The organism is Aeromonas sp. FDAARGOS 1411, from assembly GCF_019047125.1.
Taxonomy (GTDB): domain Bacteria; phylum Pseudomonadota; class Gammaproteobacteria; order Enterobacterales; family Aeromonadaceae; genus Aeromonas; species Aeromonas veronii.
Map to the genome: position 1 here is coordinate 3,907,501 of NZ_CP077214.1, position 56,838 is coordinate 3,964,338.

Annotated in this window: 48 protein-coding genes, 1 tRNA gene and 2 rRNA genes (2 of these 51 cut by a window edge); 33 read left to right on the top strand and 18 right to left on the bottom strand. The window is 60.8% G+C overall.

All coding sequences use genetic code 11. The annotated features are described in order from the left end of the window. From I6L41_RS17745 to I6L41_RS17760, 4 genes are all read left to right on the top strand, one after another. Nucleotides 1–2,295, top strand: a 23S ribosomal RNA gene (locus I6L41_RS17745); it begins 595 nt to the left of the window's first position. Nucleotides 2,296–2,376: 81 nt separating this feature from the next. Continuing rightward, nucleotides 2,377–2,491: ribosomal RNA gene (rrf, locus tag I6L41_RS17750) — 5S ribosomal RNA — on the top strand. Between the two features lie 97 nt (nt 2,492–2,588). Continuing rightward, nucleotides 2,589–2,665: transfer RNA gene (locus tag I6L41_RS17755), tRNA-Asp, on the top strand. A 566-nt stretch (nt 2,666–3,231) separates the two neighbouring features. Continuing rightward, a complete protein-coding gene (locus I6L41_RS17760) occupies nt 3,232–5,184 on the top strand; it encodes a ligand-gated channel protein (RefSeq protein WP_216960360.1) in 1,953 nt (650 codons plus the stop codon). A gap of 67 nt (nt 5,185–5,251) precedes the next feature. Here the strand turns inward: I6L41_RS17760 and I6L41_RS17765 are convergent, their stop codons facing one another. The 3 genes from I6L41_RS17765 to I6L41_RS17775 all read right to left on the bottom strand — a co-directional run bounded on the left by I6L41_RS17765 (nt 5,252) and on the right by I6L41_RS17775 (nt 8,898). Further along, nucleotides 5,252–6,640, bottom strand: coding sequence for a transporter substrate-binding domain-containing protein (locus tag I6L41_RS17765; RefSeq protein ID WP_216960363.1), 1,389 nt, complete (start codon nt 6,638–6,640; stop codon nt 5,252–5,254). Between the two features lie 140 nt (nt 6,641–6,780). After that, nucleotides 6,781–8,142, bottom strand: coding sequence for an ATP-binding protein (locus I6L41_RS17770; RefSeq protein WP_216963999.1), 1,362 nt, complete (start codon nt 8,140–8,142; stop codon nt 6,781–6,783). 33 nt (nt 8,143–8,175) lie between these two features. Next, a complete protein-coding gene (locus I6L41_RS17775) occupies nt 8,176–8,898 on the bottom strand; it encodes a response regulator (protein WP_040068709.1) in 723 nt (240 codons plus the stop codon). A gap of 199 nt (nt 8,899–9,097) precedes the next feature. Between I6L41_RS17775 and I6L41_RS17780 the strand changes: the two genes are divergently transcribed. Further along, nucleotides 9,098–9,448, top strand: a complete 351-nt coding sequence (locus I6L41_RS17780; protein WP_005355311.1) for a hypothetical protein — start codon at nt 9,098–9,100, stop codon at nt 9,446–9,448. Nucleotides 9,449–9,626: 178 nt separating this feature from the next. Here the strand turns inward: I6L41_RS17780 and I6L41_RS17785 are convergent, their stop codons facing one another. Beyond that, nucleotides 9,627–10,046: a hypothetical protein gene (locus I6L41_RS17785; protein WP_216960365.1), complete on the bottom strand. Its 420-nt coding sequence runs from the start codon at nt 10,044–10,046 to the stop codon at nt 9,627–9,629. Between the two features lie 99 nt (nt 10,047–10,145). Continuing rightward, the gene (locus tag I6L41_RS17790) at nt 10,146–11,060 is read right to left on the bottom strand and encodes a LysR family transcriptional regulator (protein WP_139435194.1); all 915 of its coding nucleotides are present in this window, start codon (nt 11,058–11,060) and stop codon (nt 10,146–10,148) included. A 258-nt stretch (nt 11,061–11,318) separates the two neighbouring features. Here I6L41_RS17790 and I6L41_RS17795 point away from each other — a divergent pair, with 258 nt between their 5' ends. The 9 genes from I6L41_RS17795 (at nt 11,319) to I6L41_RS17835 (ending at nt 25,220) form a co-directional block, all read left to right on the top strand. Beyond that, nucleotides 11,319–11,651 carry a hypothetical protein gene (locus I6L41_RS17795; protein WP_013723379.1) on the top strand — a complete coding sequence of 111 codons (333 nt, stop codon included), beginning with the start codon at nt 11,319–11,321 and terminating at the stop codon, nt 11,649–11,651. Between the two features lie 30 nt (nt 11,652–11,681). Continuing rightward, nucleotides 11,682–12,368, top strand: coding sequence for a pirin family protein (locus I6L41_RS17800; protein WP_005336514.1), 687 nt, complete (start codon nt 11,682–11,684; stop codon nt 12,366–12,368). Between the two features lie 39 nt (nt 12,369–12,407). Beyond that, nucleotides 12,408–12,800: a DoxX family protein gene (locus I6L41_RS17805; RefSeq protein ID WP_005342720.1), complete on the top strand. Its 393-nt coding sequence runs from the start codon at nt 12,408–12,410 to the stop codon at nt 12,798–12,800. A 244-nt stretch (nt 12,801–13,044) separates the two neighbouring features. Beyond that, nucleotides 13,045–16,398, top strand: coding sequence for an exodeoxyribonuclease V subunit gamma (recC, locus tag I6L41_RS17810; RefSeq protein ID WP_216960367.1), 3,354 nt, complete (start codon nt 13,045–13,047; stop codon nt 16,396–16,398). Beyond that, nucleotides 16,398–19,997: an exodeoxyribonuclease V subunit beta gene (gene recB / locus I6L41_RS17815; RefSeq protein WP_216960369.1), complete on the top strand. Its 3,600-nt coding sequence runs from the start codon at nt 16,398–16,400 to the stop codon at nt 19,995–19,997. The genes recC and recB overlap by 1 nt, the downstream gene beginning before the upstream one ends. Beyond that, nucleotides 19,994–22,054, top strand: coding sequence for an exodeoxyribonuclease V subunit alpha (recD, locus tag I6L41_RS17820; protein ID WP_216960370.1), 2,061 nt, complete (start codon nt 19,994–19,996; stop codon nt 22,052–22,054). The genes recB and recD overlap by 4 nt, the downstream gene beginning before the upstream one ends. A 205-nt stretch (nt 22,055–22,259) precedes the next feature. Further along, nucleotides 22,260–23,036 (top strand): hypothetical protein, encoded by a 777-nt coding sequence (locus I6L41_RS17825; RefSeq protein ID WP_139440340.1) that lies wholly within the window; start codon nt 22,260–22,262, stop codon nt 23,034–23,036. A 438-nt stretch (nt 23,037–23,474) separates the two neighbouring features. Continuing rightward, nucleotides 23,475–23,954 (top strand): N-acetyltransferase, encoded by a 480-nt coding sequence (locus I6L41_RS17830; protein WP_216960372.1) that lies wholly within the window; start codon nt 23,475–23,477, stop codon nt 23,952–23,954. 267 nt (nt 23,955–24,221) lie between these two features. Further along, nucleotides 24,222–25,220: a sensor domain-containing diguanylate cyclase gene (locus tag I6L41_RS17835; RefSeq protein WP_216960374.1), complete on the top strand. Its 999-nt coding sequence runs from the start codon at nt 24,222–24,224 to the stop codon at nt 25,218–25,220. A gap of 85 nt (nt 25,221–25,305) precedes the next feature. Here the strand turns inward: I6L41_RS17835 and I6L41_RS17840 are convergent, their stop codons facing one another. Further along, nucleotides 25,306–25,932: a porin family protein gene (locus I6L41_RS17840; protein ID WP_216960377.1), complete on the bottom strand. Its 627-nt coding sequence runs from the start codon at nt 25,930–25,932 to the stop codon at nt 25,306–25,308. 821 nt (nt 25,933–26,753) lie between these two features. On the opposite strand from I6L41_RS17840, the gene I6L41_RS17845 reads away from it, so the two are divergent. Together I6L41_RS17845 and I6L41_RS17850 are read left to right on the top strand one after the other, a co-directional pair. Further along, a complete protein-coding gene (locus I6L41_RS17845) occupies nt 26,754–26,954 on the top strand; it encodes a hypothetical protein (RefSeq protein ID WP_139126133.1) in 201 nt (66 codons plus the stop codon). A 254-nt stretch (nt 26,955–27,208) separates the two neighbouring features. Beyond that, a complete protein-coding gene (locus I6L41_RS17850) occupies nt 27,209–27,973 on the top strand; it encodes a helix-turn-helix transcriptional regulator (protein ID WP_005336490.1) in 765 nt (254 codons plus the stop codon). Between the two features lie 40 nt (nt 27,974–28,013). On the opposite strand, the gene I6L41_RS17855 is transcribed toward I6L41_RS17850, so the two are convergent. Beyond that, nucleotides 28,014–28,844, bottom strand: coding sequence for a UTRA domain-containing protein (locus I6L41_RS17855; RefSeq protein ID WP_254203429.1), 831 nt, complete (start codon nt 28,842–28,844; stop codon nt 28,014–28,016). A gap of 183 nt (nt 28,845–29,027) precedes the next feature. On the opposite strand from I6L41_RS17855, the gene I6L41_RS17860 reads away from it, so the two are divergent. Genes I6L41_RS17860 through I6L41_RS17885 form a run of 6 tightly spaced genes read left to right on the top strand, consistent with a single transcriptional unit; the run spans nt 29,028 to nt 34,307 of the window. Then, the gene (locus I6L41_RS17860) at nt 29,028–30,089 is read left to right on the top strand and encodes an ABC transporter substrate-binding protein (protein ID WP_058059838.1); all 1,062 of its coding nucleotides are present in this window, start codon (nt 29,028–29,030) and stop codon (nt 30,087–30,089) included. Between the two features lie 9 nt (nt 30,090–30,098). Then, entirely contained in the window at nt 30,099–30,932 is an 834-nt protein-coding gene (locus I6L41_RS17865) for an alkaline phosphatase family protein (protein ID WP_216960384.1), read from the top strand. Beyond that, nucleotides 30,932–31,831, top strand: coding sequence for an ABC transporter permease subunit (locus tag I6L41_RS17870; protein WP_216960387.1), 900 nt, complete (start codon nt 30,932–30,934; stop codon nt 31,829–31,831). Before I6L41_RS17865 ends, I6L41_RS17870 begins: the two co-directional genes overlap by 1 nt. Next, nucleotides 31,824–32,600: an ABC transporter permease gene (locus I6L41_RS17875; RefSeq protein WP_216960391.1), complete on the top strand. Its 777-nt coding sequence runs from the start codon at nt 31,824–31,826 to the stop codon at nt 32,598–32,600. The genes I6L41_RS17870 and I6L41_RS17875 overlap by 8 nt, the downstream gene beginning before the upstream one ends. A gap of 6 nt (nt 32,601–32,606) precedes the next feature. Then, nucleotides 32,607–33,614, top strand: coding sequence for an ABC transporter ATP-binding protein (locus I6L41_RS17880; protein WP_201958417.1), 1,008 nt, complete (start codon nt 32,607–32,609; stop codon nt 33,612–33,614). A gap of 39 nt (nt 33,615–33,653) precedes the next feature. Beyond that, nucleotides 33,654–34,307, top strand: a complete 654-nt coding sequence (locus tag I6L41_RS17885) for an HAD family phosphatase (RefSeq protein ID WP_216960394.1) — start codon at nt 33,654–33,656, stop codon at nt 34,305–34,307. A gap of 115 nt (nt 34,308–34,422) precedes the next feature. Here I6L41_RS17885 and I6L41_RS17890 read toward each other — a convergent pair whose 3' ends face one another. After that, nucleotides 34,423–36,057: a sensor domain-containing diguanylate cyclase gene (locus I6L41_RS17890; RefSeq protein WP_216960398.1), complete on the bottom strand. Its 1,635-nt coding sequence runs from the start codon at nt 36,055–36,057 to the stop codon at nt 34,423–34,425. Nucleotides 36,058–36,140: 83 nt separating this feature from the next. Here I6L41_RS17890 and I6L41_RS17895 point away from each other — a divergent pair, with 83 nt between their 5' ends. Both I6L41_RS17895 and I6L41_RS17900 read left to right on the top strand, forming a co-directional pair. After that, nucleotides 36,141–36,581: a DUF2214 family protein gene (locus tag I6L41_RS17895; protein ID WP_019445450.1), complete on the top strand. Its 441-nt coding sequence runs from the start codon at nt 36,141–36,143 to the stop codon at nt 36,579–36,581. Nucleotides 36,582–36,718: 137 nt separating this feature from the next. Then, complete coding sequence (locus tag I6L41_RS17900) at nt 36,719–37,618, top strand: DMT family transporter (protein ID WP_216960400.1); 900 nt, start codon at nt 36,719–36,721, stop codon at nt 37,616–37,618. Between the two features lie 65 nt (nt 37,619–37,683). On the opposite strand, the gene I6L41_RS17905 is transcribed toward I6L41_RS17900, so the two are convergent. From I6L41_RS17905 to I6L41_RS17915, 3 genes are all read right to left on the bottom strand, one after another. Beyond that, nucleotides 37,684–38,310 carry a glutathione S-transferase family protein gene (locus I6L41_RS17905; RefSeq protein ID WP_216960402.1) on the bottom strand — a complete coding sequence of 209 codons (627 nt, stop codon included), beginning with the start codon at nt 38,308–38,310 and terminating at the stop codon, nt 37,684–37,686. Nucleotides 38,311–38,417: 107 nt separating this feature from the next. Further along, nucleotides 38,418–39,686, bottom strand: a complete 1,269-nt coding sequence (locus I6L41_RS17910) for an O-acetylhomoserine aminocarboxypropyltransferase/cysteine synthase family protein (protein WP_216960404.1) — start codon at nt 39,684–39,686, stop codon at nt 38,418–38,420. A 150-nt stretch (nt 39,687–39,836) separates the two neighbouring features. After that, nucleotides 39,837–40,013, bottom strand: a complete 177-nt coding sequence (locus tag I6L41_RS17915; protein WP_005336463.1) for a hypothetical protein — start codon at nt 40,011–40,013, stop codon at nt 39,837–39,839. A gap of 100 nt (nt 40,014–40,113) precedes the next feature. Between I6L41_RS17915 and sgrR the strand changes: the two genes are divergently transcribed. The 4 genes from sgrR to I6L41_RS17935 all read left to right on the top strand — a co-directional run bounded on the left by sgrR (nt 40,114) and on the right by I6L41_RS17935 (nt 45,545). Beyond that, complete coding sequence (gene sgrR, locus I6L41_RS17920; RefSeq protein WP_216960406.1) at nt 40,114–41,817, top strand: HTH-type transcriptional regulator SgrR; 1,704 nt, start codon at nt 40,114–40,116, stop codon at nt 41,815–41,817. A 145-nt stretch (nt 41,818–41,962) separates the two neighbouring features. Next, nucleotides 41,963–44,140 (top strand): catalase/peroxidase HPI, encoded by a 2,178-nt coding sequence (gene katG / locus I6L41_RS17925; RefSeq protein ID WP_216960408.1) that lies wholly within the window; start codon nt 41,963–41,965, stop codon nt 44,138–44,140. 263 nt (nt 44,141–44,403) lie between these two features. Next, nucleotides 44,404–44,799 (top strand): thioesterase family protein, encoded by a 396-nt coding sequence (locus tag I6L41_RS17930; RefSeq protein WP_005336457.1) that lies wholly within the window; start codon nt 44,404–44,406, stop codon nt 44,797–44,799. A gap of 44 nt (nt 44,800–44,843) precedes the next feature. Beyond that, nucleotides 44,844–45,545: a hypothetical protein gene (locus I6L41_RS17935; RefSeq protein ID WP_139428322.1), complete on the top strand. Its 702-nt coding sequence runs from the start codon at nt 44,844–44,846 to the stop codon at nt 45,543–45,545. A gap of 36 nt (nt 45,546–45,581) precedes the next feature. Here the strand turns inward: I6L41_RS17935 and I6L41_RS17940 are convergent, their stop codons facing one another. The 3 genes from I6L41_RS17940 to tyrS form a co-directional block, all read right to left on the bottom strand. Further along, on the bottom strand, nt 45,582–46,331 hold the full coding sequence (locus I6L41_RS17940; RefSeq protein WP_216960410.1) for a lipase secretion chaperone: 750 nt from the start codon (nt 46,329–46,331) through the stop codon (nt 45,582–45,584). Continuing rightward, entirely contained in the window at nt 46,328–47,239 is a 912-nt protein-coding gene (locus I6L41_RS17945) for a triacylglycerol lipase (RefSeq protein WP_216964001.1), read from the bottom strand. Before I6L41_RS17945 ends, I6L41_RS17940 begins: the two co-directional genes overlap by 4 nt. A gap of 168 nt (nt 47,240–47,407) precedes the next feature. After that, nucleotides 47,408–48,673 carry a tyrosine--tRNA ligase gene (gene tyrS / locus I6L41_RS17950; RefSeq protein WP_216960413.1) on the bottom strand — a complete coding sequence of 422 codons (1,266 nt, stop codon included), beginning with the start codon at nt 48,671–48,673 and terminating at the stop codon, nt 47,408–47,410. Between the two features lie 146 nt (nt 48,674–48,819). Here tyrS and I6L41_RS17955 point away from each other — a divergent pair, with 146 nt between their 5' ends. Further along, nucleotides 48,820–49,668: a helix-turn-helix transcriptional regulator gene (locus I6L41_RS17955; protein ID WP_216960416.1), complete on the top strand. Its 849-nt coding sequence runs from the start codon at nt 48,820–48,822 to the stop codon at nt 49,666–49,668. Nucleotides 49,669–49,680: 12 nt separating this feature from the next. On the opposite strand, the gene I6L41_RS17960 is transcribed toward I6L41_RS17955, so the two are convergent. Together I6L41_RS17960 and I6L41_RS17965 are read right to left on the bottom strand one after the other, a co-directional pair. Beyond that, nucleotides 49,681–50,457, bottom strand: coding sequence for an ABC transporter substrate-binding protein (locus I6L41_RS17960; RefSeq protein ID WP_216960419.1), 777 nt, complete (start codon nt 50,455–50,457; stop codon nt 49,681–49,683). A gap of 109 nt (nt 50,458–50,566) precedes the next feature. After that, nucleotides 50,567–51,868: a hypothetical protein gene (locus I6L41_RS17965; protein WP_216960421.1), complete on the bottom strand. Its 1,302-nt coding sequence runs from the start codon at nt 51,866–51,868 to the stop codon at nt 50,567–50,569. A gap of 222 nt (nt 51,869–52,090) precedes the next feature. Between I6L41_RS17965 and I6L41_RS17970 the strand changes: the two genes are divergently transcribed. Next, a complete protein-coding gene (locus tag I6L41_RS17970) occupies nt 52,091–52,408 on the top strand; it encodes a DUF1496 domain-containing protein (RefSeq protein WP_069528514.1) in 318 nt (105 codons plus the stop codon). Between the two features lie 321 nt (nt 52,409–52,729). Beyond that, nucleotides 52,730–53,254: a GrpB family protein gene (locus I6L41_RS17975; RefSeq protein WP_245095644.1), complete on the top strand. Its 525-nt coding sequence runs from the start codon at nt 52,730–52,732 to the stop codon at nt 53,252–53,254. A gap of 75 nt (nt 53,255–53,329) precedes the next feature. On the opposite strand, the gene I6L41_RS17980 is transcribed toward I6L41_RS17975, so the two are convergent. Continuing rightward, entirely contained in the window at nt 53,330–54,778 is a 1,449-nt protein-coding gene (locus tag I6L41_RS17980; protein WP_216960427.1) for a catalase, read from the bottom strand. 161 nt (nt 54,779–54,939) lie between these two features. On the opposite strand from I6L41_RS17980, the gene I6L41_RS17985 reads away from it, so the two are divergent. Beyond that, nucleotides 54,940–55,437 (top strand): GNAT family N-acetyltransferase, encoded by a 498-nt coding sequence (locus I6L41_RS17985; RefSeq protein ID WP_216960430.1) that lies wholly within the window; start codon nt 54,940–54,942, stop codon nt 55,435–55,437. A 4-nt stretch (nt 55,438–55,441) separates the two neighbouring features. Beyond that, nucleotides 55,442–56,302: a GyrI-like domain-containing protein gene (locus tag I6L41_RS17990; protein WP_216964003.1), complete on the top strand. Its 861-nt coding sequence runs from the start codon at nt 55,442–55,444 to the stop codon at nt 56,300–56,302. A gap of 97 nt (nt 56,303–56,399) precedes the next feature. Here the strand turns inward: I6L41_RS17990 and I6L41_RS17995 are convergent, their stop codons facing one another. Then, a protein-coding gene (locus I6L41_RS17995) for a superinfection exclusion B family protein (protein WP_005336432.1) crosses the window boundary here: on the bottom strand, nt 56,400–56,838 show its 3' portion. It continues 149 nt past the right edge of the window; 439 of the gene's 588 nt are visible here — the last part of the coding sequence; its start codon lies off the right edge, out of view; the stop codon is at nt 56,400–56,402.

Consider the following 56,838-nt stretch of genomic DNA (forward strand, 5'->3'; position numbering starts at 1 on the left):
TAACCGTATAGGGGAGCCGTAGGGAAACCGAGTCTTAACTGGGCGTCTAGTTGCAAGGTGTAGACCCGAAACCGGGTGATCTAGCCATGGGCAGGTTGAAGGTTGAGTAACATCAACTGGAGGACCGAACCCACTAACGTTGCAAAGTTAGGGGATGACCTGTGGCTGGGGGTGAAAGGCCAATCAAACTCGGAGATAGCTGGTTCTCCCCGAAAGCTATTTAGGTAGCGCCTCGGACGAATACTACTGGGGGTAGAGCACTGTTTGGGCTAGGGGGTCATCCCGACTTACCAACCCCATGCAAACTCCGAATACCAGTAAGTAATATCCGGGAGACACACGGCGGGTGCTAACGTCCGTCGTGAAGAGGGAAACAACCCAGACCGCCGGCTAAGGTCCCAAAGTTCTGGTTAAGTGGGAAACGATGTGGGAAGGCTCAGACAGCTAGGATGTTGGCTTAGAAGCAGCCATCATTTAAAGAAAGCGTAATAGCTCACTAGTCGAGTCGGCCTGCGCGGAAGATGTAACGGGGCTCAAACCAGGCACCGAAGCCGCGGATTCACACTTATGTGTGAGTGGTAGGGGAGCGTTCTGTAAGTCTGCGAAGGTGTATCGAGAGGTATGCTGGAGATATCAGAAGTGCGAATGCTGACGTAAGTAACGATAAAGGGGGTGAAAAGCCTCCTCGCCGGAAGACCAAGGGTTCCTGTCCAACGTTAATCGGGGCAGGGTGAGTCGACCCCTAAGGCGAGGCCGAAAGGCGTAGTCGATGGGAAGCAGGTTAATATTCCTGCACGACTTGTAATTGCGATGGGGGGACGGAGAAGGCTAGGTGGGCCAGGCGACGGTTGTCCTGGTGAAAGTGCGTAGGTGGTGTTTGTAGGCAAATCCGCAGACACAACGCTGAGACACGAGACGAACACACTACGGTGTGGAAGCCATTGATGCCCTGCTTCCAGGAAAAGCCTCTAAGCTTCAGATTACAAGTCATCGTACCCCAAACCGACACAGGTGGTCGGGTAGAGAATACCAAGGCGCTTGAGAGAACTCGGGTGAAGGAACTAGGCAAAATAGAACCGTAACTTCGGGAGAAGGTTCGCTCTTGATGGTGAAGTCCCTTGCGGATGGAGCTGTCGGGAGTCGCAGTGACCAGATGGCTGGGACTGTTTATCAAAAACACAGCACTCTGCAAACACGAAAGTGGACGTATAGGGTGTGACACCTGCCCGGTGCCGGAAGGTTAATTGATGGGGTTAGCGCAAGCGAAGCTCTTGATCGAAGCCCCGGTAAACGGCGGCCGTAACTATAACGGTCCTAAGGTAGCGAAATTCCTTGTCGGGTAAGTTCCGACCTGCACGAATGGTGTAACCATGGCCATGCTGTCTCCACCCGAGACTCAGTGAAATCGAATTCGCCGTGAAGATGCGGTGTACCCGCGGCTAGACGGAAAGACCCCGTGAACCTTTACTACAGCTTGGCACTGAACATTGAACCTACATGTGTAGGATAGGTGGGAGGCTTTGAAGGCGTGACGCCAGTTGCGCTGGAGCCGTCCTTGAAATACCACCCTTGTATGTTTGATGTTCTAACGCAGGGCCCTGAATCGGGCTCGCGGACAGTGCCTGGTGGGTAGTTTGACTGGGGCGGTCTCCTCCCAAAGAGTAACGGAGGAGCACGAAGGTTGGCTAATCCTGGTCGGACATCAGGAGGTTAGTGCAATGGCATAAGCCAGCTTAACTGCGAGACGGACAGGTCGAGCAGGTACGAAAGTAGGTCATAGTGATCCGGTGGTTCTGAATGGAAGGGCCATCGCTCAACGGATAAAAGGTACTCCGGGGATAACAGGCTGATACCGCCCAAGAGTTCATATCGACGGCGGTGTTTGGCACCTCGATGTCGGCTCATCACATCCTGGGGCTGAAGTCGGTCCCAAGGGTATGGCTGTTCGCCATTTAAAGTGGTACGCGAGCTGGGTTCAGAACGTCGTGAGACAGTTCGGTCCCTATCTGCCGTGGGCGTTGGATGATTGAAGGGAGTTGCTCCTAGTACGAGAGGACCGGAGTGAACGAACCTCTGGTGTTCGGGTTGTCACGCCAGTGGCACTGCCCGGTAGCTAAGTTCGGAATCGATAACCGCTGAAAGCATCTAAGCGGGAAGCGAGCCCTGAGATGAGTCATCCCTGACCCCTTGAGGGTCCTAAAGGGCCGTTGGAGACCACAACGTTGATAGGTGGGGTGTGTAAGCGCGGCGACGTGTTGAGCTAACCCATACTAATTACCCGTGAGGCTTAACCATACAACACCCAAGAAGTGTTCTAAGGCTTGTAGCAAATACGAACGAATTACTTACGTCAGCTTTCTCAGATTGAAGAATTTGCCTGGCGGCAATAGCGCCGTGGAACCACCTGATCCCATGCCGAACTCAGAAGTGAAACGCGGTAGCGCCGATGGTAGTGTGGCATTCGCCATGCGAGAGTAGGACACTGCCAGGCACCCAATTAAACAGCGATGTGAAGAATCATGTCACTGGCTGCGAGGATGACACCTCAGAAGAAGCGGCAAATGATTTAGCGCAAGCTAACCGAATGCGGAGCGGTAGTTCAGTCGGTTAGAATACCGGCCTGTCACGCCGGGGGTCGCGGGTTCGAGTCCCGTCCGCTCCGCCACTAATTTGAAGGCCTTCCCTGATGGGAAGGCCTTTTTGCTATGGGCGGTTTTTGCCCATAAGTCCCACTGGTTTGCATACCAGAACGATCAGCAAGGCCCGGTTTCATAACCGGGCTTTGGTAGTTTTAGCCTGCTGGTGAGCTGCCGACATCCCACCGTGATGGCAATACCTTCCCCCTGTTGGCGTTCTTGCTACTGTCTCCAGCTCTGTATCGCATCACACCCAACCTTGGCCATAGTGCATGACGATTAAATCAGGCCATCTTGCAACGGTACGTCATCGCTTCCACTTGTTTGTGTAATCCCTTTTTTGCCTATGGATTTATTCCATTAAAACAGTCTCTTATCAATAATGAGCGATTCTGTTGTAGGAATACCATACAAATCAAATGATAATGATTATTGTTTGAATGATCATGGCGGGGTCGTTACAATGCGGGCTGATTAATAAAATGCTTTTCAAATGAGCCTTTTCTAATGCTGCGCCTGGCCGGATGCCAGGGCGTTGTAATGAGTGAAGTAAGGGAATACGTCACCTTCCTACTAAAAATGTTCAGGCTAAAACATGACAACAGTGAAACCGAACAAGCTTGCCTTGCTGATCTGCTCCTTTCTTGCGACCCAGGCCTATGCTGCCGAACAAGAGGTGATGGTCGTCACCGCTTCAGGCTTCCAGCAGAAGATTGAAGACTCTGCCGCCTCCATCTCCGTGATTACCCGCGAGCAGCTGGAAAAGCGGGCATATCGCGATGTGACCGATGCCCTGAAGGATGTTCCCGGTGTTGTGGTGACCGGCGGTGGCAGCAGCAGTGATATCAGCATTCGCGGTATGGGTTCGAAATACACTCTGATGCTGGTTGATGGCAAGAAGGTGGATAGCCGTGGCACTCGCCCGAACAGCGATGGTCCGGGTATCGAACAGGGCTGGCTGCCGCCACTGCAGGCGATTGAGCGCATTGAGGTCGTCCGTGGTCCTATGTCATCCCGTTATGGTTCAGATGCCATGGGGGGCGTGATTAACGTGATTACCCGCAAGACCACCGGTCTGGTCTGGCAGGGCTCGGTTCATGCTGATTCTACCTTCCAGGAGAACAAGGATGCTGGCAACAGCTTCCAGACCGATGCCTATACCGCAGGTTCACTGATCGATGGCGTGTTGGGGCTGCGTTTCAACGGTCAGCTTGCCCATCGTGGTGAAGACAAATTTATCCAGGGTTTTGCCGAGCAGGAGACTCGCAGTGGCACGGCCGTGCTCAGCTTCAAGCCTGATGATCATAACCGCTTCGATCTGGAAGCCAGTCATAGTCTGCAGGATCGGGATCGCACGGCCGGCAATTCGCTGGCTGCCAAGGCGAAAGATAGCCTTAACCGATACGAGCGCACCAACTATGCACTGACCCATGATGGTCAGTATGATTTCGGCTCTTCCAGCAGCTATCTGCAGCAGGAAACCAACACCAACCCCGGCCGCAAGATGGAGCTCACCAACACCATCGCTGACACCCATACCCAGTTTATTCTGGGTGATCACTACCTGAGCGTCGGTGGTCAGTATCGCTATGAGGATCTGCACGATCAGGGCAATACCCTGAAAGTGGCCAACCCTGCCGAGCAGCTGACCCGCTGGAGTTGGGCGATGTTTGTCGAGGATGAGTGGTCACTCACAGACAGCTTTGCCCTGACCGGTGGCGCCCGCATGGATCGGGACCAGAACTACGGCTCTCACTGGAGCCCGCGCCTCTACGGCGTCTGGCATCTGGATGACAGCTGGACCCTGAAAGGGGGCGTATCAACCGGTTACCGCTCCCCTGACTTGCGGATGTCGGCGGCCAACTGGGGTCAGGTCACCGGTGGTGGCAGCCTGGATGGCATGCTGGTCGGTAATCCTGATCTCAAACCCGAGACTAGCGTGAGTGAAGAGATCGGCCTGCTGTGGAACGGTCATCAGGGCTTTAACGCCGGTGTTACCCTGTTCAACACCGACTTCAAGAACAAGATCTCCGAAGTGCGTCGTTGCACCAGCAAGAGCGATCCCGCCTGTACCCTCAATGGTCACAGCTATGACTTCATCAGTGATCGGGTCAACGTCGACAAGGCGAACATGCGCGGTGTCGAGGGGATGATGGATTGGGCCATCAATGAGGATTGGTCGGTCAGCTCCAGCTACACCTTTACCCAGTCCGAGCAGAAGAGTGGTCCACTGGCGGGTCATGCCCTCAACCAGATGCCCCGTCACATGTTCAACGGCAGTGTTGACTGGCAAACCACCGAGGCTCTCAGCCTCTGGTCACGGGTCAACTTCCGTGGCGAGACCTCCGAGTACCTGAGTCGGGTCAAGATGGCGGAGGGGACTCCTTCCTATACCTTCTTTGACATGGGCCTGGTCTACAAGGCCAACAAGCATCTCGATCTGACCGCCGGGGTCTACAACCTATTCGACAAAACAGTGGATTACAGCAGCTATGGCACTGTGCTGGATGGTCGCCGCTACAACCTGGGCGTGACTTACAACTTCTGATAGGGAACCCGTCATGCGGCCGCCATCTTCCGATGGCGGCCTTTTTTATTGCGCGTCCGTCAGGGGACTATGCCTGATAGGCGGCGGCTTGCCAGGTATTGCGCCCCAGTCCCTTGGCCTGATACATGAGGGCGTCAGCCTGCCGCAGTAGCTGGTCGGCATCAGCCTCTCTCTCTGCGGCTACCCAGACTGCCCCAGTGCTGATGGAGAGGATCACCTCGCCGCTGCTGGTGTGCAGGGTTTGCCGGTTGCTCTCCAGGCAGATCCGCTCGGCCCATTGCTCTGTCTCTGCCAGCGTGGCCAGCGGCAGCAGCAGGCAAAACTCTTCGCCGCCGATGCGGGCCAGCAGAGCCTCTTCGGGCAACAGGTTGGTCACAGTCGTGGCCAGCTTTTCCAGCAACAGATCCCCGATGCCATGACCAAAGCGGTCATTGGTCTCCTTGAAGTGATCCACATCGAACAGCAGCAGAGCACAGGGAGCCCCGCTTGCCAGTCGTTGCTCCATGGCGGGCATGAATGCCCGTCGGTTGAGCAGGCCGGTCAGGGGGTCGGTACTGGCTTGCTTCTCCAGTCTGGCGTTGGCGCGGCTCAACTCGGTGGTACGGCTGGCAACAGCGCGGCGCAGTTGCACTATGTAGGCCACCATGATTAACACTCCGGCCAACAGCAGCCAGGGACCGAGATGGATGGGGTAGACGGTTTCGACATGCATCCATTTGCGGATGATCCGCTCCCGATCGCTCTCTTTGAGCTTGGCGAACCCCTCTTCCAGCCGGTTTAACAGGGCAAGGTCGCCCTTTTTCACCGCAAAGCGGATCTGGTCGGTATAGAGGTGGCGAACCGGAATAAAGCGGGTGGGATCGTCCGAGGTATAGATGTAGAAGTTGGCGACCTGCAGATCGGCGATAAAGGCCTTAATGTCGCCCCGAAAGGCCGCCGCCAGCAGGGTGTCATTGTCGTCGAAGGTCTGCAGTCTGGTGCCGGGGAAGTAGCGTCTGGCGTAATACTCCTCGTAGCCACCGGCTACCACACCGACCGTTTCATGGAGCAGGTAGTAGTGGACATCGGTGCCGCGCAGTTCGCTCGAGAAGAAGAGTTGGGAGTCGAGCTGGGCGAGAGGCCGGCCATAGTCGAACAGTTTGTCCCGCTCCGGTGACCAGAGCAGTCCGGCGTGAACATCCGCTTTCCCCTCATGGAGCAGGTCGAGAGAGCCTTGCCAGTCGACCAGCCTGAACTCGATCTTCTGGCCGGTGACCCTGGCATATTCACGCCACAAATCGATCAGCAGGCCATCCGGCTGGCCCGACTCATTGATATAGGAGAAGGGCTGCCAGGCTTTGGAGTTGGTAATGATGATCGGCTCTTCCGGGGCTTTGGCCCAGGCAGGCAGGGCAAGGGCGAGCAGCAGGAGCCCCCATCCGATACTGACTATGACTCCTGTCCTGGAAGAGGCCATCCTTGCTCCAATCCGTTGCCGTATACCGTCCCGTGGTCACCGATTATCACCACCTTTCTGATCGAAGAACAAGCGCTCAAATGATGAAGTTTGCATGATGTAAACGGCGCCATGACAAGGTCGGCGGATAGAGTGACTACTTACAGCGGCAGGCTGATCCGCGCCTCCAGCCCACCTTGTGGCCGATTGAGCAGGGTCAGTTCGCCGCCGTGCTGATGGACCAGAGTGCGGGCGATGGAGAGGCCCAACCCGACACTGCCGGACTCGGTGTTGCGCGCTTCATCGAGCCGCACGAACGGCTTGAACACATCCTCCAGCCGCGCCGGATCGATCCCCGGCCCGTTATCGCAGACCCGGATCAACAGCTCCTCCTTGCAGCGCTCCAGCGACACTTCGGCGCTGCCGGCATATTTGATGGCGTTGCCGATCAGGTTCTGCAGCACCCGGCGCAGGGTGTTGGCCCGGCAGGCGTAGACCTCTTTGCCCTCCGCCAGACAGGTGACCGGCTGGCCGGTATCGGCATAGTCATCGCACAGGCTGACCAACAGGCTGACCAGATCCAGCTCGCGGGTAGCCTCCTGCTGCCCCTCCTCGCGAGCAAAGCTGAGGGTGGCCGCCAGCATCTGCTCCATTTGTTGCAGGGTCTGCTGGATGCGCTCCTTGTCCTCGCCATCGGCCAGAAACTCGGTGCGCAGCCGCAGGCTGGTGATGGGGGTGCGCAGATCGTGGGAGATGGCCGCCAGCATCCGGGTTCTGTCCTGCACGAAGCGGTCGAGCCGGGTGTGCATCCGGTTGAAGGCCTGAATCGATTCGCGGATCTCGGTCGGTCCCTCCTCTTTCAAGGGCTCGATATCCTCGCCCCGTCCTAGCCGCTCCGCATTGCCTGCCAGCTGCTTGAGCGGGCGGGTGGCACGGCGAAACAGCAGCACCATCAGTCCGATCACCAGACTGGCGACCAGCATCAGGTTGAAGGTAGTCTGCCACGACCAGCTGCCCGCCTCCTTGTCGACCAGCGAGCTGAACTGCAGCCAGCCCCCCTGAGGTAGTTCGATGGATCCGTAGAGCCGCATATCCCGCGGCGGGGGCGGCCCTTTGCGATCCCGCATCATGCGGGCATGATGTTCCCACGCTTTGCTGCGCTGGGTATCCTCTTTCAGCTCGGCGCTGATCTCGACAGTGAGGCCGGGGGGATAGTTGAGGCGCGAGCGCACCAGCTGCTCGAAGCGGGGGCTGCGGTTATCCGGTTGCAGCGGCTCGTCGGAGAGGCGCAGCAGCAGGGTCTCACTGCGGCTCGCTTTGAGGATCTCGTCATAGAGGGACGGAGGAGAGAGGGAGAGCAGTCTGACCACAGAGATGATCCGCTGCATGGCGTTGCGGCTGTTGACGAAGCCGAGCGCCTCCTCCCGATCCGTGCGGTAGATCTGGATACTGAGCAGCTGGATCAGGATCAAGCCCGCCAGCGCCACCAGAATGATCTGGCCGGTCAGCCCCTTGGGCCACATCCGTGCCCACAGTCGTCGCAAGGCACCCACTGTTTAAACCTGCGTCACGTCGGCTGAGAACATATAGCCGCCACCCCAGATGGTCTTGATCAGCTCCGGATTCTTGGGATCCCGCTCCAGCTTGCGGCGCAGGCGGCTCACCAGGGTATCGATGGCGCGATCGAAGGCCACCGCCTCGCGGCCACGGGCCAGATCCAGCAGTTGATCCCGGCTCAGCACCCGTTGCGGGCGTTCGAGAAACACCTTGAGCAGATCGAACTCGGCGGTGGAGAGGCTGAGACCCACCCCATCCTCGTCGACCAGCTCCCGACGATTGACGTCTAGCAGCCAGCGATCGAAGCGCAGATCCCGGGTCAGGGTTTCGGCGGCGGGCTGGGTGTCGGCCTGGGTGCGGCGCATCACCGCCTTGATGCGCGCCAGCAGCTCGCGCGGATTGAAAGGCTTTGCCAGATAGTCGTCGGCCCCCATCTCCAGCCCTATGATGCGGTCGGTCTCTTCCCCCATGGCCGTGAGCATGATGATGGGCAGGTTCGATTTGACCCGCAGCTCGCGGCAGAGGGTCAGGCCATCTTCACCCGGCATCATCAGATCCAGCACCAGCAGGTCGAACTCCCGCTCCTCCAGTAGCCGCTTCATCTCCTTGCCATCCCGGGCGCAGCTGACCCGCAGGCCGTGCTGTTCCAGAAAGCGCTTCAAGAGATCGCGGATCTCGCTGTGATCGTCGACCACCAGAATGTGGGTGTTGCCCTGGTTCATGTATACCTCCCCTGCTTGGCGTTGGCACGAGTATACGAAAATCCGCCCGGCGGTTTGTGTCAAAGTGTGCCAGATCCGCACGATGCCACACTCTGCTACAAAAAAGGGCGATGCTGGCAAAGTTCAGACACCGACAGGGTGTTTACTTGAGGGCAAGGCAAGAGCGCCGAACCAGAATCATCCCTACAGGAGATAGACCATGAAAAAGCTGACCAAAACCCTGCTGACCGCCACCCTGATCCTTGGCCTGCCGCTGGGCGCCTATGCGGCCAGTGAAGCGGCCCCCACCGGCCAGCCCGGTGCCATGGTGGATTGCCCGATGGACGGCGGCGGCATGATGGGTGGCAAACACCACGGTGGTCGCCACGACAAGATGGCCCGCATGCAGAACATGACCCCGGAGCAGATCCAGGCCAACCTGCAGCAACGTTATGACCGCATTGAAGATCCGGCCAAGAAGGCGGAGTTCATCAAGAAGCTCAACGAGCGTGCCGCCGGCATGACCAAGCACGCCGAAGCGATGAAGCAGTTCGCCGAAGCGAACCAGTAACAACGCCAGCTGTTATCAACCCAAGGGTGGCCGAGGCCACCCTTTTTGCGTTTACTGCGTTGAGCAGCAGATTGGCTGAACGCTGGTGATTGCCAATAAAAGAGGGGGAGCCTGATGCTCCCCCTCTTGCTATCTGTGCCGGTGCGGGTGTGCAACCCACTTCACCGGACGAGCGAACTTAGCCCTGAGCCTTGTCGCTCAGCTCTACTTTCTTGACGGTTTCGCCTTCGAACTTGATGACCACGTTTTTCTTGGCGGCGTCGGTATCTTTCAGCAGGGTTGTGGTTGTCTCTGCCAGCAGCGGAGAGGCCTTGTTCAGGGCATCCAGATCATAGGTCCACACTTCCAGACCGGCCTCGGTCTTGGTGGTGGCAGGAGCGCCCAGCTTCTCTTTAATTGCCTGCTTGTTGGAGCCGCCTTCCTTGATATCCAGTGCCTTCTTGATGGCTTCGTTGGATGCGCTGTCCACTGCACCGGATACGGCGGTATTAGCCGCATCCTTGACGCTGCTGGTGACGCTGTCGGTCAGCGAGTCCATCAGGCCGGCATTGGCAAACAGGGGCAGGGTGGTGAGGGCAACCAGCAAACTCTTTTTCATTTTCTACAGCTTCCATGGGTTCAATGAGGTGGCTATGAAATCAGCAAAGATATTGGGCGTCAAGTGAGGCATGCAATTAACATTTCTGTTAACTGGATCTCATTTCTCACCAGTCGCAAACAGTTTTGGTATCTCCCGCACCAGCCAGCTTTTGGCCTTGCCCATGGTGTCTCGCCGCCAGGCCAGCACAACCTGCAGCTGATGGCGATATTCGGGGCTGATCACCTTTAGCCGACCTGCTTTGATGTCCTCCTCAATCCAGCTCTGTGGCATGGTGCCGACCCCGATCCCTGCCAGCAGGGCATCCCGTTTCTCCGTCATGGTGCTGACAGTGAGGCGCGGCTGCTTGTCGAGCAGGCGGTAGGTGAGAACCGGTTTGCGCAGGGCTGTGTCGGCCACCGCGATGGCGCGGTAGCGGCGCAGGGTTTCGTCAGCCAGAGGCTCCGGCTCCTGATGCAGCGGATGATCGGGATGGGCGACGTAGAGCATCACCTCGTCCTTGATCACCTGATGCTTGATGCCGGTCATCATGATGTCCGGATTGATGGAGGAGATCAGCAGGTCGGCGCGACCATCTTCCAGACACTCCCAGCTACCCGCCAGCACCTCGGCCCGCAGCCGCAGTCGGGTATCGGTCTGTTCGGCCAGCTTCTCCACCAAGGGGTAGAGGGCCTGCACCGGGACCAGTGCATCGACGGCGACTGTGATGTCGGTCTCCCAGCCACGGGCCAGCGCCCGGGTCTCTCCCACCAGATGCTCGGCTGCCTCCAGCAGCACCCGGCCGCGCTCCAGCAGCATGCGTCCCGCCGGGGTGAACTTGGTGCGGTGGCCGCTGCGGTCAAACAGCATGGCATCCAGTTCGTCTTCCAGCTTCTGCACCGTATAGCTCAATGCCGAGGGCACCTTGCCCAGCTCGTCGGCCGCCGCCGCAAAGCTGCCGCGGCGGTCGATGGCGTCCAGCACCCGGATTGCTTCCAGGGTCAGCGCCCGCTCCTTGTTCGATTCCTTGGCCATTCCTCACCTTCAATTTTTTTGAATATGTTTGCCAGTTTATCTCGCTAACAAGTTAGGTCATGTCACTTTAATATTCAATCAACGCTTAGGCAGGAACGTCGAGCGGCCAAATATGCGGGTAGTTCCGCACTGTGACACACCAAATCGGTCTGTCTGACGTCGGTGAAAGAACAACACACTATTTGAATAACCTCTTGCATGGATGCATTGATTCTGGCCGAAAAGGCCTTGGCAATGACATATAAAACAAGAGAGTGAATGAACATGAAAAATGTAATCAAGATGCTGGCCGTTGCAGGCCTGATGACCACTGGTTTCGCCCAGGCTTCCGTACCGGCTGACTTCAACGCCATGCCCGGTGTGCTGTTTGTGAACTGGAACGCCACTGCCGCAATGGATGGCAAAGCCAATCCGATGCTGGAAGTGCGTGACGAGTCTGGCGATCTGCTGGCATCAGTCCACGCCAACCTGACAGGCACCCAGCAGGTGCGGATCCCGAGCCGTACCCAGGGCAACCTGACTGTCAGCCTGGCTGACCAGAGCAGTGAATACCGTATTCCGTTCGGTATCGGTAGCGGCAAACAGCGTTAATCAACCGTCCCGGTAGATGAGGAGCACACCATGATGCAATTGAGAGCCGCAGAAGCGCGGGGCAAGGCCAACTTTGGCTGGCTGGACGCGCGCCACAGTTTCTCCTTCGGTCACTACTATGACCCGGAGTGGATGGGACACTCGGTACTGCGGGTGATCAATCAGGATCTGGTTGCGCCGGGTGGCGGATTCGCCACCCACCCTCACGCCAATATGGAGATCCTCACCTGCGTGCTGCAAGGCACCATAGAGCACAAGGACAGCCTCGGCCATGCTGAGCAGATCCCGGCAGGGGATTTCCAGCTGATGAGCGCAGGCAGCGGGATCCGCCACAGCGAGTACAACCCCTCGCAGACGGATCCTCTCTCCCTGTTGCAGATCTGGATCGAGCCGAACGAGTTCGGCACGCCACCCGGATATCAGCAGAAGAAGATCGAGTCCAGACCGGGCATGACGCTGGTGGCGTCACCGGATGGCGAGGCGGGATCGCTGCGGATCCGCCAACAGGCCCGCGTATGGCGGCTGGAACTGGCCCCGGGCGAGACGCTCGAATGGGCACTGGCTGGCCGACACGGTTACCTGCAGATGATTTCAGGGGAGCTGACCGCCAATGGTCTGGCTGCCCGACCCGGCGACGGGGTACTCAGTCGTGATGAATACCGGTGGGAGCTGGTTGCGACCAGTGCCAGCCAAGCTCTGTTATTTGACCTACCCTGAAGCAGTCAGCGGTGATGTGACACAAACGAGGAATATGAAATGGACAAGATGAAAGATGTAGCGCTGCTGGCGGGTCGTGTACTGCTGGCGCTGATGTTCGTAATGGCGGGCTGGAGCAAGATCGGCGGCTATGCCGGTACTCAGGGCTATATGGAAGCGATGGGCGTACCGGGTTTTATGTTGCCGCTGGTAATCCTGCTTGAGCTGGGTGGTGGCCTTGCCGTCGTGCTGGGTCTCTTTACCCGCAGCCTCTCCGTGCTGCTGGCCGGTTTCACCCTGATGGCTGCCTTTATTTTCCACTATCAGCCTGCCGAACAGATGCAGATGCTGATGTTTATGAAGAACGTCTCAGTGGCCGGTGGTTTCCTGGCGCTGGCGGCGGCCGGAGCAGGGGCTTTCAGTCTGGATGCCCGTCTCGGCAAAAACTGGTAACAGCCACTCAGTTTGAGTTTTCCAAGCCTTTTGGCCGGTGCAACTGCACCGGCTTTTTTCTGTCTGCGAGATAGTACTGCACAAATCTGCGGCCCCCCTCATGGTTCAGCGGTTTGCCCGCCTGCTGGCCACAAGAGCCTTTTGCATCTTCCCCCTCGATCCCCGACAATTCCCTCTCTTGTGAAGTGACGGAAATGGCTCGCCTTTTCCCTCGCCCCCTCTCATCCACAGGCGGGAATTGCTCATGTTTACCCTCTACCACTCCAATCAGCTGGATCTGCTCAAAGAGCTGCTGGTGAGCCGCATCCGGCAGGCCCCTCTCTCTCACCCCTTCGATCGGGAGCAGATCCTGGTGCAGAGCCCGGGCATGGCCCAGTGGCTCAAGCTGGAGCTGGCCAAGGCCTTCGGCATCGCCGCCAATATCGATTTTCCGCTACCCGCCAGCTTTATCTGGGAGATGTTCACCCGGGTGCTGGCAGATGTGCCGCGCCAGAGCCCCTACAACAAGGGCTCCATGAGCTGGCAGCTGATGACCATTCTGCCTGCCTTGCTGGAGCGCCCTGCCTTTGCCCCGCTTGCCGCCTATCTGGGTGGTGGAGAGGACGAGGATCCCGCCCAGGATCCCGAGCAGGTGCGGCTGTGGCAGCTCTGCCAGAAGGTAGCGGATCTCTTTGACCAGTATCTGGTCTATCGGCCGGACTGGATCGCCCGTTGGGAAGAGGGGGAAGGATTGAGTCAGGAGCTGGCCGGGGTGAGCGGTCAGGATTGGCAGCCCGAGCTGTGGCGCGAGCTGGTGGCCCGCACCCTGGCGCTCTCTCCGAGCGGCTATCACCGCGCCAACCTCTACGAGGAGTTTATCCACGAGCTGGAGCGTACCGCCGATCTGCCGGGCAAGCTGCCGCAGCGGGTCTTTGTGTTCGGCATTTCGGCACTACCGCCGCGCTATGTGGAGGCGTTGCTGGCCCTCGGTAGCCGGCCGGAGGTGGAGGTGCACCTTTTTGTCACCAACCCCTGCCGCTACTACTGGGGGGATCTGCTGGATCGCAAGACCCTGGCTCGGTTGGAGAACAAGCTCAAACCCGGTACCGATATCGAGACGTTGCAGGGCCCTGCCAACCCGCTGCTCGCCTCCATGGGCAAGCTGGGGCGCGACTACCTGCACCAGCTGATGGAGCTGGAGGTGCCGCAAATCGAGGCTTTCGTCGATATCGACGAAGTTGATGGCAAGGGCAATATCAAGCTGCTGCATGCCATCCAGAAGGATGTGCTGGAGCTGGCAGAACGGGGCGCCGGCCAGTTCGATCTCGACTGCAGCCACCACAAGAGTCCGATCGATCCGGCGGATGGATCCTTGCAGATCCACGCCTGCCATGGCCCGATGCGCGAACTCGAGGTGCTGCACGATCGGCTGCTGGCGCTGTTCGAGCAGGATCCGACCCTCACCCCGAAAGATGTGGTGGTGATGATGCCGGATGTGAACAGCTACGGCCCCTACATTCAGGCGGTGTTTGGCGCGCGCGGTCAGATCCCGTTTGCGGTCTCGGATCGGGCGGCGAGTCAGGAGAGCCCGCTGCTGCAAAGCTTCCTCGCCCTGCTCAGGCTGCCCAACGCCCGTTTCGGGGCAGGGGAGCTGCTCGCCATTCTCGAGGTGCCCGCCGTGCTGCGCCGCTTCGAGCTGGATGACGACGAGTTCAACCAGCTGCGGGTCTGGGTGCAGGAGACCGGCATCCGCTGGGGGCTGGACGACGGCTACCCCGTCCGTTTCGATCTGCCGCCCATGTCCGGTAACAGCTGGCTGTTCGGCCTGCGCCGCATGCTGCTCGGGTTTGCCATGGGGGATGGCGAGCCGGTGGCGGGCATCTTGCCCTACGCCGATATCGAGGGTCAGCAGGGGCTGGCGCTCGGCAAGCTCGCCTGGTTTGTCGATTCGCTGGCCGAATTCCTGCCCCGCCTGCAACAGGCGCAGCCGCTGGCCGATTGGAACGCCTGCCTGCTGGCGCTGCTGGAGCGCTTCTATCTGGCCGACGAGGATGAGGAGCGTCAGCTCCAGCTCATTCGCAGCCAGCTGGCCGAGTGGCAGACCCGGCTCGGCGAGGCCCGTTTCGAGCAACCCATCACCGCCGATCTGTTGCAGGATTACCTCGGCAGCGTGCTGGGGGAGTCCCGCTCCAGCCAGCGCTTCCTCGCCGGTCAGGTCAACTTCTGCACCCTGATGCCGATGCGCTCCATCCCCTTCAAGCAGGTCTGCCTGCTCGGCATGAACGACGGCGTCTACCCGCGCACCCTGGCCCCCATGGGGTTCGACCTGATGGCGGTGGCGTCGCGGCGTGGGGATCGCTCCCGCCGTGATGATGACCGCTACCTCTTCCTCGAGGCGCTGCTCAGCGCCCAGCAGGGGCTCTATATCAGCTATCAGGGCTTCAGCGCGCAGGACAACAGCGACAAGGTGCCATCGGTGCTGCTGGCGGAGCTGATCGACTATGTGCGGCAGGGCTTTGTGTTGGCGGGGGATGAGGATCTCGACGATGAAACCTCCGGCAAGCGGCTGCTCAACCACCTGATGGTTGCGCACCCGCTCACCCCCTACAGCCGCAACTACTTCTACCCGGAGCCGGGTTCGCGCCTCTTTACCTATGCCGCCGACTGGCTGCCCGCCCTCAATCCGGTGCGCGGCGCGGCCAACTTCCAGAGCGGCGAGCTGCCTTTACCTCCCGAATGGGGCAAGGAGCAGGGGCTGGAGCTGGCGGAGCTGCTGCGCTTCTATCGCCAGCCCACCAAATATTTCCTCAACCGTCGCCTCAAGGTGTGGTTTGAGCTGAACGAGGCCAACATCGAGGACAGCGAGCCGTTCGAGCTGGATGGCCTGCAACATTATCAGCTGAAAGATCTGCTGCTTGATGCCCATCTGGCGGAAGGTGAAAGTACCGAGCGTCGCGAGCGGTTGCAGCTCACCGGCCTCTTGCCGCAAGGGTGGTTCGGCAGCCTGCTGCTGGACGATCTGGATGCCGAGATGGGCAAGCTGGCGGATCGGCTGCGGCCATGGGTTGCTGCCAATGAGTCAGAAAAGCAGGCGGTGGAGATCGATATCTCCCTCACTCAGGGCCAGCTGCAAGGGTGGATCGACACCCAGAAGGAGCGTTTGCTGGTGGTCAAACCCGGCAGCTTCAACGGCAAGGATCTGCTGCTGGGCTGGATCCAGCACCTCTGCCTCTCATTGAGTGGCGCCCCCGGCGACACCCTGCTGTTCGATGCCAAACAGAGTCTGCGACTGCCCAAGCTCTCTGCCGACGAGGCGCGCCCCAAGCTGGCGGCGCTGGTGGCGTGCTGGGCGCAGGGGATGAAGCGGCCGCTGCCCTTCTTCCCCAACACCGCCTGGGATTGGCTCAAGGCGATCGAGAAGGATCCCGACAAGCCGGAGGCGGCCGACAAGGCGGCCCTCACCCGTTTCAACGGCGGCTGGATGATCAACGGGGAGGGGCAAGATCCTTACGTCGCCCGCTGCTTCCCCGAACTCGATGACGAGGTGCTTGGTCAGTTGCAGGCGCTGGCCCGCGAACACCTGACCCCGCTGCTCAAGACCCTGGAGGAGCTGAAATAATGGCTAACCCGCTCAATACCCTGCGTTTTCCCCTCCATGGTGAACGACTGATCGAGGCCTCCGCCGGTACCGGCAAGACCTACACCATCGCCGGTCTCTACCTGCGCCTGCTGCTGGGCCACGGCCCGCTCATCGAAGAGGGCGCCGATGCCGGTCAGCCGAGCGCCCACGAGCGGCCACTGTCGGTGACCGAAATTCTGGTGGTGACCTTTACCGAAGCGGCCACCGCCGAGCTGCGCGGGCGGATCCGCGGTCGCATCCACGAGGCGCGGCTCGCCTTTATGCGTGGCCATAGCAATGATGCCCTGCTGGCCCAACTGTTGGCAGAGGTGGCGGATCACGAACTGGCGGCCCGCTGCCTGCTGGCCGCCGAGCGGCAGATGGACGAGGCGGCGGTCTTTACCATCCACGGCTTCTGCCAGCGGATGCTGAAACAGAACGCCTTCGAGTCGGGCGCCCTCTTTGAAACCGAATTTCTTACCGACGACAGCCAGCTCAGGTTGCAGGCGGTGAGCGACTACTGGCGATCCGAGTTCTATCCGGTGGATAAAGCCCTCGCCAGCGCCGTGCGCGCGCTCTGGCCGAGCCCCGCCGCCCTGCTGCGGGAGATGCGCAGCTGGCTCGACAACAGCGAGCTGGAGATCCACCCCGCGCTGGGGGACGAGACCCTCGCCGCTCGCCATCAGGCTGCCATGAATCGCATCGCGGCGGTGAAGAGCGAATGGCTGGCGCAGACGGACGAGATCCGCCGCCAGACCGACGGCCAGATCAGCCGCTACACCGGCAAGAACTACGAAGGGTGGCTTGCCAAGATAGCCGACTGGGCGCATGACGAAAGCAGTGGCTACGCCATTCCCAAGGAGCTGGAGCGCTTCGGCCAGAGGGTGCTGGAGGAGAACCTCAAGAAGGGGGGCGCAGTGCCGACCCTGCCACTGTTCAGCGAGATCGACCAGCTGCTGGCGAGCCGCCCCGGTATTCGGGATCTGATCCTGCAACGGGCCGCCAAAGTAGTGCGCAGCCGGATGCAGGCGAGCAAGCGGCAGGCTCATCAGCTCTCGTTCGATGACTTGCTGAAAGACCTCGACGGTGCGCTCGGTTCCAGCCTTGGCGAGCGGCTCTGCGAGCGCATTCGCACCACCTACCGGGTGGCGATGATCGATGAATTTCAGGATACCGACCCCCAGCAGTACCGCATCTTCCATCGGCTTTACGGCGGCCACACAGACACGGCGCTGTTGATGATCGGTGACCCCAAGCAGGCCATCTACGGCTTTCGCGGCGCCGACATCTTTACCTACATTCAGGCGCGGCGAAATGTGAGCGCCCACTACACCCTCGGGCGCAACTGGCGCTCCAGCAGTGCGCTGGTGGGGGCGGTCAACGGGTTGTTCGAGCGGGCCAAGGATCCCTTTATCTACGAGGCGGATATCCCCTTCCTGCCGGTGGAGGCGCAGGGCAAGAGCAAGGCGCTGCTGCTCGATGGTGCAACCGCCCCCGTGCTCCACTGCTGGCAGCTGACCGGCCAGCCCACCTTCAACCGGGGGGATTACCAGAGCAAGATGGCCCGCGCCACCGCCGCCGAGATCCACCGCCTGCTGACCTTGGCCCGCGAGGGCAAGGCGAAGATAGGCGATCAGGCGGTGAAGGCCGGAGATATCGCCGTGCTGGTGCGCACCGGCGCCGAGGGCAAGCTGGTGCAGCAGGAGCTGGCGCGCCTCGCCATCGCCTCCGTCTATCTGTCGAACCGCGAGAGCGTGCTGGAGCAGACGGAGGCGCGGGAGATCCTGCTGATTCTGCACGCCTGCCAGAACCCGAGCGAAGAGCGCAGCCTGCGGGCCGCGCTCGCCACCGGCCTGTTTGATCTCGACGCCAAGGCGCTCGATGGGCTGGCCAGCGACGAGCGGGCGTGGGAGAGCGCGGTGCAGGAGTTTATGGAGTACCGCAAGATCTGGCACCGCCGTGGCGTGCTGGCCATGCTGCGGGCCCTGCTGCACCGGCGCAATCTCGCCTCTTCCCTGCTGGCGAGTCCCTATGGCGAGCGGCGGCTGACCAACTTCCTCCATCTCGGCGAGCTGCTGCAACAGGTGAGCAGCGAGCTGGATGGGGAATATGCCCTGCTGCGCTGGCTGGGGGAGGCGGTGAGCCGCCCCAACGGGCAGGATGCGGAGCAGGTACTGCGCCTCGAATCCGAGCGCAAGCTGGTGCAGATCGTCACCATCCACAAATCCAAGGGGCTGGAGTACCCGCTGGTATTCCTGCCCTTTATCTGCAGCCACAGAACCGCCGAGACCCCGCTCTATCACGAGGCGGATGAGGCGGGCAATCGCACCATTCTCGATCTGACCGGCGCCGACTCGTCGCTCGCAGAAGCTGACAGGGAGCGCCTTGCCGAAGATTTGCGGCTGCTCTACGTGGCGCTGACCCGGGGCGTCTACGCCACCTGGCTGGGGCTGGCGCCGGTGCGCTCCGGCAATGGCAAGTCGGAGAAGACCGACCTGCACCAGACTGCCATCGGCTACCTGCTGCAAAAGGGCGAGGAGGGGGATGCGCAGACACTGGCGACCGCTCTGACCGAGCTGGCACAGGCGCTGCCCGGGGTGGCTGTCGGTGAGCCCTCGCTCACCCGTCCGGCCCCGCTGCCGCCAGAGGAGGAGCAGTTGGGCGAGCCGCAGGTGCGCCACTTTAGCGGTTCCCTTGAGCGGGACTGGTGGATCAGCTCCTACTCCGGGCTGGCGGCGCAGGGCCACGGCCACAGCAAGGGCGTACTCGCCAATCCCGGCTTCGATGTGGAGGTCGTTGCCGAGGCGGCTGTTGTACACGAAGAGGACGAGCTACAACCCTCCATCTTCACCTTCCCGAAAGGGGCGCGCCCCGGCACCTTGCTGCACAGCCTGTTCGAGACCATCGACTTTCAAAGTGCCGGCGGCGACTCGCTGGCAGAGCATATCGCCAGCTTGTTGCTGCAAGACGGCTTCGACGAGAGCTGGGCCCCAGTGCTGCAACAGCAGGTGGAGGCGGTGCTGGATACCCCGCTGGAGACTGGCTTTGGCGAGCCGGTGCGGCTGCGGGACTTGAGTGCCGAGCGCAAACAGGTGGAGCTGGAGTTCTTCCTGCCCATGGGGCGGGTGACGGCTCCGGCGCTGACCGCCCTCTGCCAGCAGCACGACCCGCTGTCGCGGGGCAACAAGCCGCTCAGCTTTGCCACCGTGCAGGGGATGCTCAAGGGCTTTATCGATCTGGTGTTCGAGTGGCAGGGGCGCTGGTATCTGCTCGACTACAAATCGAATCACCTTGGCATGAGCCCGGCCGATTACAGCCGTCCGGCGCTGGAGCGGGCGATGGCCGAGCACCGCTACGACCTGCAATACCAGCTCTACTCGCTGGCGCTGCACCGGCTGCTCACCCTGCGCCTGCCGGGATACGACTTCGAGCAGCATTTTGGCGGCGTTTTCTATCTGTTCCTGCGCGGCATGCCGCAGGGGGGCATTTTCCATACCCGCCCGAGCCGTGAACTGGTGCTGGGGCTGGATGAGTTGTTTAGAAACGGTGATCGCTCTGGCGGTGTTTCATCAACAGAATTAAACGAGGTAGAGGCATGAGCGGCACCATGATCAGCACCGCAGCCAGCGCAATGATGGTTGAACGGTTGAAAACACTGGCGCTGGCTGGCCGCATCCGCCAGCTGGATCTGCAATTTGCCCGGCTGGTGGCCGACCTTGGCGGCAGCCCCGAGCTGGTGCTGGGGGCGGCGCTCACCTGCTTCGAGCTGGGGCGCGGCCATGTCTGTCTGCCGCTGGAGATGCTCGCTGCCGGATCCCTGCGCCCGTTCGGGCTGGATCCCCAGCAGAGCCGGGATCTGTTGCTGGATCTGGCTGATCCTGCCCGCTGGCCCGCCCTGTTTGCGGCAAGCCCGCTCGTGGGTACGGAACAGGATGAGGGGCTCGCCCCGCGCTGGCCGCTGCGGCTGTGGCACGGGCGGCTCTACCTCACCCGTTACCACGACTTTGAGCTGGGGGTGGCCCGCCATCTGCGCGCCTTGAGTGAACGCGCCGAATGGCCGGAGATAGCCCCGGCCCTGTCGCGGTTGTTTGCCCGCGACTACGGCCTCGTGTTTGGGGCGCTGCTTAAAGCCCGCCTCGCCCCCGACTTCTCGGCCCGCCACTTTATCGAGAAGTATCTCGATCTGGTGTTCCCCAATGAAGTGGATTGGCTCGCCATCGAGGCGCTGCTGGCCAGCGCCCAGGCGGCGAGCGACTTGAGCAAACTGGATGCGCTGGTGCCCGAGGCGCTCTGCTGCAACGGCCAGAAGCTGGCGGCGGCCACGGCGGCGGCGCGCCCCTTTGCGGTGATCTCCGGCGGCCCCGGCACCGGCAAGACCACTACTGTGGCCAAACTGCTCGCCATTCTGGTGGAGACCGGCCTGCAAGCAGGCAAAGCCCCGGCGATCCGGCTGGTGGCCCCCACCGGCAAAGCGGCGGCGCGCCTCACCGAGAGTATCGGCTCTGCCCTGCAGGCCCTCGATCTGCCCCCCGAGTGGGTGGAGGCGATCCCCACCGAAGCGGGCACCCTGCACCGGCTGCTCGGGGTCATTCCGGGGCGCAGCCAGTTCCGCCACCACGCGGGCAACCCGCTGCACCTCGACTTGCTGGTGGTGGATGAGGCCTCCATGGTCGATCTGCCGATGATGGCGCGCCTGCTCGATGCGCTGCCGAGCCACGCCCGCCTGATCCTGCTCGGCGACAAGGATCAGCTCGCCTCGGTGGAGGCGGGGGCCGTACTCGGCGATATCTGCAGCTTTATCGAACAGGGCATCAGCCCGGCGCAGGCGGATTGGCTCTCCCGCCAGACCGGCTACCGCTTGCAGGGCACGCCAGCGGGGGCACCGGTGCGCGACAGCCTCTGCTTGCTGGCCAAGAGCTGGCGCTTTGATCAGCATTCGGGCATCGGCCAGCTGGCGCGCGCCTGCAACAGCGGCGATGCCACGGCGGTGGAATCAGTCTGGGGCGCAGGATTCGCCGATATCAGCCTGCACCCCTGGGCCGGAGAGGCCTACGACGCCCTGATTTCCCAGGGGGTAGCCGGTTACGGCAGCTATCTGCAGGCGGCCCGCGCGGGGGAAGATCCCGCCGCCGTATTCAAGGCATTCAACAGCTTCCAGATCCTCTGCGCCCTGCGTGACGGCCCGTTTGGCGTGCTGGGGCTTAACGAGCGGCTGGAACTGGCCCTGTCACGGGCTGGCCTGATTGCCCGCGATGGCGACTGGTATGCCGGCCGCCCGGTGATGGTGGTGCGCAACGATCACGGCGTCGGCCTCTACAACGGCGATATGGGGCTCTGCCTGCCCGATGAAACTGGGCGGCTCAAGGTATGGTTTGAGCAGCCGGATGGCACATTGCGCGCCCTGTTGCCCAGCCGCTTGCCGCCCCACGAGACTGTCTACGCCATGACCATCCACAAATCCCAGGGCTCGGAGTTTGCCCATACCGTGCTGGTGTTGCCCGACAGCCCCAGCCCGCTGCTGACCCGCGAGCTGGTCTATACCGGCATAACCCGCGCCAAGGCGAAACTCGATCTTTACGGCGATCGCGCCCTGCTGGCACAGGCAGTACGGAAAAAGACCGAGCGTTATTCCGGATTGGCGGAGAGGTTGGGGTAATCCATAGAGCAGTAATTTGAGCCTAGTGACCGTGGATATATTTTTAGCCTTCGAAAAGTGGCTCACCTTCAAGGCCCCGCATATGTTGGGGATTTAAACAATCTCAGATGATATTTGACGAGTTACTCAAGGCCGCCTGATTTTTAAGCGGGCGTTGCACTACAGAGGTGAATCCGCCAATTCTGAGTATCTTTGGAGCCTTTTGATGGGAATATTATTCGAGCCGTACCAAGTAGAAAGCTGTTGCCTGTGCGGGTCTGGTGAATCGCTCACCGGAGAACACAAAATAAAAGCTTCTGCTTTGCGAAAAATTTTCGGGAAGGATGCTATGTTCATCGGTAATTTCGATGGCGAAAGCATACCTCGTTTGGCACAAGGCCCTAAATCCCGAGCCTTCCACTTCTCAGCTCGGATGTGTTCCTTGTGTAATGGAACTCGCACACAGGCTGCTGACCATGAATTCGACCGGTTTCATGCTTTGGTCTTCTCGTTTTTGTCAGAGGGTCGAGATCCTTCGTCTGTATTCAGCTTGCCACAATATACCTCTGGCTCAGAGGAGTACCTCAATGTATTTAGATACTTTGCCAAACTATTATGTTGCCATGTCGCTGAATCATGTGGCCCCCGTCCATTAGAAGCTTGCGAGTTCGCTATAGGACAGACGAAGCGAAACATTATCTTTCTACACATTGATGCAGACCCGACCTATGAAGCTTATCGCCATAAGCTCGGAGAACATAGATTCGCAGCGCATGGAGGACTTATTGTTCCCTTCGACTCAAAAACACAAAACCCCACAAGTTTTCGAAGTTCAATAAGCCTTGGCCCGGTACGATATATATTTTGGGTTCGCTTTGAAGCAATTGCCGGAATTGAGTTACGTGCATGTCATTATGAGTTCTGGCGAAAATGTGAGGCGGCATACCAAGAAGCCTTAAAAAATCCACTTTCGGATGAGCAGCGACATCGCCTGGGTATTTAACTGTTGAACATCTCGTATGTTGGGCTTCGCAGGCTCAGCACCAACCTACCGATTGTGTAGGTTGGTGCTGAGCGTAGCGAAGCCCAACGTTTACCGCGAAATCTCTTTTTCCTTCCCCTCATCACCGACCCTTCTCCTCCTTTTCTAATAAACGGGAGAAGGGAGCAATGCCGTTACCGCAGTCCGATTACGCTTCGCTAATCGAACCTACACGGCTGACGATCATATTACCGGTGCCGCTTTATCCCCTCTCCCTCTGGGAGAGGGCTAGGGTGAGGGTCGCAGGTTGGCACAATGCCAATTTTGCCCGCTTTGTGAAATCCGGTAGGGTGCAAAGAACGAAGTGAATTGCACCGCTGCTATTTATCTGCCAAAAGGTGTAATGCGCTGCGCTTATTACACCCTACATCCAACCCACACACGACAGGATGTCATTGCTTGAGACTTGAATTTAAAACTATCGATCTGGATCGGGATTACGAGCTCTGTGTGCAGGCGCGCAGGGATGCCTATTTTTGCAGTTTTCATACCCATGACGGTTTTGCCGACTTTATCGACGGCTATCGGGAGCGGATCCGAGAAAGGCTGGGGCAAGCGCAATGGCACTACCTTCATGTCTGGTCGGGTGAACAATTGGTGGGCCAGCTGGAGTTTCGCAGCTTTTCCGATGAATCCGAGACTGGCTATGTGCAGCTGATTTATCTGTTCCCCCAATATCGTGGCACCGGTTTGGCTGCCGTGTTGCAGGCCTATATTCGCCAGCAGTTGCTGGGGGCTGGCTGCAAATGGGCGATCCTCTCCGTGAGTCGCACCAATGTGCGGGCCTTGAATCATTACCGGCGCTTTGGCTGGGTGTTTCTGCGCCCCAATCCGAAACATCGGGCGACGGATTTTTATCGACTGACTCTGGCCGAGTGACCTCTGTGGGGGTCTCTGGGTATCCCCTCATTTATTCCCATCCCCCAAATGACTGAATCGTGAGTTAAATCCGGTAAATGGGGCGCGCTTGAGCCACACTTATGGCCACCCTGACTCAGCCTGCGCCGTGAGTGGCCGATAACCGGGGAAACGGTGGTGCGGTGGGGTTCTGGCTGACAGGTCTGTTGCAATATGCCAAGGTAGCGCCTCAAGACAACGGAGCGATTCCCCGTGGTGGCGCGGGGCTGAAGAACAAGGATAACTGCTATGGTGCAGGACAGTGACACGATCAGGATCTCGGATGTCAGCGAGGCCGTGGTGCATGGCATTCTGGAGGTGACCAGCGATGGCATCTGGGATTGGCATGCCAATACCGGTTTTGTCTATCGCAACCCGGGCTGGTACCGGATGCTGGGTTACGAGCCTCACTCCCTCGGCAATACCGTCTTCACCTGGGAGAACGTGATCCACCCCGACGATCTGGCGGCTGTGATGGCGAAGTTCGATCTCTGCCTGAGCGGCAGCGCCCATGAGTATCGTGCCGAGTACCGTTGCCGCTGCCGGGATGGCAGTTACCTCTGGATTGAGGATTGTGGCCGCATCATTGAGCGCAATCCCGACGGGTCTGTGGCGCGGATGATCGGCGCCCATCGCGATATCCACGCCAGCAAGCTGTTGCTGGAGCAGCTGGAGCGGCGCAATCAGTCGCTGGAGCAGCAGGTTGCCGAGCGTACCGCCGAGCTGGTGCGACTCAACGAGGCGCTGCAACAGAAAGCCGAGGAGAACCGTCTGCTGGCAGAGACCGATGCGCTGACTGGCGCCGCCAGTCGCTATCGGCTGGAGCGGGCATTGCAGCTGGAGTGCGAGCGGGCGCGCCGCTTCCATCAGCCGTTTACGGTGATCGCCATGGATGTGGACAACTTCAAGCAGATCAACGACAGCTATGGCCACAACGCCGGGGATCAGACCCTGATCAACATAGTGGCGCTGGTGCGCCGCCATATCCGCGAGATCGATCTGCTGGCCCGCTGGGGTGGTGACGAGTTTATGGTGTTGCTGCCCCACACCGGCCGCGAGGATGCGTTGGTGGTGGCGAGCAAGTTTCAGGCATTGATGGCGAGCGAGCCCATCTGCCCCCATGCGCCCGCTACCATGAGCTTCGGGCTGGCGGAGTATCAGCAGGATGAGCAGAAGGAGAGCCTGATGGTGCGCGCCGATCGGGCGCTCTATCAGGCCAAGCAACTGGGTAAAGACCAGATCTGCTAACGCGGGGTACGGAAAGAAGAGCAGTAAAAAGGGTCGCAGGTTTGAAACCTGCGGCCCTTTTGCATTGTTACTGACGCGGCGCGACTTAGAAGTGGTAACGCAGACCCAGCTTGAAGGTATCCAGAGAGTAGTGCTCGTCACCCAGGCTCAGGGCGTCGAACTGGCGCTCGTAACCGATACCGGCAGAGAAGTGGTCGTTGAAGGCGTAGTCCAGACCTACTTCCAGATTGGGGTGTACCTTGCTCTTGGTTGCGCTCTTGCTTACCTGATCGCTGAAACCGAGGAAGGTGGCGTTGCCGACAACTTCCAATTCGGTGCGGGTGTAGGCGATGCCCGGTTTGGCATAGGCGCTGAAGCCCCAGGCCAGCGGCTGGCTCAGCTTGGCGGCCAGGCTGATGCTGCGGGTTTCGATAGTGGTGTCGGCAAAGCCGCTTGCAATCGGGGAGGTTACCCAGGTCAGCTGATCCATCTGCTGGGCGTGCAAGCCACCTTCAACCGCCAGCCAGGGTGTGAAGCTGTAACCCACGATCAGGCTGCCGCCGTCGAGCTGGTCGTCGATCACTTTGGCGTCATAGGCGTCTTTGGCCGCACCATCGAGATCCATCTTGGAGGTAGTCAGATCCAGACCTGCATACCAGCCTTCGGCATGGGCGCCGCCATTCATGGCCAGAGCAAGCAGGGAGAAAGCGGCAATTTTATTAAACTTGTTCATGGATAAATAACCTTGTGTTGCGTGAACTGCGTGTGATTTATATTGCTCAATCCATGAAGCTTTTTATATTTCCGTCATTGCTCTGCTCTCACAGAGGGGCCGCAGTATAGTCAGCACATTTCTGAATAACAAGAGAGTGATTTCCCCATTCTTCTAAATATGACTGGCGGCCATCAGGGTCATTTTGTTTAATAAATGGTGTTATTAGAGTTTTAGCTTTATTGAGGTTTAAATAATTAACCGGTGAGGCAAATGACAGGCTGTGAGTTCGGTTTTGATTCTATGTGATTGATTTATATCGGCATTAGATTTTCATTCGAGCGTAGCCGTGATGAGTTGTCTAAAAATTGGCATCTCAGATGTCACTCACAGGTGTCAGGCTCTTTTTGATGTTTTTTTGAACGCCTCACAAGGTGAAACCGTGAGAAAAAAATCTATCTTTTTGCCTGTTTTTTGCTCTTTTTGAGGTTTGGTATTGTTCCCATTGAGGGTTTTGGTGGTCTTTTGAGGCTGTTTTTGCGTGGGCTATGTTGCCCACCAGATGAGTGGGTGGGTTCTTATGGGTGGCTTTTCTCTTTACCCGGCAGCAGTTGTTGGGGTGGGCATGAGGCGCGATAAGCAGATATGGGTCGTGCGGCCTGATTAATTTTGCTTGCTTATATGCACAAGCCATTTAAAAGATAGGTTTTTGGAATTCTAAATAACTTGATTATATTCGTTTTTATATTTAATGAAGCTTTCCAACCAAGCCATTTAAATATATTGAATGGCAATGAGACGGTATTGATGGTCGTTTAGGATACCTTGCCAGAGAGATCGTGGTGGCTGGCGCATCAGTGGGCGGCGGGTGGCCGGTGACACTTCCCCTTGCCGGGGCCCTTGACCTGACCTGCGAATTCAGGGAAAAGAAAAGGGCGGTGCTATCAGCGCCGCCCAATGCCAGGAAAGAGAAAAAACCTTACGGTTTAAAAGATAAAAATTTGGAAGCAAACAATCGATTTCTCAACCAGGAAGGGTCTTGAATTCGATACGTTTCGATTATGCGCGATGTTCTATGCAGCACTAGCAAAATGTTTGCGGGTTGAAAGATATGCACTGTCTGGTGTCACATTCTGAGACCTCATCGTTCAACTGGTCTGTCCTGATGGGCGTTGTAGGCGATTTTTTCTCTAGGCTGTTTTTTCGGTGTCAATATCTGAGCCTTGAAGGTAAAAACAGGTCAGAAGCTGACTCGGCATAACCATGCAATGAAAGTGCGATAACAAGGAAGAGTGGCATGACCTACAGCCAGACCCTGGCCAACAATATTCTCGACACCCTGAAGAAGACCCTGACCGACAAGGGGATCCGCTATCAGACCCTAGCGGAGGCGATGGGTGTCTCCATCGCGACCGTGAAACGGATGATGAACAAGCCCTCGCTGCCGTTCGATACTCTGCTGGAGATCTGCCATCTGGTGGGGCTCTCGTTCGAGGAGCTGCTGGATCGTACCCAGGACGCCCAGAGCCGCCGCGCCGTCTTTACCCAGGAGCAGGACGAGGCGTTTCACAACGAGCCGGGGCTCTACGCTTTTCTCGCCAATATCTTCTGGCGCGACAAGACGCTGATCGATCTCAAGCGGGAGTACGGCCTGACCGATGCCTCCTGCTACCTCTATCTGCGCAAGCTGGAGAAGCTCGGCATTTTGCAGCTTGGTATCGACAACAGTTACCACTTCCTGATCAGCGAGCGGATCAGCTTCGAGCAGCACAGCCGCTTCGCCCGTCAGCAGGCACGGCAGGCAATGTCGGTGCTGGGGGAGTATCTGGTGGAGAACATGCACAAGTCGAACAACTATATGGCGCTCTGCCAGTTGCACCTCAACGAGGGAGAGGCGATGGCGCTGATCGACCGGATGAAGGAGTACTGGCATCAGGAGATCAAGCTCAACCGCCCCGCCATCGGCCAGCAGGAGCACGCCAAGACCTACACCATGTCGCTGCAACTGGCCGACTGCGGCTATCAGAGCTTTGACGACATGATCCCCAATATCGACAACTGATCCCGGCGGATCCTGCGGGATCCGCTCTGTTGGCTGGAGTCTAATCGACGACCCGGGTTTGTTGCAGCTTGCCTGCGAGCGGCTGCAATGCTCGCGTATCCAGACAGATGCGGATGGCATCCGGCCGCCAGTGCTCGATATCGCAATCCACCAGACCGCCTCGCTCGTCGTAGTTGACCCGCACCAGCCGTAGCACCGCGCTCCCCTCAGCCAGATTGAGGGCGCGGGCGATGGCGCCGCGCGCCGCCGAGGGGGTGATCTCGAGACTCGCCCCGCCCTGGCCTATGCCATAACGCTGCTGATAGAGCTCGGTGAGGGAGCTGGCCAGCGGCGCGCTGGCGATATCGGGAAAGCGGCTCGCCAGCAGGTGGTGGCTGACATGCAGCACTGGGCGGCCGTCGATCAGCCGCTGGCGGCGGATCTCATAAAGTGGAGTAAAGGGTTCCAGCCCCATCCAGCGGCACAGCTCGCTGCTGGCAAGCTCGCTGCCGTGGGCCAGCACCCGGGTTTCGGCGGTGCGTTGCTGCTCGCCGATCCACTGATGAAAGTGGGTGTGGATGGCGGGATCGTAGGTGAGGCGGGGCGGTGCCACAAACCAGCCGCGCCGCTCGGCACGGTAGATAAGGCCGTCCGCTTCGAGGCTGGAGAGCGCCTCCTTGATGGTGATGCGGGTGGTGGCGAAACGCTCGCTCAGGGCCCGCTCGGCGGGCAACTGCTGCCCGGCCCCCAACTGGCCGCTGCCGATATAGCGGCGCAGGGTCTGGCAAATCTGTTCGCACTTGGAGGAGACGCGGCCATCGGCCATGCTCTGTTCGTTCACTCTCTGCTCGCTCAATCTCGGCTCGGTCACACTCTTGTCCCTGTTGCTTATTCAGAAGGCGGATGACTGGAGTAGTCCAGCCTCACTCGGGTTCAGAGTTGTAACTGCTGTGGATGACAGCGCCATGACAGGGTGATTGTCATCAAACTGCCATTAAAGCGCCCCGCCACCGTCACAATTCCCCTCTAGCATCCCTCTCGAACCTTAACTGACCTAGTCCAGAGGGATGGGATGATGAAAAGCGTGATCGCAAGTGCACTGGCCATGGTGGCCATAAGCCAACCGTTGTTTGCCACAAATAGCTATGCAGCCGAAAATATCGCGGATCTCGAAAAGGCCGCCCGTGGCGAAGGCCAGCTCCACAGCATCGGCATGCCTGACAGCTGGGCCAACTGGAAGGATACCTGGCAGCAGCTGGGCAGCATCTACGGCATCAAGCATCAGGATACCGACATGAGCTCGGCGCAGGAGATCGCCAAGTTCGCCGCCGAGAAGGCCAATGCCACCGCCGATATCGGTGACGTGGGCGGCGCCTTCGGTCCGGTGGCGGTCAAGCAGGGGGTCACCCAGCCCTACAAGCCCTCCACCTGGGCTGATATTCCCAACTGGGCCAAGGACGCCGACGGTCACTGGATGCTGGCTTATACCGGCACCATCGCCTTCCTGATCAACAAGGATCTGGTCAAGGCCGCCCCCACCAGCTGGCAATCCCTGCTGGGTGGCGACTACAAGGTGACCCTGGGTGATGTCGGTGTTGCCTCCCAAGCCAACAACGGCGTACTGGCGGCGGCCTATGCCACCGGCGGCAGCGAGAAGAATCTGAAACCTGCACTGGATCTGTTCGGTCAGCTGGCCAAGCAGGGTCGTCTCTCCCTGAACGATCCGACCATCGCCAACATCGAGAAGGGCGAGGTGGAAGTGGGGGTGCTGTGGGACTTCAACGCCCTTAACTACCGCGATCAGATCGACCCCAAGAAGTTTGAGGTGGTGATCCCGAGCGACGGCTCCGTCATCGCCGGTTACACCACCATCATCAACAAGTGGGCCAAGAACCCCAACGCCGCCAAACTGGCCCGTGAATACATCCTCTCCGATGCCGGTCAAATCAACCTGGCCCGCGGCTACGCCCGCCCGATCCGCAGCAACGTGACTCTGCCGGATGACGTGAAGGCCAAGCTGCTGCCAGCCGAGCAGTACGCCAATGCCAAGCCGGTGCAGGATCACGCCGCCTGGGAGCAGAGCTCCAAAGCCCTGCCGCGCCAGTGGCAAGAAACCGTCATGATCAACATGCAGTAAGGGAATCCAGTGCAACACAAGGTGATAGTGGTACTTGTGGATGGTCTGGCAGCCGAGGTAGCCCACACCATGGGCTACCTCGGTGGCATGGTGGAGGCGGGGCGGGGCCTGCATACGACCCTGAATGCTGCCCTGCCGTCTCTCTCCCGGCCTCTCTACGAGTGCATCCTGACCGGCGTGCCGCCGGTGGTGAGCGGCATCACCCACAACGGGGTGAGTCGCCTCAGTCTGCATGACTCCATCTTCCATCTGGCCCGCGCCGCGGGCAAACGCACCGCAGCGGCGGCCTACCATTGGGTGAGCGAACTCTACAACCGCAGCCCCTGGCTGGCTGCCCGTGATCGCTTTACTCACGATGAGCAGTTGCCGATCCAGCACGGCTGCTTCTACTGGGATGACCACTACCCCGACAGTCATCTACTGATGGATGGGGAATGGCTCAGAACCCAATATGACCCCGATTATCTGCTGATCCACCCGATGGGGGTGGACGATGCTGGCCACAAGTTTGGCCTCGATTCCCGCCAGTACCGCAATCAGGCGCGCCGCATGGACAGCCTGCTGGCCGATCTGCTGCCCCAGTGGCTGGCGGAGGGGTATCAGGTGGTGATCACCTCGGATCACGGCATGAACAACGACCTGAGCCACGGCGGCACCCTGCCCGAAGAGCGCACCGTGCCGCTCTGGCTGTTTGGCGATGCCTTTATCGAGCGCTGGCCGGATGGGGTGGTGATCGCCCAGACCCAGCTCTGCGCCCTGATGGCCGATCTGCTGGGCATTCCCCACGACAAGCCGGCAGCGCCACCGCTGCTCAAGGCCGCCTTTATGCGCGAGGTGCACTGATGATGCCTGCCACCACCGAGATCCTCGTGGATCAACCCGTGGTCACCAAGCACAAGGTGCGCCGCCACTGGCTGCCCGCGCTGGTGCTGCTGCCGTTTATCCTCTTGATGATCCTGTTCCAGCTCGCCCCCATGGTGTGGGTGCTGGTGGGCAGCTTTCAGACCCCCGATGGCTGGGGCCTCGACTACTACCGGGAGATTTTGAGCTCCCCCTTCTACCTGCAATCGTTCGGCAACTCATTGCGCATCGCCGGTATCGCCAGTCTGGCGGGGCTTGCCATCGGTACCCTCGGGGCGGCGGCGCTGCGCCAAAGCGGTGAGCGGGTCAAGCGGCTGCTGCTGGCCTTCGTCACCATGACCGGCAACTTCAGCGGTGTGCCGCTGGCATTCGCCTTTATCATCATTCTCGGCATCAACGGCGCGGTCACTCTGCTGCTGAAATCCTGGGGATTGATCGACGGCTTCAACCTCTACTCGGGCAGCGGCCTTATCCTCATCTACACCTACTTCCAGATCCCGCTCGCCCTGCTGCTGCTCTATCCGGCGTTCGATGCGCTACAGGATGAATGGCCGCAAGCGGCCGCGCTGCTCGGCGCGAGCAAGGGGCAGTATGTCTGGCACGTGGCACTGCCGGTGCTGACGCCTGCGCTGCTCGGCACCCTGATTATCCTGTTTGCCAACGCGGTGGGGGCCTATGCCTCCGCCTACGCCCTCACCACTGGCAACTTCAATCTGGTGACCATCCGGGTGGCCAGTCTGGTCTCCGGCGACATCTTCCTCGAGCCCAATATGGCAGCGGCGCTGGCGGTGATCCTGATGGTGCTGCTGGGGGTAGTGACGGCCGCCAACCAGTGGCTGCTGAAAAAGAGCTATGTGAACAAGGGGCAATCCCATGCATGATTTGACGCCGCGCTGGCCCAAGTGGGTGTTGGGTGGGCTGGTCGCCACCCTGCTGCTGCCGCTGCTGGCCACGTTTCTCTACTCCATCTCCATCCGCTGGGGGGCGACCCTGCTGCCGGATGGCTTCACCCTCGACTGGTATCTCAAGCTGTGGGGCGATCCGCGCTTTCTCGCGGCCTTTGGCCGCAGCCTCCTGGTCTGTTTCGCCACCCTGCTGCTGGGGACCCTGGTGCTGGTACCCACCGTGCTGGTGGTGACCTACTACTTCCCCAAGCTGGATCCCTGGATGAACCTGCTGATCCTGCTCCCCTTTGCTGTGCCGCCAGTGGTCTCCTCAGTCGGGCTGCTGCAGATCTACGCTGACGGCGTTCTGCCCATTATCGGCACGCCGTGGATCCTGATCGGCACCTGGTTCACCGTGGTGCTCCCCTTTATGTACCGGGCGCTGGCCAACAGCCTGCAAGGGGTACCGCTCAGGGATCTGATGGATGCCGCCCACCTGCTGGGGGCGAGCAGCCGCCGCGCCTTTCTGCTGGTGGTGATCCCCTGCCTGCGCAAGGGATTGTTGGCGGCGCTGTTTCTGTCGCTCTCCTTCCTGCTCGGCGAGTTCGTGTTTGCCAACATGCTGGTGGGCACCCGTTACGAGACCCTGCAGGTCTACCTCTACAACATGCGCGCCACTTCTGGCCACTTCACCAGTGCGCTGGTGATGAGCTACTTCCTGCTGACCCTGCTGCTCACCTGGGCGGCCAACAGATTTCATCGGTGATCCAAGATGTTTCATTTAGAAGTCAATCAGTTGCACAAATCCTACGGCGATACGCCGGTGTTCGAGGGGATCGAATTCGGCATTCGCAAGGGGGAGCTGGTGACCCTGCTCGGCCCCTCCGGCTGTGGCAAATCGACCCTGCTGCGGGCGCTGGCCGGGCTCACCCCGGTGGATGGTGGTCAGGTGCGAGTGGCTGGTGAAGATATCACCTGGCAGGAGCCCCAGAAGCGGGGCATCGGCATGGTGTTCCAGAGCTATGCTCTGTTCCCCAACATGACGGTATGGGACAACGTTGCCTTCGGCCTCAAGATGAAACCCCAGCCGGGGCGGGAGCTGGCGGCCAGCGTGCAGGAGGCATTGGCGCTGGTGGAGCTGACTGGTTTCGAGCGCCGCTATCCGGCCGAGCTCTCCGGCGGTCAGCGCCAGCGGGTGGCACTGGCCCGGGCTTTGGTGGTGCAGCCGCGGATCCTGCTGCTGGACGAGCCGCTCTCGGCGCTGGATGCCCGCATCCGCCGCAGCCTGCGCCAGCAGATCCGCGAGATCCAGCAGCGCCTTGAGCTCACCACCATCTTCGTGACCCACGATCAGGAGGAGGCGCTCACCATGTCGGATCGGATCTTCCTGATGAACAAGGGATCCATCGTCCAGAGTGGCACGCCGGAGGAGATCTATACCCGCCCCGCCAGCGAGTTTGTGGCGGGCTTTATCGGCAACTACAACCTGCTCGGCGCCGAGCAGGGCAAGTCGCTGTTCGGCCCCCGTTTTCAGGGCAAGCTGGCGCTGCGGCCAGAGTCCATCACCCTGCTGCCCGCCGGGGCGACCAGCAGCGAACCCAGCCTGCCCGGCATCGTTCGCCAGCAACAGCTGCTCGGCAACGTGATCCGCTATCAGGTGGAGTGCGAGGCGGGGCTGTTGACAGTGGATTGCCTCAACCGCTCGGCTGGCGATCTGCTGGCCACCGGCAGTGCCGTGACTCTGGCGGTGGCCCGGGATCAACTCTGTGAGGTAGCATGAGGCCGCATTTCATTTCCATTTTCACTGCGAGGAGCGCCCATGGCACTGGCACTGTTTGATCTGGACGAGACCCTGATTGCCGGGGATTCCGCCAGCCTCTGGCTGGAGTACATGGTGGCCGAGGAGCTGGCGCCCGCCAGCATGATCGCCGAGGAGCAGGCCATGATGTCCCTCTACCATCAGGGCAAGATGGATATGCACCAGTACATGGCCTTCACCCTGCAACCGCTGGCGGGCAAGACGCGCCAGTGGCTCGACTCGCTCTCTACCCGCTTTGCCGAGCAGGTGCTGCGCGAGCGCCTCTACCCCGAGGGGTTGGCGCGTATCGAATGGCATCGGGAGCGGTGCGACGATCTGGTGCTCATCTCCGCCTCCGGCGAGCACCTGGTGGCCCCCATGGCGAAGATGCTGGGGATGGATCACTGCGTTGCCATTTTGCTCGATGAGGAGGAGGGGATGCTGACCGGCCAGACCCGCGGCACCCTCAGCTTTCGCGAGGGCAAGGTGGCCCGCATCAACCAGCTTTTTGCCGGCAGGGACCATCTCTGGCAGGGGAGCTTTGGCTACAGCGATTCCCACAACGATCTGCCGATGCTGCGGGCGGTGAGCCATCCCCATGCGGTCAATCCGGCCCCCGCGCTGCGCCAGCAGGCCGAGGAGCTGGGCTGGCCGGTGTGGGAGTGGCAGCGCTGAGCCGCGCGCCACACAGGCTTAACGTGCGGCAAAAAGCACGAAAAACAAAGAGAGAGGCTGGAGCCTCTCTCTTTGTTTTTACTGGCGACGTTGTGGTTGAGGCTGGCCGCTGTGGCTACCCCTCGTTGGTTTGTTGCCGGGGCTCGCCAAAGGCGGGAATGTCCTCCTCGGCACTCTGGTGAGGGGTGTGGCGCAGCGGGAAGCAGATACGGTTTTTCCCCTCCCGCTTGGCCTGATAGACCCCCTTGTCGGCCAGCTCCACCAGCTCTTTGGCCGAGAGCCCGGAGCGGCTGAAGGCCACCCCGCCACTGATGGTGATGGTGAGGTCGGGTTCGCGCCACTCCAGTTGTTCCACCCCGAGCCGGAACGCTTCCAGCAGGGAGGGGAGCATCGGCTGCTCTTCGCCGTAACGGAAGATCAGCACAAGCTCCTCGCCGCCATAGCGGCAGAACCAGCCCCACTCGTGGAACAGATTCATGCCCAGCTTGCTCACCCGCTTGAGCACCACATCCCCTGCCTGATGGCCATGGGTATCGTTGACTCGCTTGAAATCATCCAGATCGAACATCACCACCCCGAAGGGGGCGCCACTGTTGAGCTGCTTCTGCAGGCACTCGTCGAAGAAGCGGCGGTTGTAGAGCCCGGTGAGCTTGTCCTGATGGGCTTGCAGGCGGATCTGGGCAAAGTCCTGGCTGGCGGCATCCATCTCTTCATAGACCTTGGCCAGCTCCAGCATACGGCGGCCGTTGTAGGCGATACCGCCAGAGCGGCTGGCGCGGATCAGCAGGGTGATCTCCCCCAGCATGCGGCGGAAGTAACGGGACCAGAGCAGGGCCAGCAGCAGATAGAGGATGCAGGCGACGGCAATCATCAGCTGCACGTTGATGGAGACGCTGTCGATCACCTGCTGCATGCTGGCAGTTGGCTCGACGCTGAGCAGGATCCAGCGCTGCTCGGGGATGCGGTAGTAGGAGACCATCAGGCCGCTGGCATCATCGAGGAAAAAGCCCTGCGGCAGTTGCATCCGGGCCAGCCAGTCGGGGTGGGCGAGGGGTTTGAATACCCTTTCGCGATCCTGATGGGCCAGCACCAGTCCGTCATGGTTGAGCAGGATCTGATAGCCAGCCCCCAGAGGGTGAGTCTCATCATGCTTGTTGTTGAGCCAGCTGGTGAGGGGGGTGAGCTGGGTATCCAGCGAGAGTACGCCAACCCGCTTGCCGTCAGGATCTTCAATCACCCTGGCCAGCGCCATGGTGAGAGTGCCCAAGGTGTAGTCGTAATAAGGATCAGTCCAGACAATCTGTCCGGGATGGCTGGATGCCAGCAGATACCAGGGGCGGGTTCTGGGATCGAACTTCTCGTCGGCCTGCCAGGAGGGGTGGATCAGCATCTTGCGATGCTCGGTGCCCACGTAGACGTAATCGAGCTCCATCACCTTGTGATAGGCCTGCCACTGTTGCAGGTAGCGCTCGCCGTTAAGGATCTCCGGGCCGCTGAAATCCCGATAATTTACCTGCTGATAAATGAGCGTAAACTGGCGTTTGAGGGTCGCCAGATAGGGTTCGATCAGGGTATGGAAATACTGGGTGTTGCGAGCAATCAGATATTGTTGCTGCTCGTGGCGCAGGGTGCGCTCCATATGCAGGTAGTAGATGCTGCCGAGCAGCAACACAGGGATAAAGAGCAAGAGGAGGCCCAGCCGCATGCGGGTGATCAAAGACCAAGTGTTCTTGGGCTTGGCGGGGGACATGAACAGATCCTTTTCGTCTCGGGTGACACCAGCATATATGATGCGGTGCGGCTCGTCTAAAGGCAGAAAATGAGATGTTTCCGATGCTGAACCACACTCTGCTCTCAATGATTCATTATGGCAGCATAGCGGTGCTAATCCTTGCCCTCTGTGTCGAGTATCTGATCTTTCGGCGCGGCCTGAACATGCTGCGAGTGCGCCGCCTGCTGCTGGCAGATGGGGTGGCGGCGCTGGCGCTCTTCTCCATCTTTGCCACCGGGAGTCTGCTGGCCCTCGAGCATGCCAGCTCGGTGGCAGAGATCTTTGCCCATCCAGCCCACGGTCTCAAGATGGGGCTGTTTCTGCTGATTGTCGGCTCCCTCGTTTATCCCAGCCGCCTCTTCTATCGCTGGCGTCGCGCCCTGCGTCTGGGCAAGGCGCCGATGATCTCCATCCAGCAGCACTTCCGGGTGGTGTGGATCCTGCGGGGCAATCTGCTACTGATTGCCCTGTTGGCCGTGTTCACCAAGCCCTCGCTGCTGTAACACTCGCGGTGCTCAAAAGCAGTGCGATGCAGCGCGTTGAGAGCGAGAGCGAAGACAAAGAGTGGAGACAAGAGGATAGGGAGGCGGGTATCTTGGATCGGATAACCCGTCACGCGCCGATTTAAGGAAGAATCGCCATGCGCTCCAATCTGATGTTGCTGATGGCTGCCACCATCTGGGGTATGGGCTTTGTCGCCCAGCGCCTCGGGATGGATCACATGGGGCCCTATACCTTCAATGGCCTGCGCTTTCTGCTCGGCGCCCTCTCCCTGCTGCCGCTGCTCTGGTGGCTCAAATCCCGACAACCTGTTGCCGTCGCGGGCGACCATCGCCAACTGCTGATCGGTGGTGTGCTGGCCGGGCTGGTGCTGTTCTGTGCCGCCTCCCTGCAGCAGGTGGGGCTGCTCTACACCACGGCCGCCAAGGCCGGTTTCATCACCGGGCTCTACATCATTCTGGTGCCGGTACTGGGGCTGCTGCTGCGCCACAAGAGCGGACTCAATACCTGGATTGGTGCCCTGATTGCTCTGACGGGCCTCTATGTGTTGAGCGTCACCGACGAGTTCACCATCGGCTTTGGCGATCTGTTGCAGGTGGTCGGTGCCCTGTTCTGGGCTGTGCATCTGCTGCTGGTGGATCACTACTCCAACCGGGTTGCTCCCATCAAGCTCGCCGGGGTGCAGTTCGTGGTGTGCGGCCTGCTCAGCCTCGCCACTGCTTTTGTTATCGAAACCCCGACAGTTAGCGGCGCAGTGGCCGGTTGGCAGGCGCTGCTCTATGCCGGGCTGGTGTCGGTCGGGGTCGGTTATACCCTGCAGGTGGTAGGGCAGCGGGGTGCTCATCCGGCCCACGCTGCCATCATCCTCAGTCTGGAGACCGTCTTTGCCGCCGTGGGTGGCGTATTGTTGCTGGATGAAACGCTGGATGAGCGCGCCATTGCCGGTTGTGCCCTGATGCTGGCGGGGATGCTCATCTCCCAGATCCGCTTGAGATGGTGGTGGAAGTCGCGCCGCGACAAGGTGTCTGCGACCAAGTAAACCGCAGCCTGCGGCATAAGAAAAACGCCCCGACAGTCAGGGCGTTTTGTATGATGGTTGTTCGGTCAGGGGAGCAGATCCAGCTCGCGCTCCAGCTCTACCGCCTTCTGACGGGCCGGATGGGTATTGAGACGTTCCCAATAGGCTTGCAGATGCGGGAAGTGGGCCAGCTGGCCGCTTTGCGCCAGCAGATCCACCAGGAAGGAGTTCATGATGTCGGCGCCGGAGAGGCGATCCCCTACCAGATAGTGGCGATTCGCCAGTACCTCATTGAGGTAGCCCAGCACCTTGGCACACTCCGCCTTGGCGTAGTCCGGCAGGAAGCGCATCGGGCTGCCATCCTTGCGCACGAACATGTCGAGCAGCAGCGGCAGGATGCCGGAGCTCTCGGCAAAGTGAAGCCACTGCAGATATTCGGGATACTCCGGGCTATCTGGTGCCGGTGCCAGCCGATCGGCAGCATAGCGGGCAATCAGGTACTCGGTGATGGCGCCCGATTCCGCCAGCACCCGGCTGTCGAACTCGATGACCGGCGACTTGCCGAGAGGGTGGATGGCTTTTAGTTCTGGCGGTGCCAGAAAGGTGGTGGCATCGCGCTGATACGCCTTGATCTCATAGGGCTGGCCCAGCTCTTCGAGCAGCCAGATGATGCGTTGGGAGCGGGATTTGTTCAGGTGGTGCAGGACTATCATAACAACCTCGATTCGGTGGCAGGATGGGGTATACGAGCAGGCGAGGGGGGCGGTTCACCGGTAGTAAAAAAAGAGCGGGCTTGATGCCCGCTCCCTCGTTGACTGACTCAGGCCTCCAGCGCCTGATCCAGATCCGCCAGTATGTCCTCGATTGCCTCGATCCCGACCGACAGCCGGATCATCTCGGGTTTCACCCCGGCCTTGGCCTGCTCCTCCTCGCTCAACTGGCGATGGGTGGTGGAGGCCGGGTGGCAGGCCAGCGACTTGGCGTCACCGATATTGACCAGCCGCTTGAAGATCTTCAGTGCATCGTAGAAACGCACGCCCGCCTCGTAACCCTCTTTCAGGCCGAACGAGAGAATGGCCGAGGGGCGACCGGCCATGTACTTCTCTGCCAGCAAGTAGTGCGGGTGACCCGGCAGACCGGCATAGCTGACCCATGCCACCTTGGGGTGATGCTTGAGGTGGTTGGCGACCCGCAGGGCGTTGTCGACGTGGCGCTCCATGCGCAGGCTCAGGGTCTCCAGCCCCTGCAGCAGCAGGAAGGCGTTCATCGGCGCCAGCGCTGCGCCGGTATTGCGCAGCGGCACGGTACGCACCCGCCCGATAAAGGCTGCCGAGCCAAAGGCCTCGGTATAGACCACCCCGTGGTAGGAGGGCTCCGGTTTGGTCAGTTGGGGGAAGCGCTCGGCGTGATCCGCCCATGGGAACTTGCCCGAGTCGACCACCACGCCGCCCAGCGAGTTGCCGTGGCCGCCGACATATTTGGTCAGGCTGTGTACGACAATGTCTGCGCCATGTTCGATGGGCTTGCACAAGACCGGCGTAGCGACCGTGTTGTCGACGATAAGCGGCACGCCGCGGGCGTGGGCGGCCTTGGCCAGCGCGGCCAGATCGACGATGTTGCCCGCCGGGTTGCCGATGCTCTCGCAGTAGACCGCCTTGGTCTTGTCGTCGATGAGGGCGGCGATGGCTTCGGCGCTGTCATCCTTGGCAAAGCGCACCTCGACCCCGAAACTCGGCAGCATGTGGGCGAACAAGGTGTAGGTGCCGCCATAGAGCTGGGGCGTGGAGACAATGTTGTCACCTGCGGCTGTCAGCGCCTGAATGGCGTAGGTGATGGCGGCGGAACCTGCCGAGACCACCAGCGCGGCAATCCCCCCTTCCAGCGCGGCCATCCGCTGCTCCAGCACATCGTTGGTGGGGTTCATGATGCGGGTGTAGATATTGCCCGGCACCGCCAGATTGAACAGATCCGCCCCGTGCTGGGCGCTCTCGAACTCGTAGGCCACCGTCTGGTAGATGGGCACGGCGACCGCTTTGGTGGTGGGGTCGTTGGAAAAGCCGTGGTGCAGGGCCAGGGTCGCATCTTTCATCACACACTCCTTGTTGGATGTTGCTTGTCGCAGTTATAGATGGATAGACGTCCAATCTATCAGGCCCGTGGCCGATGTAAACAGCAAGATCCGGCAAAGCAATGTCGCCCGCAGGGGATGCGCCTCCCGAGTGGCTGGCACGGCTCGCACTCAGAGGCGACGGCGATACTCCTTGTCATCGATCTGGTTCATATCCCACTGCATCAGGCGGTTGAGCTGCTGCATGGGATCCTCGATGAGCGGCAAGGGGCGTGGCAGGATCCGCTTGAAGTAACGGCGCAAGGTCTGCTGGATCCGGTTCGGTTTGAGGGGATTGGCGTGGCTCATGATGGTGCTCCTCTGCTATGGCTCTCACGTTCATCAGCAGTATTGAGCTAAAATGCGGAAGTAAAAACTGATGACTTACAGCAGCAGGATTTCCTCTTTTATGCCGACCGGTCGCCTCTACCAGCAATTTCAACGACTCGCCCAGCTGCTTGGCAGCGACGAACGGGAGATCAGCCTCGCCGAGGTGGCGGATCTGCTCTGCTGCACCCCACGCAACGCCCGTCTGCTGCTGCGGCGGATGCAGGATCAGGGCTGGCTCAGCTGGTCGGCGGAAGCAGGGCGGGGGCGGCGCTCCCGGCTCACCTTGCTCGACAGTCAGGAGAGCCTGACCCGGCGCCGCTTGCGGGATCTGCTCAGTCAGGGCCAGCTGGCGCAGGCGGTGCGGCTGGCCGAAGATCGCCTCGATCTGCTCACTCCGCTGTTGATCGAACAGCTCGGTCAGGCCACCCGCGAGGGGCGCCAGATCCTGCGGGTGCCCTACTATCGGCCGCTGCCGCAGTTGCTGCCCACCGGCCCGATGCGCCGCTCCGAAATCCACCTGAGCCGCCAGATCTTCAACGGCCTCACCCGGCGAAATGAGGAAAATGGGGAAATCGAAGGGGATCTGGCCCACCACTGGGAGTGTCTGGGTCCTTGCCACTGGCGTTTCTACCTGCGCCCGGCGGTGCGTTTTCACCACGGCCGCGAGCTGGTGGTGGAAGATGTGATGGAGAGTCTGCTGGCCCTGCGGGATCGGCCGCTGTTTTCCCATCTGACTCGGCTGGAGAGCCCCTGGCCGCGCACGCTGGATCTCTATCTCGACAGCCCGGATCCCTGGCTGCCCCACCTGCTGGCGGAGCCGGTGGCGACCATTTTGCCGCGGGAGCTCAAGGGGGAGGCGGGCTTTGCCCTGCAACCTGTGGGCACCGGTCCTTACCGGGTGGCTGTGAACGATCCCCTGCATCTTTGCCTTGCGGCGTTTGACGACTACTTCGGCCTGCGCGCCCTGCTCGACGAGATCGACATCTGGATGCTGCCGGAGCTGGCGGAGCGGCTGGAGACCCACCTGCAGCTGGGGCGCGACAGCCCTGAGCTCGGCACCATGCGCGGCGAGTCGGAGCTGGAGTCGGGCTGCTACTTCCTGCTGCAGGATGATCGTTCCGGATCCTTGCAGGATCCCGCCCTGCGGCAGTGGCTGGGCCAGCTGCTCAATCCGGTAGCCCTGATGGGGCGGGTCGCCCCCGAGTTGCAACGGGGCTGGACCAGCGCCCTCGGCCTGCTGCCCCACTGGCGCGAAGCACTGCCCACGCCCTTGCCCACACCGGCGCAGTTGCCGGGAAGACTGGTGCTCGCCTGCTTCAACCAGCATCTGGAGTTCAACGAGTGCGCCAACGCCATGAGTAGCCTGCTGGCCGAACAGGGGATCCGGCTGGAGGTGCGCACCCTCGATTACGGCCGCTGGGTGAGCGGCGAGGATGAAGACGTGGATCTCTGGCTCGGCACCCTCAACCTCGAACATGCCGGCTCCTTTGCCCCCTACGCCTGGTTGCAGGGCACCCCGTTGCTGCGCAAGGTGTGGAGCAGTCAGCATGAGTTGTGGCAAGGGTTGATGCAGTGGCGCGCCAGCGGTGAGGAGCCAGGCCCCCGCGCCCTGCTGGCAACTGTGCAGCAGCAGAGCTGGTTTGTGCCGCTGTTTCACCACTGGCTGGAGCTGGAGAGCCGGATCGGCGTGCACGGGGTGCGGATGACAGCGCTCGGCTGGTTCGATTTTCGCAGCGCCTGGCTGCGGCCCGAGCCGCCCCATCAGCCCGCAGAGGCGCCATAGTTCGTCCAATTTCGGTCGCGGCTGACGGGCGCTCCGTGGCCGCTTGCGTGAAAGATCCGTAAATCGGCCGCTGCTGCACAGTTTGTGTCACGCCTCTGTGCCATGCTGTTTCAGGTTATGGACAGCAGAGCAAATGAGGAAAACGATGAGCAATAATTCAGACAGTTCCGCAGGAAAATGCCCGGTCATGCACGGGGGAACCACCTCCGTCGAGACGTCCAGAATGGAGTGGTGGCCGAAGAGCCTCAACCTCGACATTCTTCACCAACACGATACCAAGACTAATCCGCTGGGGGCCGGTTTCAACTATCGGGAAGCCTTGAAGGGGCTCGATATGGCGGCCCTCAAGCAGGATGTGACCGCCCTGATGACCGACAGTCAGGATTGGTGGCCCGCCGACTGGGGCCACTACGGCGGCCTGATGATCCGCATGGCCTGGCACTCGGCCGGGACTTATCGCATCGCCGATGGTCGCGGTGGTGGCGGCAGCGGCAACCAGCGTTTTGCCCCCCTCAACTCCTGGCCGGATAACGCCAACCTCGACAAGGCCCGTCGCCTGCTGTGGCCCATCAAGAAGAAGTACGGCAACAAGATCAGCTGGGCCGACCTGATCATTCTGGCGGGCACTGTGGCCTATGAGTCCATGGGGCTCAAGACCTTCGGCTTCGCCTTTGGCCGCGAGGATATCTGGCATCCGGAGAAGGATATCTACTGGGGATCGGAGAAGGAATGGCTGGCGCCCAGCGGCAAGCCGGGTAGTCGTTACTCCGGCGAACGGGATCTGGAAAACCCGCTGGCGGCGGTGATGATGGGGCTTATCTACGTCAACCCGGAAGGGGTGGATGGCCAGCCCGATCCCCTGAAAACCGCGCAGGATATGCGGGTCACCTTTGCCCGCATGGCGATGGATGATGAAGAGACGGTGGCGTTGACCGCCGGTGGCCACACCGTCGGCAAGGCCCACGGCAACGGCGACGCCAAACAGCTCGGGCCCGAGCCTGAAGGGGCCAGCCTCGAGGAGCAGGGGCTCGGCTGGATCAATCACCACAGCCGCGGCATCGGCCGCAACACTGTGACCAGCGGCATCGAGGGGGCCTGGACCACTCACCCGACCCAATGGGACAACGGCTACTTCGATCTGCTGTTCAAGTACGACTGGTGGTTGCAAAAATCTCCGGCGGGGGCCCATCAGTGGGAACCGATCAATATCGCCGAAGAGGATATGCCGGTGGATGTGGAAGATCCGTCGATCCGCTGCAAACCCATGATGACGGATGCCGACATGGCGCTCAAATTCGACCCCGAGTATCGCAAGATTGCCGAGCGCTTCCGCGATGATCCGGCGGCCTTCTCCGACGCCTTCGCCCGCGCCTGGTTCAAGCTGACCCACAGGGATATGGGGCCGAAGAGCCGCTATGTCGGCCCCTATGTGCCGACAGAAGATCTGATCTGGCAGGATCCGGTGCCTGCCGGACGTGCCGATTATGACGTGGCGGCGGTGAAGGCCAGGATTGCCGCCAGCGGCCTCTCCATCAGCGAGCGGGTCACTACCGCCTGGGATAGTGCCCGTACCTTCCGAGGCTCCGACAAGCGGGGTGGTGCCAACGGCGCCCGCATCCGGCTGGCGCCGCAGAAGGATTGGCCGGGCAACGAACCGGCGAAGTTGGCGAAGGTGCTGGCGGTCTATGACAAGCTGGCGGCCGAGTGTGGCGTCAGCGTCGCGGATCTCATCGTGCTGGGGGGCAACCTCGCCATCGAGCAGGCTGCCCAGGCCGCCGGGGTGACGGTGAGCGTGCCGTTTGCGCCGGGCCGGGGGGATGCCACTCAGGCTCAGACCGATGTGGCCTCGTTCGAGGTGCTGGAACCGCTGGCCGACGGCTTCCGCAACTGGCTGAAGCAGGACTATGTGGTGACGGCGGAGGAGCTGCTGCTGGATCGCGCCCAGCTGATGGGGCTCACCGCCTGCGAGATGACGGCGCTGGTCGGCGGGATGCGGGTGCTCGGCACCAACCACTGCGGTACAGGGCACGGGGTCTTTACCGATCGGGTCGGGGTACTCAGCAACGACTTCTTCGTCAACCTGACCGACATGGGCTACCAGTGGCTGCCGAAAGCGAGCAATCTCTACGAGATCCGCGATCGCCGCAGCGGCGCGCTGAAGTGGACGGCCACCCGGGTGGATCTGGTGTTCGGCTCCAACTCGGTGCTGCGCGCTTATGCCGAGGTCTATGCCCAGGATGACAACAAAGAGAAGTTTGTCTGTGATTTCATCACCGCCTGGAACAAGGTGATGAATGCGGATCGCTTCGATCTGTTGGGCTAGTCCCCGAGCCGTTTAGCTAGCTGCACCAGCCCCGCACACCCAAGGTGTGTGGGGCTTTTTACTGTCTGCTTTTTGCAGAGCACCACAATCTGCCGCGCTGCGACACCCGCTGGCCGGTCGCGCAGGGCCGCTGGCATCCCTGTGCTTGGGCCAGCAGTATCATGTAACATGCTGATCCGCTGGTGATGCCCGGCGGCCACCCATTGGCCACTGATGTCCCATGAACGGACAAGGACAGAAACAAAGAGACAAGGAGTCAACCCATGCTGGAAATGCAGATCCAACCCCGCTTTCAGGAGACGGATGCCCTCGGCCATATCAACAATACGGTGCCGGCGGTCTGGTTCGAATCGGCGCGGGATCCCCTGTTCCGGATCTTTTCCCCCGATCTGGATGTGCATAACTGGCATCTGATCATCGCGGGCTATACGGTGCAGTTCAAACGGGAGCTGTTCTACGGCCAGCCGGTCACCATCAAGACCGGCGTGCGCCGCATCGGCACCAGCTCCTTTACGGTCTGGCAGGAGGCCTGGCAGGGCGGCGAGCTGGCCGTCACCGCCGAAACGACCCTGATCCATTTTGACTACCGGGCCCGCCAATCCCTGCCCCTGAGTGATGCTCACCGGGAAGGGCTGCGGGCCTGGCTGACAGAGAGTTAACCACGGGCCGGATGGCCCATCACAGGAGTGTTATGTACAACTCAATGCGCAACACAGCGATCGCGCTGACCCTGGGATTCTGCTCCCTCCCTTCTCTGGCCGCTTCTCTCGCCGAGCAGTTTACCCTGATGGAGAAGGGGGCCGAGAGCGCCCTCGATACCCGTCAATTCAGCCATGACGGTGTCGATATCAAGGCCTGGATCGATGGCGCCCCCGTCATCATCGCCGTGCCCATCATGAACGAGCTGGGCAAGCTGGAAGGGGAGAGCCGCTACTACTTCAAGGGCGGCAAGCTGTTCGGGGTCAAAGAGCCCGCCGCCCAGTTCGCCTTTGACGACAGCGGCAAGCTGACCCAATGGCTGGACGAGAAGGGTCAGCCCGCCGAGTTCGTCAGCAAGATGAGCATGCAGCAGCGTCAGGAGTGGCTCACCAAGCGGGCTGCCGAGCTGAGCAAGCTGTTTGTGGTGAGCGCGGCCGAACAGAAGGCGGCCAAGGGGGGCGTCAAGCTGAAGGGAGCGGATCTCGCTCACTGGCTCTGCAACGGCAAACTGATGGATCTCGCCCACGGCGACAAGGTGATCTTCGAGCAGGATAAGCTGAAGATTGACGAGCAGGGGATCGAAGGGGAGGTCTCCCTGCGTCAGGATAAGGGGTGGCAGGAGCTGAGCCTCAAGTGCGAGGTGCAGGGCACTCAGGTAACCCGCCTCACCTGGCAGCCGCTGCCGGGTGCCAACAAGCCGCAATAAGCGCAGTAGCAAGGGGGCCCATCACGGGCCCCCTTCTCATTCGGTGTGTGGCTCCCCCAGCTTGAGCCGGGTGAGTGCCTCGACCCGGCGCCACTGTCCGGGCTCGAACCAGCGTGCCAGCAGTTCCTGCTGCTGTTCGGCCCGGGTCTCGTTCGGCAGTTGTCTGAGCTCGGCCAGAAAGCCGCTGAGCTGCTCCTCGAACCCTTGCCGGTTCTGCTCCAGCTGGCGCATCCGATCCACCGCTTCCGGCCCCCCTGTCTCCAGCAGCAGAGCCTCCCGTTTGGCTGGCTCCATCTGCGCCAGCTCTTGCAACTCCTCAAGCAGACGGCTGTTGGCCTCCGCCTCGCGAAACCAGTCCGGTTGCTCCGCCAGCCAGAGATCCAGCTCGCTGGCCAGCTGCGACTTGTCGCTGTCTCTTGCCTCCGCCAGCGCCCTGTGGCGCAGGGTCAGCTGCTCCATCAGCCGATCCTCGGCAAACAGCTGGGCCTGCTCCGCCGGGGTAAAGCTCTGCTGGCGCAGCTGCTCCCGCTCGTCAAACAGGATCTGCAGGCTGGCGAGGGAGATCTCGGTGGGTACCGTCAGGCTGCTCTGGGCGGAGACAAAGGTGCGATAGCGCGCCTGCAGGGCATCGGCGGCCTCCTGCTCGGGATCGTGCGGGTGGCTCTGTGCATGCTGGCTGGCTTGAGCGGGGGATGAGTCTGCCGTCGGAGCCGTGGGCCAGAGCAACACCCCGCCAAGCAGCAGGGTGATGGTGCAGGGCACGACGAGCAGGGTGGCTATCTTCATAGTCCCAGCTCCTTGAGACGGTTGGCATGCTGGCGATAGAGGGTGACCGGATCGGTCTCGAACAGATGGTGGATACCGAAGGACTGGTTCACTTCGTCCAGATGGTTCATCCGGTAGCCGGTGCCGATCACCTTGCCGAGATGGCTGCTGCAGACCCCGACCAGTCCGTCATTGGGCTCCTTGAAGAAGGCGCCGGTCAGCGCCAGCGCCGGATCCACCGGATCCAGCAGATTGGTCAGGTTGCCGCGCCCGCTCCAGGAGAAGTAGTAGACGCCGTTGGTCGCCTGCATCGGCCCCTCACCGCAATAGCGGCTGGGCAATCCCTCCGGGTAGCGCTGGTTGAACTGGCTGGCTCCCTTGCTGGTGAGGGCATCGAGGGCGGCGACCGGAGCTTGCGGCAGCTGGCTCCCGCCCGAGAGCAGTGAAATCATGCCGGAGAGGGCGTGGGCCGCGGCGGCAGCCAGTTTCTCGGCGGCGCTGCCGGGGGCGGCATTGGCCCGCACCAGATCGGCGATCTCTGAGCCGTAGTTGACCCCGCCGACGCTGGTGGCGGAGGCGACCAGCTCGGGGGCGACCGAGGCGACATAGCGGATGGTGGGGCCGCCGTGGGAGTGGCCGATGAGGTTGACCTTCTCGGCGCCGGTGGCAGCCAGCAGCAGCTCAACCTGGGCGAGCAGCTGTTCGCCCCGTTGCTCCGAACTGGCGGTGGCCGATACCTGAGCCACGTAGACTTTGGCACCATCCCGGCTCAGGGCCTGGGGAATGCCGTAGAAGTAATCGACCCCGAGTAGCTTGTCGAAACCGAACAGGCCGTGCACCAGCACTATGGGGTAGCGGGTCTGGGTGTATCCGCTGGCGTGTGCCAGCATGGGCAGAGTGCAGAACAGCACCAGAAGCCATCTCTTCATCATCAGCATCCTTGTTGAATCGTGAGGAACAGATTGTGTGGCGTACTCCATGTTCGCCGGTGCCAGTATGGTGGCTGCTGACGGGAGAGGCTGTGAGGGGGATCGCAACTCGGGATTCAAAAGGGATTCAGGATGCGGGCGGGGAAGCGGTGCTCCCCGCCCTGCGGCTTATTGCCACGCCACCAGGTGATACTGCTTCTTGCCCCGGCGCAGCAGCAGGTAGCGGCCAAACAGCCGATCAGTGGCACTCAGCTGATCATCCTGCTTGAGCACACCATTGAGGCTGATGGCGCCCGCCGCCAGCAGTTCGCGGGCGATGCGTTTGGAGTTCGCCAGACCGCAGCTGACCAGCAGGCTGACCAGATCAGTCTCGCCGCTGACGGTGCTGCTCGGCATGCCATCCTGCGCCAGCTGGGCCAGATCGCTCTCGCCGAGGCGGGCCACATCGCCGCTAAACAGCAGCTCGCTGATGCGCTGCACCGCCGCCAGCGCAGCCTTGCCGTGTACCAGCTCGGTCAGCTCGTTCGCCAGCACCTGCTGGGCCTGCTTTCGCCCCTGCCGCTTCGCGTCTTCCGCCTCCAGTGCATCAATCTCGCTCAGCGACATAAAGCTGTAGTAGCGCAGGAAGCGGTAGACATCCTCATCCGCGGTGCCGAGCCAGAACTGGTAGAAGGCGTAAGGGGAGGTGAGCGCCGGATCGAGCCAGACCGCGCCACCCTCGGTCTTGCCGAACTTGGTGCCGTCTGCCTTGGTGATAAGGGGCAGGGTCATGCCGTGCACCTGAGCCTGATGGAGGCGACGGGTGAGATCCATGCCGCTGGTGATATTGCCCCACTGGTCGTTGCCGCCAATCTGCAGGGTACAGCCGAGCCGCTGGTGCAGCACTGCAAAGTCGTAGGATTGCAGCAGAGCGTAGGAGAACTCGGTGAACGAGATGCCCTGATCCGGACGGGCCAGCCGCTGGCGCACCGACTCCCGCGCCAGCATGGCATTGACCGAGAAGTGCTTGCCGATATCCCGCAGAAAATCGAGGGCGGACATCTGCCCCATCCAGTCGCCATTGTTGACCAGTTGCGGGGCTGACAGGCCCTCATCGGCGGGCAGCAGCGCCCTGATTTGGGCAGACAGGCTGGCGACCCAACCCTGCACGGTATCGGCACTGTTGAGGCTGCGCTCGGTCGCCTTGAAGCTGGGATCGCCGATAAGGCCGGTTGCCCCGCCCACCAGTGCCACCGGGGTGTGGCCCGCCAGCTGGAAGCGGCGCAGCATCAAGAGCGGCACCAGATGACCGATATGCAGGCTGCCGGCGGTGGGATCGAACCCGCAATAGACGGTGCGCGGGGTGGCAAGATGATCGGCCAGGGCCGCCGGGTCGGAATTCTGGGCCACAAGGCCGCGCTCAGTCAGCTCATCGAGCAGGTGGGGGTTGATCATGGGTTCTCCAACAGCAGGGGGAAAAGTCGTCATCCTCGCTGTTCTGGCTGGTGGCGGATATGTCCCCTGAGGGACAGTTTTGCCACTCTCGTGCTAGCATTCAGCCATAGCGGGGAATCGCTCCCCGTCACCGGAAACGTGCCACCATGACCCAGCCATTCACCAGAGATGCCTTGACCCGCAGCATGACCGGGGTGGTCGATGCCCTGCACAGCAGCGCCTTTGCGGCGGCGCTGGTGCGGCTGATCCAGCAGCAGGTGGCGTTTGATTGTGCCCTGCTGCTCGGGGTGGGGCAGCGCCCCGTCTACCTCTACGACAACCTCAACCATCAGCGGGCTCTGCTGTTTGATCGCTACCTCACCAGCCACTTCAGTCAGGATCCCTTTATGCAGGCGCTGGAACAGGGCTTGCCTGCCGGCGTCTGGACCCTGGCGCAGGTCTCCCAAGGGCGGCTCGATCCCGAATATCGCCACCACTTCTATCAGGCCACCGGCTGGCAGGAGGAGGTGGGGCTGATCCTGCCGGTGCGGGATGGGCTGACGCTGATGCTGTTTCTGGGGCGACTCGACAAGCGCAGTACCCTCAGCCGTGACGAGCAGGCAAGGCTGGAGCAGCTGTTCCCGCTGGTGCATTCGCTCTGTCGTCAGCAGTGGCAACAGAGCTCGCCGCTGCTGGCCCAGAGCGCGGCGATGCCAGATAGCGCCAGCCTCCGGAGTGCGGTGGAGCAGGCGATGACGAGTGTCGGGGGGGATCTGCTCACCCGGCGCGAGCGGCAGGTGGCGGAGTTGCTGCTGCAGGGACTGGATACGGAGGCGATTGCCGCAGCGCTCGGGATTGGCAGCGGCACGGTGAAGAATCACCGCAAGCATCTCTATGGCAAGCTGCGACTCGGCTCGCGGGCCGAGCTGTTCAATCTCTTTCTGAACCACCTCATTACGGCGCCGGTGGAGGCATCACAGGCGTCATCGGCGGGAGATAGAGAGAGCCCACCATAGGGCGGGCCGGGGTTACTCGAGGCGCGGGATGGTGGGAGTGGTTTCGGGCAGGATACTGAGCAACTGGTAGCGCTTCATCAGCTGCTTGTATTCATCCCCCTGTCTGACCTTGTCCAGCGCCTGTTGCAGGCGGGCAACCTGTTGCTTGTCTGCCCTCAGGTTGAAGGCGAAGCAGTTATCCTGTTCTTCAATAATCGCGACGGTGACAAAATCCTCGCTGGGGAAACCCAGCTCTTTGGCCTGATGGCGCAGCATCACCTCGTTGCCCGCCACCAGATCGGTGCGTGCCATGATGAGCTGGCGCACCACCTGATCCATGCGCTCCACCGACATCATATTGCCCGGGCTGATCCCGCGGTTGAGCAGCAACTGCTCCCCGACATCTGCCTGCATTACACCAATCTGCAGCTTGGCGAGATCCGCTTTGCTGGCCACTTTGGGGGCATCCTGCTTGCGGCCGACCAGCGCGACCCTGGAGTGGCTGATGGGGCAGACCCAGAGGAAGTGGGGATCCCGCTCCTTGGTGTGCGCCGTGGTAAAGAGCACGGCCTCTTGCTGCTGGGTCAGCAGATACCAGCCGCGGGCCCAGGGCAGAAAGTGGATGGGGTGCTCAGGCTCCCCCATTTCACGCCACATCAGGCGCAGCAACTCGACCGCCAACCCCACAGGCTGACCATTTTTATCATGGCCATTGAGCGGCATGTTCTGCTCCGAATAGTAGATAAGTGCCAGAGCCGGGAGCGCGATAAACAGGGCGAGAGAAGCGAGAGCAGGGAGCAGACGACGCATGATGCACTCCTTGTGCGGGTAGTTACCTAACAGTCTATGTGGCCTTTTCCATAACGTCATGATCCGGTAGCGGGATAAAAAACAGGCCACCTTGCGGTGGCCTGTCGGTTTATTTCAGCAGGGCTTCCATCTCCGCCTCTGCCTTGGCGCGAGCCTTGGCTTCCGCCGCTCTGGCGGCATCGGCGACGCTCTCTCCGGCCGTATGGGATGCGGCACTGACGGCCTGCCGGGCTGGTTCTGCAACGGCCTTGGTCGCTTCTTGTGTCACGGTAGCTGTGGCACTGCTGACTGCCTGTTTGGCAGGAACGGCAACAGCCTTGGTTGCCTCTTGCGTCACGGTTGCAGTGGCACTGCTGACTGCCTGTTTGGCAGGCGCGGCAAGGGCTTTGGTGGCTTCTTGCGTCGCGGTCGCAGCGGCACTGCTGACGGCTTGTTTGGCAGGAACGGCAACAGCCTTGGTGGCTTCTTGCGTCGCGGTTGCTGCGGCGCTGCTGACGGCTTGCTTGGCCGGAGCGGCAACAGCCTTGGTTGCCTCTTGCGTCACGGTAGCGGCGGCACTGCTGACTGTCTGTTTGGCCGGAGCGGCAACGGCCTTGGTGGCTTCTTGGGTCGCGGTCGCAGCGGCGTTGTTGACGGCTTGCTTGGCCGGAGCAGCAACGGCCTTGGTCGCTTCTTGAGTTGCAGTCGCAGCGGCACTGCTCAGCGCCTGCTTGGCTGGCGCAGTGACTGCGGTGGTTGCACTACGGGTCAGATCGGTCGCGCTTTGGCTCACCGCTTGAGTTGCCTGCCCTGTGGCGTTGGCGGCTGCGCCGCTGATAGCCTGACTTGCGCTGTTGGTCAGCGAGCCGGTGACGCCGCGAGTCACTGTGCCCAGCGCGCTGCCAAGGGAGAAGGGGGAGGCGCCACTCTGACTGGTTGCCGTACCGGTCAGGGCATTGGCCGCCGGGGTGAGCTGGCTGGTGGGTGCCTGCCAGCCCTGCATGGCGGTTGGCCAGGTCGGTGCCGTGCCCGCCAGATTTTCGCCAAAGGTCTGGGTGGTGCCATCCCCTTTTTGCAGCAATACCGACATCTGGTTGGTTTGCGAGTTCCACACCATCCCCGCCTGCTTGGCGATATCCGGCACCGGCGCATACTCGGAGACCACATAGAAAAGCGGCCCCTCCTGCTGTAACTTGTCGGCAGTCTTGAGCAACTGCATGGTGCTGTCGTAATTGGGGCCAAGGATGGCGGTCATCCGATCCTTGATCAGGGGTTGTTCGAACAGATTGACCTCGTTCGGGTCAAAGCCGACCAGCGGCTTGAGCAGGGCCCACATCAGCTGGCTGGTGGGGCTCATCATCAGCAATGGGGCAACGCAGGCGGACAACATCAGGCTCAGGCAGGCCGCCTGAAGCAACGGCATGATACGCATTGGGATAATATCCAAATAACGATTTGATAAATAAGGTTATATTTTGTCAGGACGTGACAAATTCACCGGAAGTTTGCGCGTGGCAGCGAGAGACTGCCCGCAGGCGCTGGCAGGCTACCATATTGGTTCCACAATGCCAGCAGGCAGTATGATTGTCAGTCAAGTAAACCCCGGGGCTGGTCGACTCTTCGAGAGTGCCCCCATCGCAACAGGATCCCTCTCATGAAAAATGTACTGCTCTGCCTGCTGGCCTCCCTCTGGCTCGCCCCTGCTCTGGCCGCGTCCAAAACCACTGTGGTGGGCGAGTCTGCCAGTCCCGAGCTGGTGTTGCCGCTGGGCTCATTGCCCGAGCGGGTCTGCTGGTTTGCCGATCAGAAATATTCCGAAGGGGCCCGCATTCTGCAGGGAGATATCTGGCTGGAGTGCGGCCCGCAGAACGACCTCGAGAGCAATGGCCCGTTGGCCTGGCGCTCTCCTGCGGTGGTGTTGCCTGCCACCCGGGGAGCAAAAAATCAGAAGACGATTTCCGTGGGTCAGTGAGGCTTTTCTTGATCCAGCTAAAGACATGGACGTGATCCCTGTCGCATAATGCAGCTCCTTTCTTCTCTTGGCTGGAACCTAAGAAATGGCTCGTCGCTCTTCCAATGCACAACGTCGTCGCAGTAGCTGGTGGTACAAACGCTTGTTGGCAAGGGAGCGGGGAGAGCGCGAAGCGCGTTCCGTCCGGGATTGATACAGCATTGAAAAACGGAGCCTCTGGCTCCGTTTTTGTTGTTGGCAATTTGCCGTCTGGTTATCTTGTCCACCCATCGCATACCCTGTTGCCCGATGCCATCGGCAACTATCCAGAGAGCTGAAACTGTGAGAGTCGACGTTGTCTCCTACAACCCCCAATGGCCAGCCAGCTTTGTAGCTGAAGAGGTTCAATTACGCAGTGCGCTGGATAACTGCTTGCTAGCTGTCCACCATATCGGCAGTACCTCTGTCGTCGGTTTGGCCGCCAAGCCCATCATCGACATCATGCTGGAGGTATCATCGCTGGAGCGGCTCGATGAGCAGAACGGTCAGCTGGAGGCGCTGGGCTATGAGGCGATGGGGGAGTGCGGGATTGCGCGCCGCCGCTATTTTCGCAAGGGGGGTGATGAGAGAACCCACCAGATCCACGCCTTCTTGCAAGGGGATGACCATGTGCATCGCCATCTGGCCTTTCGTGACTATCTAAGGACCCACCCTGCGGTATGTCGGGAATACGCCGAGTTAAAGCAGGCGGTAGCCGCGAGCTGTCAGCACGATATCGAGCGCTACTGTGCGGGCAAGAATGCCTTTGTCAAAGAGCACGAGGCGAACGCGTTGCGGTGGCAGGCCGTGCAGGAGCCTGCTCTCTGAGCGAGCTTGCTCGCCATAGAAAACGGGGGCCATCAGGCCCCCGTTTTGCTTTTGCAGATTTTTCCTGCTTGCGACTTAGCGCTGCAAGGCTGCCAGTGCCAGTTCGACTCGTTTGGCGTACTCGGGGTCGGCTTGCTCGAAGTGTTTGAGCTGGGCCGCGACGATGGCGTCATCCTCCACATTGATAAGGGAGCGGGCCAGGTTGGCGGCGAGCCGCGAACGCTGTCCCTCGTCCATGATGCGGAACAGGTTGCCCGGCTGGCTGTAGTAGTCGCTGTCGTAGTCACGGAAGTCGTAGTGCAGGGCAGCCCCTTCCAGACTCAGCGCCGGTTCGTGCTGCTCGCTCGGTTGTTGGCTACCGAAACGGTTCGGCTGATAGTTGGGGCTGGCGCCACCATTGCTGTCTGCCCGCATTGCACCGTCACGATGGGCGCCGTGATGGAACGGGCAGCGCGGGGCGTTGACCGGCAGCAGACCGTGGTTGACGCCAAGGCGATAGCGCTGGGTGTCACCGTAGGAGAAGAGTCGCCCTTGCAACATGCGATCCGGCGAGAAGCCGATACCGGGGACCACGTTGGCCGGGGTAAAGGCGGCCTGCTCCACATGGGCGAAGTAGTTGTCCGGGTTCTGGTTGAGCTCCAGCACGCCCACCGGGATCAGCGGGTAGTCGCTGTGCGGCCACACCTTGGTGAGGTCGAACGGGTGGATGTTGTAAGTCTGGGCTTCGGCCTCCGGCATCACCTGCACATAGACCTTCCAGCGCGGGAAGTCGCCCCGCTCGATGGCATTGAACAGATCCGCCTGACTGGTCTCCCGATCCTGCCCGACGGCGGTGGCTGCCTCTTCATCGGTGTAGAAGCTGTGGCCCTGCTCGGTCTTGAAGTGGAACTTGACCCAGAAGCGCTCGTTGGCATCGTTGATAAAGCTGAAGGTGTGGCTGCCGTAGCCGTTCATCTCCCGCAGGCTCTTGGGGATGCCGCGATCGCTGAACAGTATGGTGACCTGATGCAGGGATTCCGGATGGCGTGACCAGAAGTCCCAGGCGGCAGTGGCGCTGCGCAGGTTGGTGCGCGGATCCCGCTTCTGGGTGTGGATGAAGTCAGGGAATTTCAGCGGATCGCGGATGAAAAAGACTGGGGTGTTGTTGCCCACCAGATCCCAGTTGCCCTGCTCGGTATAGAACTTGAGGGCGAAGCCGCGCACATCGCGTTCGGCATCGGCGGCGCCCTTCTCACCGGCCACGGTGGAGAAGCGCAGGAATACAGGCGTCTGCTTGCCGATGGCGCTGAACAGATCGGCCTTGCTGAACTGGCTGATGTCGTGGGTCACGGTAAAGGTGCCGTAGGCGCCCGAGCCCTTAGCGTGAACCACCCGCTCGGGAATGCGCTCGCGGTCGAAGTGGGCGAGTTTCTCCATCAACCAGATGTCTTGCATCAGGATGGGGCCGCGCGGACCAGCGGTGAGGCTGTTGTTGTTGTCGACGACGGGGGCGCCGTTGGCGCTGTGCAGGGTCTTCTCAGTCATGGCTTCTCTCCTTGTTGATATGGGGTCAGCCTACGGATCTGCGCCGTGCTCGGCCAATGGGCCTTTCCTCGTCCTTTGATAGGCAAGACAAATGGGTGTGGGTAGGGGATGTGTAACCGCGCCGGATATTGCATGATGGTGGCTTCGAGAAGGAGCTTCATATGCAGATTACTATCCGTCATGCCGAACCCGCCGATGCCCCCGCCTTGCGGGATCTATACTCCATGCCCAATGCCCAGACGGGCACTTTGCACCTGCCTATGCCACCCCTTAGCCAGTGGCAGAAGCGGTTGGAGAGCGACAGCGTGGTGGCACTAGTGGCCGAGGTTGACGGCCTGCTGGTAGGCCAGCTATCGCTGCTGGTTGAGCCTAATCCGAGACGCAAGCATGTGGCCGGTATTGGCATGGGAGTGCGGGATGACTGGGCAGGCAAGGGGGTTGGCTCTGCCCTGATGGCCGCGGCGCTGGATCTGGCCGATAACTGGCTCAACCTGCACCGGATTGAGCTGACCGTCTATACCGACAATGAGGCCGCACAGGCGCTCTATCGCAAGTTCGGTTTTACCGAGGAGGGGCGCGCCCGTGACTATGCCTTCCGCCAAGGGCGTTATGTGGATGCGCTCTATATGGCCAGAGTCGCGGGGAGCGTCAGTCGCTAACGGCATGGTCGACTATCAGGCCAGATTGCGCCCGGTGATCCGGGCGCTGGAGCAGAATCCCGATCTCTCCATCGAAACGCTGGCGAGCAGTGCCTGCTTGTCTTTCTACCATTTTCACCGGGTGTTTACGGCTGTGGCGGGGGAGACGCCCGGGGAGATGTGTCGTCGTCTGCGCATCCAGCGGGCTGCTTGGCAGCTCTGCTATACCGATGCCAGTGTCACGGCCATTGCGTTGGGGGCGGGGCTCGCCAGCTCGCAGGCGTTTGCCAAGGTATTTCGCCGTTACTATGGTTGCACGCCGGGAGAGTTTCGCCGCGACAAGAGCAAGAATGGACACTTGATGAGCAAGGATGGACACGCACTTGTGCAGCTTAATCCTTATGCTGAGGGTCACTCATCAGCAAGGAGCAATACCATGAAAACCATCGAGATGGACGCCCGCACTCTGGCCTATATGCGTGTCACCGGCCCCTATGGCGAGGGGTATGACCCCGTCTGCAGCCAGCTGCATCAGTGGGCCAGCGCCCGCGGTCTGGAAGGTGGGGAGTGGATCTTCATCTATCACGATAACCCTGAGGTGACCCCGCCAGCCCAGTGTCGCACTGACATCGGGGTGACGGTGCCTACAGGGACGGTGGGGATGGGAGCGGTCGAGATCCAGCTTATTCCCGCCGGTCGTTACGCCCAGTCCCGTTATCTTATTACCGACCGCAGTCAGTATGGCCCGCGTTGGCAGGAGCATATAGGCGACATCGTTGCTGCCGGGCTGGAGTTTGGCAATGGTCCCTGCTTCGAGCTCTATCACAGCATGAGCGATGATCCGGTGCAGGACGATGTCAGCTTTTGCTCCAGCCTCAAGGGGTAGGACGAAGCAAGACGGAAGGGATGGTACAGAGCGTTGCGCAGAAACGAGAGAGCCGGACAGTGTCCGGCTCTTTTGCATCTGGCGGATAGGGCGGCGGTTAGCGCTGGAACCCCTTCTGGGCGAACTTGGGACGGGCGTTCATGATCTGCTCCACCTGCTCGTCGCTCATCTTGCCGCGCGACAGCCCCAGCACCTTGTAGGTGAGCAGCGGTCGGGCGGGCAGGGCGATCATCAGGGCGCGGATCTGGTTCTCGTCATCCTTCTCCCGGGTCGGCTTGCCGTAGGCGTAGGTGAGGACGCCGGCATCCATCAGGTTTTTGACGGCGGGCTCGGTGATCGGCAAGTTTATGACGCTTTTACGCTGCAGCACGAACTCGCGCAGCACCGCCTTCTCGTTGAAGTCGAGGAAGCCGATCATCTGGGCCAGCTGGTCCTGCTGACGGCGCGCCTGCCACTCTTCGCATGCCCACTCCCAGGCGATCAGGAAGCCCTGACTGCAGAAGTAGGAGATGGCGATCAGCATGCCGACCCCCAGC

Coding starts and splice junctions, on each gene's coding strand:
- I6L41_RS17970 (WP_069528514.1), top strand. CDS start 52,091: ATGAAAAATGTACTGCTCTGCCTGCTGGCCTCCCTCTGGCTCGCCCCT.
- I6L41_RS17840 (WP_216960377.1), bottom strand. CDS start 25,932: ATGAACAAGTTTAATAAAATTGCCGCTTTCTCCCTGCTTGCTCTGGCC.
- I6L41_RS17930 (WP_005336457.1), top strand. CDS start 44,404: ATGCTGGAAATGCAGATCCAACCCCGCTTTCAGGAGACGGATGCCCTC.
- I6L41_RS17835 (WP_216960374.1), top strand. CDS start 24,222: ATGGTGCAGGACAGTGACACGATCAGGATCTCGGATGTCAGCGAGGCC.
- I6L41_RS17825 (WP_139440340.1), top strand. CDS start 22,260: ATGGGAATATTATTCGAGCCGTACCAAGTAGAAAGCTGTTGCCTGTGC.
- I6L41_RS17795 (WP_013723379.1), top strand. CDS start 11,319: ATGAACATGAAAAATGTAATCAAGATGCTGGCCGTTGCAGGCCTGATG.
- I6L41_RS17955 (WP_216960416.1), top strand. CDS start 48,820: ATGACCCAGCCATTCACCAGAGATGCCTTGACCCGCAGCATGACCGGG.
- I6L41_RS17915 (WP_005336463.1), bottom strand. CDS start 40,013: ATGAGCCACGCCAATCCCCTCAAACCGAACCGGATCCAGCAGACCTTG.
- I6L41_RS17785 (WP_216960365.1), bottom strand. CDS start 10,046: ATGAAAAAGAGTTTGCTGGTTGCCCTCACCACCCTGCCCCTGTTTGCC.
- I6L41_RS17910 (WP_216960404.1), bottom strand. CDS start 39,686: ATGAAAGATGCGACCCTGGCCCTGCACCACGGCTTTTCCAACGACCCC.
- I6L41_RS17765 (WP_216960363.1), bottom strand. CDS start 6,640: ATGGCCTCTTCCAGGACAGGAGTCATAGTCAGTATCGGATGGGGGCTC.
- I6L41_RS17790 (WP_139435194.1), bottom strand. CDS start 11,060: ATGGCCAAGGAATCGAACAAGGAGCGGGCGCTGACCCTGGAAGCAATC.
- I6L41_RS17775 (WP_040068709.1), bottom strand. CDS start 8,898: ATGAACCAGGGCAACACCCACATTCTGGTGGTCGACGATCACAGCGAG.
- recC (WP_216960367.1), top strand. CDS start 13,045: ATGTTTACCCTCTACCACTCCAATCAGCTGGATCTGCTCAAAGAGCTG.
- I6L41_RS17800 (WP_005336514.1), top strand. CDS start 11,682: ATGATGCAATTGAGAGCCGCAGAAGCGCGGGGCAAGGCCAACTTTGGC.
- I6L41_RS17960 (WP_216960419.1), bottom strand. CDS start 50,457: ATGCGTCGTCTGCTCCCTGCTCTCGCTTCTCTCGCCCTGTTTATCGCG.
- katG (WP_216960408.1), top strand. CDS start 41,963: ATGAGCAATAATTCAGACAGTTCCGCAGGAAAATGCCCGGTCATGCAC.
- I6L41_RS17780 (WP_005355311.1), top strand. CDS start 9,098: ATGAAAAAGCTGACCAAAACCCTGCTGACCGCCACCCTGATCCTTGGC.
- I6L41_RS17905 (WP_216960402.1), bottom strand. CDS start 38,310: ATGATAGTCCTGCACCACCTGAACAAATCCCGCTCCCAACGCATCATC.
- I6L41_RS17880 (WP_201958417.1), top strand. CDS start 32,607: ATGTTTCATTTAGAAGTCAATCAGTTGCACAAATCCTACGGCGATACG.
- I6L41_RS17760 (WP_216960360.1), top strand. CDS start 3,232: ATGACAACAGTGAAACCGAACAAGCTTGCCTTGCTGATCTGCTCCTTT.
- I6L41_RS17770 (WP_216963999.1), bottom strand. CDS start 8,142: ATGTGGCCCAAGGGGCTGACCGGCCAGATCATTCTGGTGGCGCTGGCG.
- I6L41_RS17805 (WP_005342720.1), top strand. CDS start 12,408: ATGGACAAGATGAAAGATGTAGCGCTGCTGGCGGGTCGTGTACTGCTG.
- I6L41_RS17875 (WP_216960391.1), top strand. CDS start 31,824: ATGCATGATTTGACGCCGCGCTGGCCCAAGTGGGTGTTGGGTGGGCTG.
- I6L41_RS17940 (WP_216960410.1), bottom strand. CDS start 46,331: ATGAAGATAGCCACCCTGCTCGTCGTGCCCTGCACCATCACCCTGCTG.
- I6L41_RS17965 (WP_216960421.1), bottom strand. CDS start 51,868: ATGCGTATCATGCCGTTGCTTCAGGCGGCCTGCCTGAGCCTGATGTTG.
- I6L41_RS17985 (WP_216960430.1), top strand. CDS start 54,940: ATGCAGATTACTATCCGTCATGCCGAACCCGCCGATGCCCCCGCCTTG.
- sgrR (WP_216960406.1), top strand. CDS start 40,114: ATGCCGACCGGTCGCCTCTACCAGCAATTTCAACGACTCGCCCAGCTG.
- I6L41_RS17945 (WP_216964001.1), bottom strand. CDS start 47,239: ATGAAGAGATGGCTTCTGGTGCTGTTCTGCACTCTGCCCATGCTGGCA.
- I6L41_RS17935 (WP_139428322.1), top strand. CDS start 44,844: ATGCGCAACACAGCGATCGCGCTGACCCTGGGATTCTGCTCCCTCCCT.
- recB (WP_216960369.1), top strand. CDS start 16,398: ATGGCTAACCCGCTCAATACCCTGCGTTTTCCCCTCCATGGTGAACGA.
- I6L41_RS17870 (WP_216960387.1), top strand. CDS start 30,932: ATGATGCCTGCCACCACCGAGATCCTCGTGGATCAACCCGTGGTCACC.
- I6L41_RS17895 (WP_019445450.1), top strand. CDS start 36,141: ATGCTGAACCACACTCTGCTCTCAATGATTCATTATGGCAGCATAGCG.
- I6L41_RS17900 (WP_216960400.1), top strand. CDS start 36,719: ATGCGCTCCAATCTGATGTTGCTGATGGCTGCCACCATCTGGGGTATG.
- I6L41_RS17885 (WP_216960394.1), top strand. CDS start 33,654: ATGGCACTGGCACTGTTTGATCTGGACGAGACCCTGATTGCCGGGGAT.
- I6L41_RS17990 (WP_216964003.1), top strand. CDS start 55,442: ATGGTCGACTATCAGGCCAGATTGCGCCCGGTGATCCGGGCGCTGGAG.
- recD (WP_216960370.1), top strand. CDS start 19,994: ATGAGCGGCACCATGATCAGCACCGCAGCCAGCGCAATGATGGTTGAA.
- I6L41_RS17980 (WP_216960427.1), bottom strand. CDS start 54,778: ATGACTGAGAAGACCCTGCACAGCGCCAACGGCGCCCCCGTCGTCGAC.
- I6L41_RS17860 (WP_058059838.1), top strand. CDS start 29,028: ATGAAAAGCGTGATCGCAAGTGCACTGGCCATGGTGGCCATAAGCCAA.
- tyrS (WP_216960413.1), bottom strand. CDS start 48,673: ATGATCAACCCCCACCTGCTCGATGAGCTGACTGAGCGCGGCCTTGTG.
- I6L41_RS17890 (WP_216960398.1), bottom strand. CDS start 36,057: ATGTCCCCCGCCAAGCCCAAGAACACTTGGTCTTTGATCACCCGCATG.
- I6L41_RS17850 (WP_005336490.1), top strand. CDS start 27,209: ATGACCTACAGCCAGACCCTGGCCAACAATATTCTCGACACCCTGAAG.